This is a genomic window from Taklimakanibacter deserti (assembly GCA_003574785.1).
The window spans coordinates 1-55,228 of record QORU01000002.1; the positions used below are offsets into that span (position 1 = coordinate 1).

A 55,228-nucleotide genomic window follows, 5' to 3' on the forward strand; every position below is an offset into this window, starting at 1 on the left:
CTGACGGGCACGTTGTCGGGCAACGATGTCGATGGCGACACGCTGAGCTATGGCATCCAGGGTGTCACTCCGGTCGGGACCACGGCGACCCAGGTGGGCGACTATGGCACGCTGACGGTGGACACGGTCACCGGCGCCTATGCCTACACCAAGAATGCGGCGGCGATCGAGGCGCTCGATGCCGGCGACACCGATAGCGATGTGTTCACGGTGACGGTGAGCGACGGCGATGGCGCTCTCATCACCCAGACCTACACGGTCAATGTGTCGGGTGCCGACGATGCGCCGACGCTGGCGGCGGTGACCTCGGGCTCGGTGACGGAAGTCGCTCAGTCTTCGGCGACGACGGATGCGGGTCTGACGGGCACGTTGTCGGGCAACGATGTCGATGGCGACACGCTGAGCTATGGCATCCAGGGTGTCACTCCGGTCGGGACCACGGCGACCCAGGTCGGCGACTATGGCACGCTGACGGTGGACACGGTCACCGGCGCCTATGCCTACACCAAGAATGCGGCGGCGATCGAGGCGCTCGATGCCGGCGACACCGATAGCGATGTGTTCACGGTGACGGTGAGCGACGGCGATGGCGCTCTCGTCACCCAGACCTATACGGTCAATGTGTCGGGTGCCGACGACGCGCCGACGCTGGCGGCGGTGACCTCGGGCTCGGTGACGGAAGTCGCTCAGTCTGCGGCGACGACGGATGCGGGTCTGACGGGCACGTTGTCGGGCAACGATGTCGATGGCGACACGCTGAGCTACGGCATCCAGGGTGTCGTCCCGGTCGGGACCACGGCGACCCAGGTGGGCGACTATGGCACGCTGACGGTGGACACGGTCACCGGCGCCTATGCCTACACCAAGAATGCGGCGGCGATCGAAGCGCTCGATGCCGGCGACACCGACAGCGACGTGTTCACGGTGACGGTGAGCGACGGCGATGGCGCTCTCGTCACCCAGACCTACACGGTCAATGTGTCGGGTGCCGACGATGCGCCGACGCTGGCGGCGGTGACCTCGGGCTCGGTGACGGAAGTCGCTCAGTCTTCGGCGACGACGGATGCGGGTCTGACGGGCACGTTGTCGGGCAACGATGTCGATGGCGACACGCTGAGCTATGGCATCCAGGGTGTCACTCCGGTCGGGACCACGGCGACCCAGGTCGGCGACTATGGCACGCTGACGGTGGACACGGTCACCGGCGCCTATGCCTACACCAAGAATGCCGCGGCGATCGAAGCGCTCGATGCCGGCGACACCGACAGCGATGTGTTCACGGTGACGGTGAGCGACGGCGACGGCGCTCTCGTCACCCAGACCTATACGGTCAATGTATCGGGTGCCAATGATGCCCCCATCATCGGCAATTTGGGCCCAACTCCGGTAGAGAGCACTGAAGGCGTAGCCGGGATAATCGATTCGGACATCACCATCTCCGACGCGGAGCTCGATGCAGCCGACAACTATGACGGATCGACGCTGACCGTGGAGCGGACCAGCGGCGGCGACAATGCCGAGGACGCGTTCAGCTTCGGCGCCAGTGCCATCTTCACCGCCAACGTCCTAACCGCCAACACCGGGGAGCTGCGCGACAACTCCTGGAACCTCATCGGAACATATTCGACGGCCGGCAACAGCCTGGTCATCACCTTCACCGCCCTGGCAACAGCGGCGCTCGTCAACGACGTCGCCCAGCACATCGCCTATGCCAATACCAGCGACACGCCGCCCGCTTCCATCGTGCTCGGCTACACGTTCAGCGATGGGGAACTGTCGGATACCGAAAGCATCACGGTCGACATTGCGGCGGTGAATGACGGCCCGTTCGCGACACCCGACAAAGTCATCACCAATATCGTCCCGGGCAATCTCGTCGTCATTCCCGAGCAAGCCCTGCTCGCCAATGACATCGACCCCGATGGCGGCGGCATTCTCGACGTCAATGCTGCCGGCGGAGCTAGTGGCGGCACAGTCGTGCATGGCCCGGGAAGTGGTCCGACGGGAATAGTCGAGGTCACCGACAGCGTCCCGTCCGGCACGGTCTTCGTCTACAACGCCACGGATGGCAGCGCGGTGGGCGAATTCGGAATCGTCACTGTCTCGTTCGACCTGGATGGCGCGCTCGAAGGAACCGCCGACGGCGATATCCTGATCGGGGCCAATGGCGGCACGATGCTGATCGGCCATGGCGGCGACGACCAGCTGGTCGGCGGCACAGGCGTGGACATCTACGTATGGTCCGCCAATGACGGCTATGACACGATCCTGCCCAACGGCACTGCCGCCAACGAAGATATCATCAAGATCAGAGGCAGTTTCTACGACTACAATTGGGACGTCAGCGGAAACGACCTGATCATCGGCGGCGTGGATGAGAGCTACGAATTGACCGGCGGCCTGGTGATCAAGGATTTCCTCGTGCCGGGCAACGACAGCATCGCTTATCTGACGGCCGACCTCGGAGAGAACAACGCGCTCTACAGCCCCGTCGGGAACGCCCGCATCTATCTGAGCGCGGTCACCGGCACTGACCAGGGCATTTATTTCGAGTCGATCGTCGGAACCCATGGCGGTGATACGATGACGGGTGGCGGCGGCGCGATCGATTTCCTCAGCGGTCTCGGCGGCAACGACACGATGAGCGTCGAATCGGGCACGCGTGGCTTCTTCCGCGGTGGTGACGGTGACGACGAGATGACCGGTGCCGACCAGGATGATCAGTTCATCGGCGGCGACGGCGCCGACACGATTCTTGGGAACGGCGGAGACGATGAGGTCCGCTATGACCGGCGCGCCGGCAGCACGGAGCCGATGCCGGCGCAGGGCGTCGTCGTCAACCTGGCCACAGGCACGGCCACCGACAATTGGGGAAACACGGACGTTTTTCTCGACGCCATCGAGAATGTGCGCGGCTCCGACTATGCCGACAGCATCACCGGCAACGGTATAGGCAACCGCATCGAAGGCCTGGATGGAAATGACACGCTGACCGGCCGTGGCGGTGCAGACATCTATGTATGGTCGGTCGGTGACGGTTATGACGAAATCCTGGCCAACGGCGGCTCTGCGAATGAGGACATCATCCGCCTCAATGGCAGTATCTATGATCTCAATTGGGAACGGGCCGGCAACGACCTGATCGTCGGCGCCGTGGCGGACGAGACCGGCGACTGGAACGATGTCGGCGGCAATCTGCGGGTCAAGAACTTCACGGCCCCCGGCGGCGATACGATTGCTTATCTGACGGCTCATCTCGGGCCGGACAACAATGAGTTCTATAGCCCCGGCAATGGCGACAACGATGCGCGTCTCTACCTGAACGCAGGGAACGGCACCAACCAGGGAAGCTACGCCGAGCTGATCGTCGGAACCTCCGCCGGAGAGACGATGACCGGCGGCGGGGGCGCGGTCGACTTTTTCCTGGGTGCCGGCGGCGACGATACAATGAGCGTCTCCACCGGAACGCAGGGGCGCTTTGCCGGCGGCGATGGCAACGACACCATGACCGGCGCCGACCAGGACGATACGTTCCGCGGCGGCGCCGGCGACGACACGATCACGGGCAACGGTGGAGACGACGAGGTCCGGTATGACGGGCGCGGCGACAGCTCGGGGCCGATGCCCGAGCAAGGGGTCACCGTCAATGTCGGCGCTTCTATCAGCTTGAGTACCGGCCCCTCGGTCGCCGGCAACCAAGCCATCGACAATTGGGGAGACACGGATGCCTTTCTCGATGCCATAGAGAATGTGCGCGGCTCCGGCTATGCCGATCTCATCGTCGGCAACGATGCCGGCAATCGTATCGAGGGCCGCGGAGGCGATGACACGCTGGTCGGCCGCGCGGGAGCCGACGTCTATGTCTGGTCGGTTGGTGACGGTTATGACGAGGTCCTAGCGGATGAGGGTGGCGCAGATGAGGACATCATCCAGATCAACGGCGCGTTCTATGACCTGAATTGGGAAGTCGATCCGGATCATCCGAATGACCTGCTCGTCGGCGCTGCGGCGGACGACAATCCGGAGTGGTCCGAAGTTGGCGGCAATCTGCGCATCAAGGATTTCTTCGTACCGGGCAATGATACCATTGCCTATATGACGGGAGATCTCGGCCCGGGCGCCAACGAATTTTATAGCCCCGGCAACGGCGACAATGACGCGCGGATCTATCTGAGCGCGGTGCATGGCAATGATCAGGGCGACTATTTCGAGGCCATCGTCGGAACCTCGATCGGCGAGACTATGACCGGCGGCGGCGGCGCCATCGACCATTTGTCCGGCGGCGGCGGTGACGACATCATGAGCGTCGATGCCAATACCTTCGGGATCTTCCGCGGCGGCGACGGCGAAGACGAAATGACCGGCGGCGACATGGAAGACAACTTTGTCGGCGGCGCCGGCGACGACACCATAACGGGCGGCGTCGGCGTTGACGAAGTCCGATATGACCGGCCAGGCGGCAGCGACCCCGAGGATATGACCCAGGGAGTCGTCGTCAATCTCGGTAGCACCATCACCGTGGAGATCGACGACGTTCCGACCCTGTTCGAAGGATTTACCGCTCACGACAATTGGGGAGACCAGGATTCGCTTTCCGACATCGAAAATGTACGTGGATCGGCCTTGGCCGATGATCTCGTGGGCAGCGATCATGGCAACCAGATCGAGGGCATGGCCGGCGACGACGTGCTTGTCGGTCGCGAAGGCGGCGATACCTATGTCTGGTCGCTGGGCGACGGCTATGACACGATCCTGGCTGATGACGGCGCCGCGAATGAAGACGTCATTCGGCTCAATGGCAACTTCTACGATTTCAATTGGGAAGGAGATCCGGAAAACCCGAATGACCTGCTCATTGGCGGCGCCGCGAATGACGAATACGACTGGAACGATGTCGGCGGCAATCTGCGGATCAAGGATTTCTTCACGACGGGCGACACGATCGCCTATATCGAGGGCGATTTCGGACCGAACAACCGCTACTACAACCCCGACGGCAGCGAAGGTCCAACCCAGATATGGCTGAACCTCAAGGTGGGCACCGATCAGGGCAACCACAGCGAATTGATCCTCGGCACGTTCGACAACGACATCATGGAGGGCAATGGCGGCGCCTTCGACATTATGCATGGCGACGACGGAGATGACACAATGACCGTCTCCGCCGGCACGCGCGCCCATATGCGCGGCGGCAACGGCAACGACACCATGACGGGCAATGATCAGGATGATGCGTTGCGCGGCTCGGCCGGTGACGACGCTCTCGATGGAGGCGACGGCATCGACTGGGCACAGTATGACCGGCGCAGCGGTAGTGCCGCCTTCACGCACGGCGCCTTCGTCAATCTGTCGATCGCCGCCGCCATGATGGATTTCAACGGTCAAGATGACGTCGTGGTCGCCGGCAATAGCGCCAGGGACAATTGGGACGATACCGATTCACTTCACAACATCGAGAACGTGCAGGGCTCCGCTTTTGCCGACATCATGATCGGCAGCGATGTGGATAATGAGTTTCTCGGCGGTGCCGGCAATGACAAGCTCTATGGCGAAGGCGGCGAAAACGATATCCTCCAAGGCTATGCCGGCGACGACCTTGTCGATGGCGGCAGCGGCGCGGCAGACGCCACCGACTATTATGAGGACCCCAACGGCGTGACGGTCAACCTCGCCACTGGCATCGCCAAGGACGGCTATGGCGGCACCGACACGCTGATGGCGATCGAACATATCTATGCGTCCTTCTACGATGACCTGCTGACCGGCAACGATCAGGACAATTGGATCGAGGCGCGCGACGGCGACGACATCGTCTTCGGCGGAGCCGGCAATGACACATTGATCGGCGGCTGGGGCGATGACGATCTCTATGGTGGAGACGACGACGACCTCATCGAGGGCTTTGAAGGCTACGATCTTGTCGACGGCGGCGCCGGGAGTGACACGGCTTCTTATTACAACGATCCGTCGGGCGTCACTGTCGATCTCGTCGCCGGTACGGCAACCGATGGCTACGGCACTACCGATACGCTGGTGAGCATCGAGCACATCTCCGGCTCTCTCCATGATGACACTCTCATCGGCAATGGCGCCGAGAACACCATCTGGGGCGATGATGGCGACGACACGATCGAGGGCGGCGCCGGCGACGACCTCCTGGACGGCGCCAATGGGCTCAAGGATACGGTCTCTTATTTCAACGATCCCGCGCTTGCAGGCGTGACGGTCGATCTCGCTGCGAACACGGCGACCGACGGCTACGGCGATACCGATACACTGTACAATATCGAGAGTGTCATCGGCTCGACCGGCAACGATTCCCTTACCGGCGATGCGGCCGACAATTTCTTCGAGGGTGGCGCGGGTAACGATGTCATTTTTGGTGGCGACGGCATTGACACGGTGAGCTATGCCAACGCTTTATCTGGGGTGCACATCAATCAGAATACCGGGGACGGAGACGACGGCTATGGCACTTACGACCTGGTCGGTGGGGATATCGAGAACATAATCGGCTCGAGCCACAACGATACGCTATTTGGGCTCATCAATTTGGCGAACGTCATCGAGGGCGGCGGCGGCAACGACTACATCAACGGCGATGAGTTCGACAACGGGCCGGACGACATGGTCTCCTATGTCAATGCCCCCAGAGGCGTGATCGTCAATCTGGCTACCGGCGTCGCCGAGGACGACGGCTATGGCACGCCCGGCGACGTTATTTACACCGACACGCTCGTAAACATCGAGGGAATACTCGGTTCTGTAAATGACGATGAGTTGACCGGCACCGGCGCCGGAAACAGGATCGAGGCCCGAGGCGGCAATGACACGATCTTCATGCCTGACGTGAATGGTGCCTATATCGATGGCGGCCTCGGCCAGGACATTCTGGCGCTCAACGGCGCCAATGCCACTATCGAAGGGACAGCCTTCGATTTTGATGTCTTCGGGATCGAAACCATTGACCTGACCGGCACCGGCGACAATTTCCTGATTCTATCCGGCGAGAATGTTGCCGATATCAGCGACGAGTCGAACACCGCTTTCAACTCCGATCATGAGGACAATCTGGTCGTCGAAGGTGATAGCGGCGATGAGTTGACATTGGTTGGCGACTGGACGCTGGTCGGTGAAGACGTGGCGCTCGACGATACCGGCAGTCCGGGAAACTACGATGTCTGGAACTACAGCGAGGCGGGCGTCACTGCGAACCTCGCGGTCGATCACGATGTGGCGGTGAGCTTCCCGGTCTAGCAGGCTCACCCAGCAAATAGGTCGTCGAAGCCTCAGCAGAGCCGGGATCGACCAGATAGGGATTGCGGCAGTTCAAGATCGCCACGTCATAGATCTCGTCGATGTCATTCAGCTGCAGGCTGTGGAGCACCGCGCCCTTTTTCAGATCGAAGAGCAGGACGGCGCAGACGGGCTCGAGATTGCGCTCCTGGAGCAGCGCGTTCAGCGCCCTGCCCCCGACATTGGCGAGCCCCCGCGGCTTCGACATGCCCATGCAGGCGATATCCTTGTGAAAGGCAAGGCCCCGCAGATAGCCCGGGCAGCGCATCACTTCCACATGGCGCGCACCGTCGACATAGCCGAAGGCGCCGATGCTCGACTGATGCAGCCACAGCCGGCCGGCGTGAAAGCGCGGTGAATGCGGCTGCGAGAGGCCGGTCATCACCGGCTGCCTCGACGCCACATCGATAAGGGCCCCGCCCGCCGGGTCTTTCCGCCAGGCGCCGGGCTCGCCGCTTCTCGCCAAGACGGTCACACACTGCGCCGCACCCTCCCTGAGCGCCAATCCGTTCAGGTGGCAGGCATCGCCCGGCGCCCGGTCGCGGATGAATTCCGGATACCACACCGGCAGGAGGCTCGAATTCATCGTGGTCGTGGCGAGACAGTTGAACATCGCGGCGGCGAATATCGGCTGCTGCCGCGGCCCGATGGCGAGGTCATGCGTGTTCGCAAAGCCGGTCACATAGGAGACTTGCGGCACCAGATAGACATCATGGGGCCGTTCGGCCTTCGCATCCTGTTTCATCAGGGCAAAGCGCCAGATGCGATTGAGGGTCGCCACCCAGAGACCGTTCCCGTCGCGCGCCAAGCCCATGGAGCGATCGAAGCGGATGAACTTGGCGGCGAGCTTGCCCGGCGCGCCGGCGCCGATCGCGATCAACTGGCCCGACTGGTACGCGCTGATGACGAGGCTCACGCCTTCAGCCCAGAGCCAGTCGGCAAAGCCGGGTGAGACGCGGACCGATAGTTGCGCAGAAGCTTTGGAGTCCAAGGTCGCGACCCGCTGTGACCACTCGACACTACGTCATATCACAAATACACTCTACGTAATTTTAGGCCCTCGGATTGGGGTGCATGGTCATCGGGCGGCGTTTCACGATTCCCAGAGCGGCATTGGGGCGGGTGGCGGCGCTTGCCTTGATGGCAGGCTTCCTCTTCTTGCGCATCTGGGATCCCGTCCCGCTCGAAAACTTCCGGCTGCGGACCTTCGACTTCTATCAGATGATTGCGCCGCGCACAGTGACAACACGGCCAGTCGTCATCGTCGATATCGACGAAGCGAGCCTCAAGAAATTAGGACAGTGGCCGTGGGCCAGAACCCGCCTGGCCGAGCTGCTGCTGCAACTGCAGCGCAGCGGAGCGGTTGCCGTCGGCATGGACGTGATCTTCTCGGAGCCCGACCGGCTGTCACCTGGCGCGATCGCCGATGCCGTCCTGGAGATCGACGAGGAGACTCGCGACCGGCTGCGCAGCCTGCCGAGCAATGACGAGGTCCTCGCCCGCAGCTTCGGTTATCTGCGGACGGTCCTGGCGCAATCAGGACAGAACGACCCCACGATCATTCCTGTCGACGATATCGCCCCGGCCATCGCCATAGCCGGACCGGACCCCGGCCGCTATCTGGTGAACTTCCCGGGATTGCTGGCAAATATCCCCGTGCTCGAGAAAGCCGCCGCCGGGCGCGGGCTTTTCAGCCTCAGGCCCGATCAGGACGGGATTGTGCGCCAGGTTCCTGTCATCATGGTCGCGGCGGACAAGATCCGGCTTTCCCTCACGCTTGAACTGCTGCGGGTGGCGACCGGCTCGAGCACTCTTCTCATCCGAGCCGGCGATGGCGGCATGCGCAGCTTCGTCGTCGGCGGCGTCGAGGTGCCGACCGACGGCAATGGCCGGCTCTGGCTGCATTTCAGCCCGCACGACCCGGCCAGGTTCGTTTCCGCCGCAGATGTGATCGAGGGCAAGATCGGCGACGGCCAATTGGTCGGCAAGCTCGCTTTGATCGGCACCTCTGCAATAGGCCTTCTCGACAACAAAACGACGCCGCTCGACCCGGCCATGCCCGGCGTCGAAGTGCACGCCCAGCTCCTCGAGAACATCCTGACCGGAGCCCAGTTGAAGCGGCCCTCCTACATGGTCGGCGCCGAGGTCGTCTTGGCGCTCGGCATCGCCATCCTGATCATCGTCCTGGTGCCCTGGCTCGGCGCCCGCTCGGTGCTGATCATCGGTTTCCTGATCGCCGTCACCCTCTCGCTGGGCTCGTTCTATTTCTTCCGCAGCCGAGGCGTGCTTCTCGATGTGGTCTATCCGCTCATCTCGAGCTTCGGCGTATTCTGGACGCTGGTGTTCGTGAACTATTTCAACGAGCAGGCGCAACGGCGCCAGATCCGCAGCGCCTTTGCACAGTATCTCTCGCCGGCGCTGGTCGAGCGGCTGGCGCAGCATCCCGAGCAGCTGCAGCTCGGCGGCGAGACCAAGGAGCTCACCATCCTGTTCAGCGACATCAGGAACTTCACCAGCATCGCTGAAAGCTACAAGACTAATCCGCAAGGCCTGACACAGCTGGTGAACCGGTTGCTGACCCCCTTGTCCAATATCGTCGTCGAGAACGGCGGCACGATCGACAAATACATGGGCGACAACGTCATGGCCTTCTGGAATGCCCCCTTGGACGATGCCGCACACGCCCAGAATGCCTGCCGCGCCGCCTGCAGCATGCTCGCGGCCGTCACCAGATTGAACAACGAGCTTCGCGACGCCGCCGTCAAGGACGGAAGCCCGGTCATGCCGATTGCCGTCGGCATCGGCATCAACACCGGAGAATGCGTCGTCGGGAACATGGGATCGGACATCCGATTCGACTACACCGTGTTGGGCGACAGCGTGAACCTCGCTTCGCGGCTCGAGGGCCAGACCAAGGCCTATGGCGCTCCCATCATCATCGGTGAACGCACCAATCTGCTGGTGGAAGAGCGGTTCTACACCGTGCCCATCGACATTGTGCGCGTGAAGGGCAAGGCGATGCCGGAACGGATCTATGCCCTGCTCGCACCGATCGGCGACGGTTTTCAGGATGACGGCCTGAAAACCCGCCTGGAGGAGCTTTTGAATGCCTATCGGAACAAGGAATGGAGCGCTGTCAGCCGGCTCCTGAAACAGTCCAAGGCCGGACTTGCAAAGTTCGGCCTATCCGGTATCGAAGCGCTCTATGCACGGCGCGTGCGCCATTTCCGGCGCTCGCCGCCGCCGCAAAACTGGGATGGCGTCTCCGATGCGGCATCGAAATAAGTGGACGGCTGCGAACGGACATCAGAGTCCGCCCAGCTCTTCATATTCCTTGCTGACCTTGTCGCCCTTCTTGATCGATCTCATTTCGTCGTAATAGCCGTTCCTATCATCCGGCTTCGTTTCATCGTAATGAACGCTCCACAGTGTGATGGTCTTCGTGCCGACATGCCACCATTTCCAGCAGTCGGTATAGATCTTCGGGTCGCCCTTGGCACTGTTCTTCATGCAGGCTTCATTATCGGTGACCGACCATTCGCCGGCATAGGTCACGCGTTTCGTGCCTTTTCCGAATACGCCCTTGACCCTCTTCTCCGGCGAAAAATAGGCCTTCGAACCGTCCCAAACCGCCGAATTGCCGCTATAGATCGCGATCACTTCCTCTGCCGTCATCGGCTTGGCGTTCTTAGGTAGTTTCTTCGCTTCGGCGGCTTGCGGCAATGCGACAAGTATCGCCAGTGGCATGACAGGCATCAAAGACCACACCCACTTCATCTTCGCCTCCCTTCCTTTCGCCAAACTCGGTTCAGGATAGAGGGGAATATGACCTAAGATCAATTCCGGCTGCCGATCAGGCTGTGACGCAGAGCGAGCCACAGTCCCGGCCCGTGGACGGCGGCGAACAGCAAACCGGCAACGAAGGTGAAGTGATCGATGAAGAAGCCGAACTCGGCCTGGTTTCCCGTCCAATGCGAGGGACCATGGAAGGCAAAGGCGAGGAACAGGACGTAAGCTGCCGCCAGCAACGACGCTTCCGTGAAAAAGGCTCCAGTCAGGAAGCAGATGACGAGCGCAATCTCGAAGATGGCAGCGAGCCATGCCAAAAGCAGGGACAAGGGAAAGCCGGCGGACGCGATATAGGCCGCGGTGCCGTTGATATCGAGGAATTTGAAAACCGCCGCCATGAGGAAGACAGCCGCAAAAATCAGCCGGCCGATCAGAAGCGCAACGGACTGCCAGGAAGGTGATCCCGTTTCTGTCGTCATTGTTCCTCTCCTAACTTAAGGTCAAGAGCACACCCCCCAAATGGGGGATGCCGGCTTTTGCCGTTTCTTCTATCGCCATCTCGTGGTCGACAGGAGCCGCGCGCCCGAATCGGGCCTCGGCGGCATTGCCCACGTGCCGACTATTCCCACGGGTACGGCATTGTGCGCAACTGCCCACCGAAGGAGGAAACTCTTTCGGTGGGCGGCCCCTCGCCGGCCCGTGAATATCATGCGAGATCCAGGAGAAGACCGCAGTGGTCAGAGACTTCGGGCTCCTTGACGACGGCGAACCGGCGCGCCTCGACCTCGGGGCTAACCAGCATGTAGTCAGCGAAACGGTCGGCCTTTCGATAGTAGGATGTCCGCGTATCGCGATACCCGTTTGCGGTGACGAGATCGGTCAATCCAATCTCGACGAGCGATCGCAGCGTCGCGCTCGTCGGGAGCACGTTGAAGTCGCCGCAAAGCACCAGTCCTTCGCCCTTTCGCCTGATCCGGCCGATCAAATTCAGCAGCGCGTTCGCCTGGACCAGTCGATGTGGCGTGTCTTCCTTGCCGGTGAGTTCCCGCAGACCGTGCATGTGCATGACCGTGATGGCGCATGACCTTTCATAATCGAAGAGGCGCAGGCCATGGGCGTTCCTTGAACGTGGATGCTCGCCCCAGCCGGTAGCGGAGAAATCGCCATGGACGAAGTCCTGGATCTGGCCGATCACCGGATAAGCGCGCCGCACGAAAGTAGCCAAGCCCCATTCCGAGGCAACCTGATGGTCGCCGTCCCAAAGCTCTCCCCGCGCCGCCGGGCAGAAAAAGGCTTGATGCGTCGCGAGCGCTTGACTGACATCGCGGAACAGATTGGCTCGCTGCGGCAATTCCATGCCGTGGTCACGATAGACGAGCGACTCCGATAAGGCGGTTGGCGTATGCGTCACTTCCTGCAGGCACAGGACATCCGGATCGGTCTCTGCAAGATAGGCGATCAATCGATCCCAAAGCCTGCCGCCCCAAGCATTCAGCGACAATATGCGCATTTTTCGTTTCTCCGGCGACAATCATGTAACTTTTCAGCAACAGCCGTCATTGAACTTTCTCACCTGAGCCGCAGTTGATTGACGTTGCGAAAGCGGCGCGCGATGACGTGATAACTCGCGTTTTGGGGGAATCGAATGATCGAGAGAATACTTTTCGGCAGTGCTGCCATTTTTCTTCTGGGCGCTCAAGCGCAGGCGGCGGATGTCGTCGAACCTGCGGCCTATGACTGGACCGGACCCTATATCGGCATTCAAGGCGGTTATGCATGGGGCGAGAACGATTTTTAGCGCCGGTACTCCAGGGGGAGGCAGCCCCACGCTCGCGGCGGACGCGCCGGTCCTCGGTGGAGAAGACGGATCCTTCGATCTCGAGGATTTTGTCGGGGGAGCGCATGCGGGCCGGAATTGGTGGATAGCCTGGTCGTGGGCCTCGAGGGCGACATTGAATATGCCGACCTGGATGGCGATACCGATATTGTTGATGATGGCGGAGGTGTAGTCGGCCGGCACAAGGCGGAGGTCGACTGGCTCGGATCGCTTCGATTGCGTGCCGGCTATGCGTCCAACCACGCCCTCTTCTACGCTACCGGCGGCCTTGCGGCGGGCGGCGCCAAGCTCATAGCCGACGATGCGGCCGGATCCGAGCTCGTCGATGAGAAGCTCACGAAATGAGGCTGGACGCCGGGCGGCGGTTTTGAATATGCCTTCAGCGACGAGCTCAGTGCGCGCGTCGGCGGCGATTTGCTGTCGGCTTCATCGGCTCTCTTGACCCGCTGCCCTGTTGGGCGGAACCTGGGTCCACAAACTGGGAGGGCCTCCCATGACGTCGAGTTTCAACGTCCATAAAGCCTCCGGCTATGAGCAGTTGATGGGCCGCTGGAGCCGCAAGCTTGCTCCCCCGTTCATCGCCTTCGCCGGAGTGAAGGCCGGTGAGCGCATTCTCGATGTGGGCTGCGGAACAGGCAGCCTCACCTTTGCGCTTCCCGAAGCGGCGAATATCTCGGAAGTGGCGGCCATCGACTATTCACCGGTCTTCGTCGAGGAGGCCCAGAGGCGGAATAAAGATCCGCGGATCAGCATCCGGCAGGCGGATGCCTGCGCGCTCCCCTTTCCGGATAGCCGCTTCGACCGGGCCCTGTCGCTCCTGGTGCTGCATTTCGTTCCCGAGACGTCGAAGGCGGTTGCCGAAATGCGCCGGGTCGTCCGCTCGGGCGGCGGCGTCGCCGCGGCAGTATGGGATCATCTCGGCGGGATGCCGGCGATGCGCATGGTCCTCGACACCATGGCGCCGCTCGATGAAGCTGCCGCTCAGTTGCGCAGCCATTACTGCTTTCAGCCGATGATGCGGCCCGGCGAGATGCGCCAGACCTTCATCGCGCAGGGGCTTCGCGATGTCGAGGAGACGTCGATGCTCATCCGCATGGATTATGCATCGTTTGACGATTTCTGGGCGCCTATTGCCGCGGGCGAAGGACCGCTCGGCAAATATGTGGCGGGACTGGACAAAGCGCGCCGCGCCAAGGCGGATGAAGCGGTCATGTCAGCCTACGAGGCCGGCCAGCCGGATGGCCCACGTTCCTTTGTGGCCGTCGCTTGGGCCTGTCGCGGCGCCGTACCGTGAGACGTTGCCTGCATGGTGCCGGTTCATTTTGGAACCGGGCGTAGTCATGCCGGCAAGATTAAATTTTATCCGTATGGCCAGAATCACATTGCATATTTCCCTTGGGTCATAATAAGGGAGGATGTCGGCATTAGGGGCGCCTCCCTGCTGTCCAGCGCCGGCGCACTTCAATTTGCCAATGGAGATAGTTATGAGACTAAAACATCTCGCATGCCTTTTAGTGATTAGCTGTTTCGCAAGCCTGGGCAGCCAGCAAGTGGTTGCCCAGAGCAACGAAGCGCCAGGTCAGTCGAACAAGACGATTGGTCAGCCGTCAAATGCTTCGCCCACCCCCACTCTCGTGGTCGTGAATGCCGCCGGCGCCAAGCTCGACGGAACGAAGCTCACTCTTACCGGCGTTCAAAAGAGCTCGATCATCTTTGCCGACAGGCCGACGCGAGCGGCGGGCCATATCCTGACCTCTGAATTCGTCAAGTCATGGGGTGAAGGCAATGACAGCTTCGCCAAGGATCCGCCCAACGCGACGGTATCGGTCCTCGGCAGCAGCCTGGACAAGAGCAAAGACGCGGTTGTCGAGCTGACCTCAGCGAAGCTCGATGGCGACAATCTGGTCTTCGACGTCAAAGTCCTCGAAGGCGATCTTGCAGGAGCGAGCGGCCCTGCGTCGTTGTTCATCGACCACTGGGGATACCATTGGTATCACCACGGCGGATTCTATGCCGGCATGGCCGTTGGCGCTGCGGCGGCATCAGCCTATCCGTATTATCCGCCTCCTTATTATCCGCCCTACTATCGTCACTGCGGGTATTATCCTTATCCGCCCTGCTACTGAAGCGCTCGCGCCGGCATCGAAGGATCTCGTGTCACCATCCGGGTGACACGAGATCGGACTTGCGAAATGATCCGGTGAACCGCAGGCCCTTTATCTAGTGACGGCGATCGAAGCGTGATGACGGCGGCCACTTCTTCGGCAATCCCGCCGCGGAGCGTCTTGTCCTTAGACCGGCCCATTGCACGTCTGGCTTCACAAATTGCGGAGCTTCCAAGTGCTGGAGGCAAGCCGTTGCTATCTTGCGCCCGGGGTTTGCCAGGAAGTCGGCAACAACTTCCGAGCCGCAGGGATCGGAATCTATGACGTCATGCCCAACCCCGCGAAAGACGACAACCTGACTCGATGGCAGAGTCTTTGCCGCTCGGTAGGCCCAGTCGCTTGGCGTCGCCGCATCGTACTCTCCAGACAGCAGCAGCGCTGGAATTCGGCTTTGCTGCCGTTGCCGTTTGGACCTTGCCAATGCTTCCGGCAGCCAAAGCGGACAAATCCAGGAATAATCCACGCTTTCAGACCAACGGGTCCAGTATTCGGCTCGCTTGCCCGACAATCTGGACGGTGCAGACTCGGAGCACGTTACCGAAAAGTCCATTCCCTCAAAGATGCCCGTTTGATCGCCCTCATCGTCAAAGATCAACCGGGCAAGTGGACCGTAGTCGTGCTTGTAGATGCTTTGTATCAGAGGCGGCAGCATCTCGATGTCGTTTCGGTCGTAAAAAGAATCGAACAGTATGTCGAGAAAGTCGACCCCGGACACATAGCGGTAGCGCTCAGGCGCGTTCGCCTCGGGCGAGCTGCGCAAAAGGATTGGCTGTCGGTCCAATTGCCGGACGATTGTTTCCACCGCCTTTCCAAGATCGCGCATACAGTGCCGATTCAGCCGGCAGTCACGATCGAGAAGCTTCAGCGACCGGGCCAGGTTCGGACCGTCTTCCTTAAGATAATTGATGTCCGGTGGAAGCACCGAATCCAGGATAGCGGCCGAGATTCCTTCCGGGTGCTTGGCCATCACCTCCAGTGCCACCTTGGTTCCGTACGACGTGCCATACAGCACCCAGCGTCCTATGCCGAGCTCCTTGCGCAGGTCGTCGATGTCCGCGGCGCTTTCAGAGGTGCTGTACGCAGAAAGGTCGATGCCTCTTGAGGTCAACGCGCTCCGGCAGGCGAGAACCTTGTCTTTTCGGACTTTGTCCAAGCGCGTGGCATCCGCATCCACGCTCGGCAAGATGCGCTTCCAATCATCGGTCTTGAAAAATCCGGAGCAGTCGAGTGCCGGCTTCGACATGCCGACGCCGCGCTGGTCGACGACAACGACTCTGCGCCCGATCATCCATGTTTGCTGACTGATGAACTGCCACCATCCGTCTATATCCTCGCGTGTGCTGATGCTCGCTGATTGGCCCGGACCGCCGCTCAGGAACACAACCGGTTCATAGCGTTCCCGATCCGGCTGAAAGACAACGGTGGCAAGGGCAATCTCGGCGCCTGAGCCCTTCCCGCGGTTTTCGGGCACATGGAGCGAACCACATGTCATTTCCCGATCCCGCGGGATATCGAACCAGCACTTCGTTTTTCGGAAATCCGCCGCCGCAATGTTCGCGGAGTATCCACAGAAAACCAGAAACGCCACGCCGGCCATTATCGTCAAAAGTCCGTACCGGCGATCGAATGCGAACCGGCAACGGAAGAGTCCTGTCATCATGACTGCAACCCCCAACTACAGGCGCATCTACGCGCGAACCAGGCTGCTCGAACTTCCCACCCGGCAAATATTATAGCACCAAAGCAGTCAATGACGTCAGGTCAGATTCAGTTGCCTCTAAATTGACGCTAGGTTAAAATTGTGGCTAGCTGGTTTTGGCGCGCCAAAAACCCGATCCCCAAGGTCGAAAAGGCGCCCATGAGAGCCCCGGGACCAGTGTTCCGGGGCTTTCGTTTCTTTCGGGACCGTGGTGAGACCGGCCGCCTAGGTCGATGCCGGCGGCAACCAGGCATGCGGTGTCGGATTTGGCGGTTCGGGACTTGGCAGTGGATCGTGTGGAGGTGCCGGCCGTGGCAATGGACCAGGCGGTGTCGGCCCCGGTGGCGCAGGGGTATCTGGTTCGGGAGTGGGAACGGTAGCCATGTTCTCAAGCACGGCCACGCAAGGGCGTGGCCCGTTCCGGCCTTAAGTCGAGCAGCGCCTTTTCGCTCCCATCCATCGCAAACGGCACGGAATTGTGCATGTGGCTAATGCGCCACTGGCCGCCCTCGCGCCGGAAACAGGCCGTCGCACGAAACCAAAGATCCGTTTCCTGGCCATCTTTCTTGGTTCCGGTCATGTGCTGCAGCCCGTGGCGTAGGCTACGTCGCCACCAACGGCGATCTTGAGGTCGAGCGAATCGGAGTTGATCGGCCCTTTCCATGTCTGGAACCATTCATCCAACAGCGCCGGATTGTGGGTAGCGTCCGGTCCCTGCTCCAGCGGCGGAGCGAGGTCGAATGTAACCGCGTCCTCGGCCAGCAGAGCTATAGCGCCTGCTGCATCCCTGTCATGGAGGGCGCCCGTGAATTTGCCCAACAGAGAACGGATTTGGCTTTCGTCATTGGCCATCACCGAGAACTCCAATATCCAGAATTGAGGCGATCCAGCCGAAGGCAGGGTTTCGGTGGGTAGTTGAAATTTCAACGTGAGTGACGCGTTCGAGTTCCCCTCGCCCCCTTGCCGAGCGATCCGCGAAGATAGTTTCTGCAACCAAAAAGGCCCAACCAGCGTTTGGGATCACTTACTCATGAGGTTCTGGTGAAAAGGCTCCTCGGCGCCCTTCTCGTGCTTGCCGTTATCCGCATTGCCACCGGAGGTGCGTTGTTCCTCTTCTCTCGCGAACAGGCGACAGTTCCGATTGAACAAGGCTATGGGCCCGATCCCATCCTGCCGGAACCCAATCCGACTCTGATCCCGACAGTCAATATTGCTACAGCTGCTCAGTGGCCTGAGGGGAGCATGCCGATCGCCGCTTCAGGCTTTGCCGTCAATGAGTTCGCCGGCGGGCTCGATCATCCGCGCTGGCTGCATGTGCTGCCCAATGGCGACGTCCTGGTCGCGGAAAGCGATGCCCCTCCCAAGCCCGATCAAGGCTTCAGCCTTCGGGGCTGGGTCATGGACCTGTTCGAGCGCCAAGCCGGAGCAAAAGTCCCCAGCGCCAATAGAATATCGCCATTGCGTGACCAGGACGGCGATGGCGTTGCCGAAATAACGCAACCGTTCCTCACCGGACTCAATTCGCCCTTCGGCATGACACTGCTCGACGGCAAGCTTTATGTTGCGAATGCCGATGCCATCGTCGCCTTTCCCTACCAAGAGGGTGCGACGGAGATAACCGCGGCGGCGGAAAAAATCGTCGATCTCCCCGCCGGACGCAATCATCACTGGACCAAGGATGTCATCGCCAGCCGTGACGGCGCCAAGCTTTATGCGACCGTCGGCTCCAATTCAAATGTCGGCGAGAACGGAATGGATGAGGAAGTCAATCGCGCCGCCGTGCACGAGATCGATCTGGCGACCCGCCAAATGCGTCTCTTCGCCTCGGGCCTGCGCAATCCCAACGGCCTTTCCTGGAATCCCGTAACCGGCGAACTCTGGGTCGTCGTCAATGAGCGTGATGAGCTCGGCAGCGACCTCGTTCCCGACTATATGACCTCGGTGCGAGACGGAGGTTTCTATGGCTGGCCCTATAGCTATTTCGGTCAGCATGTCGATGAGCGCGTCGAGCCCCAGAAGCCCGAACTGGTCGCCAAAGCCATCAAGCCTGACTACGCCCTTGGGCCGCACACCGCCTCGCTTGGTCTCGCATTCAACCAAGGCGATCTGTTTGGGGCTGCCTTCAAGAATGGCGCCTTTGTCGGCCAGCACGGATCCTGGAACCGCAAGCCGCGCAGCGGCTACAAGGTGATTTTCCTTCCGTTCACAGCAGGCAAGCCTTCCGGACCACCGCAGGATGTCCTGGCGGGATTTCTCAGTCCCGATGACAAGGCCTATGGCAGGCCGGTCGGGGTGGTCGTCGACCGCAAGGGTGCCCTCCTCGTCGCCGACGATGTCGGCAACAAAATCTGGCGCGTGGTGCCAGCCAGATAGAAGCGCAACGGCACTTTTTTCACGCTGATTTATTCGATGCTGAACCCCGGCATCATGGTTTCCGGAGTGAACGCTTGGCGTGCGAAGTGATTCGGCGGTAGCGTCCTGTGCAGATCAAGTTGACGGTTTGGGCCGTCATAAAGTGGATAGACAATGGACGATCAAATTTCGCCTGACCCGATTCTTGAAGTTCTCGTCGGCGTCCTGATCCTGATCATCATTATTTTCGTGCACGGGATAGGCATGCGGCTGGTCAATCGCCGCTTCAGCGCGGCTTGGGCTCAAGTGACTCCCACGACGCCACATTGGCGCACTGACTCGCTACTTGCCATCGCGATCGGTTCGCTGGCGGTTGTTCATTTGATCGAGACGTTTCTGTGGGCAGTGCCGCTCAATCTGATGGACATCATACCCAGCATTCGCAACTGCTATTACTATGTCCTTGAAAGCTATACGACCCTTGGAGAGGGCAATGTCGTTTTGCCGGACCGCTGGCGGCTGATCGGTCCGATCATCGCTATGTCGGGGCTTTTCACCTTTGGCTGGACCGCCAGCGTGCTGGTGAACATTATGACGGAGTTCGGAAGGCTCGACCGCGCCCGGGCGAGGAAAAGCACTGAATAACCCTGATCGCGACTGCAATCTCGATCGACCGAGCGAGGTTCATTTATCAGACCCTGCTTTACGTTTGCGCTTCGACACCGAGGGCGCCGGCGCTTCCGGCTGGCTCTCTTCCTTGATGAGCGGCAGGAGTTTCAGCGTCAAGAACGTGACGACGGCAATGGTGGTTGCCACTTCATAGGCGCCAAGCCCGACGGCGGTGCCGATGGCCCCCGTGGCCCACAGGCTCGCCGCCGTCGCAGTGCCATAGACCGAGGCGCCATGCTTCAGGATCGCGCCGCCGCCAATGAAGCCCATGCCGGTGATCAGGCCTTCGACGACATAGGCGACGGCCTGCGGCGATTGCTGGAGATGGGCTTCCGCGGCTTGGATGAATCCGCAGCTTGCCAGGGCGACGAGCGGAAAAGTCCGCAAACCCGCGCTCCGCGCCTCGCGCTCACGGTCCCAACCAATGGGAAACGCCAAGGCATAGGCCGCCGACAGGGCGACGACATGCTGGCCGATCTGAGTGAAGTCCATGCGGCGTCAGCTCGCGACAAACCAGACGATGGGCCCAGGGATGACGCCGGCGAAGGCGCGAAGAAACCGCTACGGGCGGTCCCAGTAATAGGGAGCGCTCCAATAATCGTGAAGCTCACGCTCGCGGGCCCGATCCGTCCAATCGTACTCTCTGTCACGATAGAAGGTTGGCGCGCCTTTCAGCTGCTCCTCTGTGATGTCCGTTCTATAGCCGCCAAGCGATGTGTCGTATTCGAGCTTGTTCCAAGGAATCGTGTGCTCCTGTTCGCCTATCCCTAAGAAGCCACCGAAAGACATTACCGCATATGAGACGCGGCCACTGATCTTGTCGATCATCAGCCGCTTGATATCGCCTATGTTGTTTCCGGCTGGATCATAGACATCGGTGCCTTCAACCCGATCGCTTTCAATCAAGGGTTTTCCAGTCATCTCTCCAGCCACGCTTGCCTGTACCACAGTATCCTCCTGACATCATCGAATTGTAGCGGGAGAACTCGTGACGGGTTTCGTTGTTCCTTTTTGATTATTGTCGAAAGCTATGCTGATCCCAAATTCCGTATACTGACGGTGACAGTGGTTTTGGGATCCTTCTCGCTCAAGCGTCCGTACAAAGAAAAACCCGCCCTAGGTGATAAGCATCACGGGCGGGTCAGATGGGTGACGCCCTGCCGAGGGGCTTTGGGAAGGGGCGGCAAGGCGACAGCTATCAACGCGCTGCCTGCCCAAAGGTTCCGGCCTGACGCGCGCCTTGCGACCGCTATCGGCCTAGCCGGCGCGATACATCTTGGCCAGCTCTTCCATCTGAAGAGCCAAGCCCTCATAAGTCTCCGCCATGAAGGCCAGGCTTACGACCGAGGACGCGAACGCGTTCTTGGCCTGCCGGCGACAGTCGTCCGCCTGCTCTCGATATTGCTTGGCGCGACGCTCATATTCACTGGATTTTACAGTTGCCATTGCGCCTACAATAAAAAGTTTGCGACCGCTTCGGACCTAAACCCACTGTCGGAAACCGTACACAGAGCGAAAGACCAATCGCCTCGCATATCGGAGCCAACAGCTTCTTCCTAAAGAAAAGGAGGCTCGAAAGCCCCCATCCCCAGTTTCCCCATATTTTTTCGAGGAGGATCGGAAGTAACTTGCGATGAATGTGTAAGGAGTCGGCTCACAATTCCAGCTCAATCTCAGATGTCGGCGGAGATTTTGGGGAACTGTGACGATCGCGCCACACCAGAAGGAACCAAGGCCGTCGCGCAGAATTGTCGCCCTGCCAGCACAGGGTAAGAACATGCTGAATAAATTCGCCTTGGTACCTGCCGGCCTGATCAAGCCCGATATGGAGATCATCACCGCCGACGGAAAGCGCGCGGGCTATGTGGCCGACGTGGCATCGGGCGAAATCATTTCGCACACGCCCACTCGGCGGATTCCCCTGAGCTGGATCAGACGCATCGAAGACGACGTCTACATTTCCCGCCGTCTTCACCAACTCGATTGAAGCATTCGGGGATTCGCTGATGAACAGATCGGCCAAGCCCCTGAGACGTGAAATTCTCCTGGCGGGCCTGGCCCTCGTCACGTTCCTGCTGGCCTGGCTCGAGCTGACACCCTATCCCTTCGCAAGCTTGTTCGGCCTTGGCATGGGACTTCTGATCGGCGCCGTCGTCTCCTATACGATGAGGATGAGCCGGAGATGAAATGGCCGATCTGTCGGAATTGTCTGATCCGGTCGACGTAACTCAGAGAGGCTCGTCGATCGAACTAGGACTCAGACCAGGACGACGACCGGACTAAAATCGAAAAACCTAGCAACACCAATCCGATAACTTCAATTTATGGCGGAGACGGAGGGATTCGAACCCTCGATACGCCTTTAAGGGCGTATAACGGTTTAGCAAACCGCCGCCTTCAGCCTCTCGGCCACGTCTCCGGCGCGGGTCACCTCATGCCCGGATTTGCTCCGGCTGTGAAGGAAAATCTTGTAAGGAATGGAATCACATTTAGCGCATGGCACCTCAGGCCAATTGCCTCGCCGCGGGAACCGTGCGACAGTCGCCGGCGTTGAGTGAATCTTGGCGGGCCTACCTCATCGTCGGCCCCGCGAAACAAGTCCGCAGGAGAGTAAAATGCGCCGGATCATCTTGAGTGTCGCCTTCCTCGGTGCGCTGGCCTTCCCTGCTCTCGCAGCCGAGAATTTCATCCCCGGCGGCCACACCTATTCGCCCGACAACGATCCCCTGCCCGAGCTCAATAGCGAGCAGGACAACATCAATCTCAACGCCGATCTCATCCAGTCCGAGATCAACCGGCAGCAGCGCGAGCGCAAGCTGCTCGACAGCCAGTTCCAGCGCTTCATCAGCGAGCAGGAACTGAAGGGCGGCGACTATTCGCCCGAATATTGAGACCGATCGATAATCAGTGGATGCTGATCCAGGCGCGTGCCTGGCGTTGTGCTTCGGCAATCTGGTTCGCCGTCATCTCGCGCGAGATCTCGCAACGATAGTGCCGCGCCTCGGCGCTGCCCCGCAAGGCCGCGATGTTGAACCATTTATGCGCCGCAACGTAATCCTGCTCGACCTCGTGGCCGAGGCAATACATCATGCCGAGATGGAAAAGCATCTCCGCCGACGTGCCCTCAGGCCGCGACGGCATCTCAGAGCGAGCCATGCTCCTGTCCTTCTCTGTTCGACTTCCCGCCGGTCTTTTCTGTGTGACCGTGCGGAGATGAGAATGACTCGCCAACCGCCAAGGCCGGGTTAACCGAGAGGCTTAACGGCGGCTGAAGGGCTGCCGCTCGATTTTCGGAAATATCGAGTCATTCCAGGCGATTAGACGCGAGGGCCAAGGGCCCGCATTTACAGCGCGCTAACCAGGAGATCAGCGCGCGACCGGAACGGCGATGCGGACGACGAGCGGGAAATGATCCGAGCCGGCATTGCCGCCAATGCGCACCTTCTCCACGCTCTTCACTTCCTCGCTGGCGAAGATGTGATCGATGGCGAGCTGCGGCAGCTGCAAGCGGGCGGGCCATGTCGGCAGGAAGCCGTCCAGCCGGCGCAACAGCGAACGCTGCTCGAAGACACTCAGCATGCGCGATGTCGGCGTGGCGTTGAAATCGCCCGCCACGATGCGCGGGCCCGACAGCTTGCGCACCAGGTCGCCGAGCTCGCCCAATTGCGTCAGCTGCGCCCTGAGATAGGGAAAGCGGATGGTGTGGGTGCCGATGACGGTGAGATCGCCCAATTCCTTGCCGAAAGTGACGCGGATCATCGGCGGCCCCACCCAGCTGGCATGGCTCTCCGAATCGGCGATCGGATATTTGGAGAACACCGCCATATAGCAGTGCTCGAGGTGGACGCAGTCCTCCTGATAGCCGTAGCGGCCGCGCAGGCGGTCCTTCAGGGCGCGCTTCTCCGGCCCGAATTCGAACATCAGCAGGATATCGGGATCGCTGCGCTCGATCTCCTCCGCCAGGGCGTCGACATTGCCGTTCCCCATCCAGCTGTTGAACGACATGAGGCGGATGAGGCGGTGCCCGGCCGGCGCCTGAATCTGGGCTTCGGGTGAAGCAGCCTCCAGATGCGGCAGGCTGCCGATGACCAGGACGCCAATGATAAGGACGATGATGGCGGTGAGCACGCGGGCGAAGGGCATGATGAAGCCCAGGCCGAAGGCTGCGGCGATCAGCCAGAAATGCAGGGAGAACTGCGCGAAGACATCGAAGGCGATCCACAGATTGCCGAGCCAGCCGGCGAGCGCGCCCGCAAGGCCGAAGACAAGTCCGAGGAAACAGGCGAAACGTCCGGCACGGCGCGGCTTCTTCTGCGAGACAGAGTCATCCGTCTCCAATTCCGGCCCGGTCGGGCCGGTTTCAGTCTCGACTGTCAAATCTGGCCTCGGAATCCCTAGAGCAGCCTGCTTTCGAGCGGCAGGAGCTGCTCGGGTGTAGCAAAACCCGGCAGTGCTTCAAAGCGCTTCTTCCATTCGGCGATCCTCGGATAGGCCGAGAGATCGAGCCCGGCCTCGGCGGCGAAGCGGATGACGCCATAAGTGTCGATATCGGCAATCGTGGGCCTCCGGCCGGTGAGCCACTCCGACTTGCCGAGCTCGTGGTCGAGCACGGCGAGCGCGGCGCGGGCCTCGCTGTCATACATGACCTTCACCTCATCGCCGAACTGGCGAAGTCCCCGGGCACGCTGGCGCAGCCTGAAGACCTGGGTGGCAAGCTTGTCCCACAGCCAGAACATCCATTCGCGCACGCGCTGCTGCTCGAACTCCGTCTTGCCGTCGAACCTGCCGAGCTTGCCGGCGAGATATTCGAGGATCGCCGCCGACTGGCTGAGGAAAATCTGGCCGTCGCGCAGGCAGGGCACCTGGCCGTAGCGGTTCTTCACCAAATAGTCCGGCTGCTTCTGGGCGCCCTCGCGCAAATTGACGTGGATGTAGGAGAAAGGATGGCGGCACAGAGAGAGCATCAGCGCCACGGTGTAAGTAGGCCCTGACAGCGCAAAGCCATGGAGCGTGAACCGCTCCTTGTTGCCCGAGACCGACGCGGCCGGCTTCATACGATGCGACGCCTTCACCGGCCGGCGCGCCGACGGCTTGGATACAGGCTTCCTTATGGCCGTTTTCTTAACGACCTTCTTCGCTGCCTTGGCCATGCATAAACCTCCGATGGCGCGGCCTCCCGAAAGGCGCGCGCCCCCCATCATCATTCCGGGTACGGAGTATAGCGCCAATCCATCAGAATCGAAACTGCGGCGTAAGTTGTTGGTAAATCTAAGAAAATTCTTAACGGTTAGGCTAAATGCCGAGTTTTTGGCGCAGAATTTCGTTAACGGACTGGGGATTCGCCTTGCCGCCCGTGGTTTTCATGACCTGGCCGACGAACCAGCCGAGCATGGTGGGCTTGGCCTTGACCTGGGTCACCTTGTCGGGATTGGCGGCGATGATCTCGTCCACCGCCTTCTCGATGGCACCCGTGTCGGTGACCTGCTTCAGGCCGCGCTTCTCGACGATCTCGGCCGGATCGCCGCCCTCCGTCCAGACGATCTCGAAGATGTCCTTGGCGATCTTGCCGGAGATCGTGCGGCTTCCGATGAGGTCGATGATGGCGCCAAGCTGACCGGCCGAAACCGGTGTCTCGTCAATGGCTTTGCCTTCCTTGTTCAACCGGCCGAAGAGCTCGTTGATGACCCAGTTCGCCGCCGCCTTGCCGTCGCGTCCCTTGGCCACCGTCTCGAAATAGTCGGCGGAGGCGCGCTCGGCGATGAGCACGTCGGCGTCATAGGCCGAAAGCCCGAAATCCTTGATGAAGCGGGCGCGCTTCTCGTCCGGGAGCTCCGGCAGGGCCTTCTCGATGCGGCCGATCCAGTCCGCCTCGAGCTCGAGCGGCAGCAGATCGGGGTCGGGGAAATAGCGATAGTCATGCGCCTCTTCCTTCGAGCGCATCGAGCGGGTCTCGCCCTTCCTGGCATCGAAGAGGCGCGTCTCCTGCTCGATCTTGCCGCCGTCCTCCAGGATGCCGATCTGGCGACGGGCCTCATAGACGATGGCCTGGCCCATGAAGCGGATGGAATTGACGTTCTTGATCTCGCAGCGCGTGCCGAAGGCTTCGCCCGGGCGGCGCACCGAGACATTGATGTCGGCGCGCAGGCTCCCTTCCTCCATATTGCCGTCGCAGGTGCCGAGATAGCGCATAATCTGCCGGAGCTTCGTGACATAGGCCTTGGCCTCGTCGGCCGAGCGCATGTCGGGCTTGGAGACGATTTCCATCAGCGCCACGCCCGAGCGGTTGAGGTCGACGAAGCTCATATTTGGATGCTGGTCATGCAGGCTCTTGCCGGCATCCTGCTCGAGATGGAGGCGCTCGATGCCGACGTCGATGGCGCGGCCGTCCTCGACATCGATCCTGACGACGCCCTCACCCACCACCGGCTGCTTGTACTGCGAGATCTGATAACCCTGCGGCAGGTCGGGATAGAAGTAGTTCTTGCGGTCGAAGACCGAGCGGTGATTGATCTTCGCTTTAAGGCCGAGGCCCGTCTTCACCGCCTGCTCGACGCAGAATTCATTGATCACCGGCAGCATGCCGGGCATCGCCGCATCGACGAGCGAGACATGGTCGTTGGGCTCGCCGCCATATTCGGCCGAAGCGCCGGAAAACAGCTTGGATTTGGAGGTGACCTGGGCGTGCACCTCCATGCCGATGATGATCTCCCAGTCGCCCGTGGCGCCCTTGAGCCAGTCCTTCTTCTCGGCCACCCGCAATTCTGAATTCATCGGCATATTTCTCCATTCCGGGGTGCTAGGTACTGGGTTAACGGGCCTAATTCAAGGGAGGCCTGCCGGAAGGGCAAAGGTGCGACAGCCCTCCTTCGCTAAAGCTTCGGAGGGCCATCCTGCTTCGCGTAGGAAAATCTGCAGTCCTGCGAAGCGCCGTTGGGCGCGAAGCAGGATGGGTCCTCAGCCGCGACGCCAATCTCCCGACTGAGAAGAACTGACTAGGCCGCAGACCTCAGATTGATCCGGCTTTCGGCGAGATTGGTCAGCACCTGGTCGGTCGCCCTTTCCTCGGCCAGCGTCTCCTCGAGGATCTCGGCGCAGTCGTTGCGGCCGAGCTCGCGCGCCCAGGCGATCAGCGTGCCATAGCGGGTCATCTCATAATGCTCGACGGCCTGGGCGGCGGCGATGAGGGCCGCATCCATCACCTTGTCGTCGTCGATGTCGCCCGAAACCTCGTCCGCCTCCTCGATGATGCCCTCGATGGCCGGGCAACCGATGGTCTTGGCTTCGGCGCCATACATTTCGAAGACCTTCTCCAGCCGCTCGATATGAAGGCCGGTCTGGTCGCGATGGCGATCGAAACTGTCCTTGAGGCTCACATCGCTGGCCCGGTCCGCCATGTTCGGCAGCACCTTCTCGATCTTCTTCTCGGCGTAATAGATGTCGCGCAGGGTGTGGACGAAAAGGTCGTCCAATGTCTTGATATCCTTCGAAAAGAAACCCATGGGGGAACTCCGTTGCTGGCAATCGGGATCGACTCCCTTGCCTTCCCATCCAGTCAATGATCGGCCCTGGGCGCGGTTCCCGGCGATCTGTTCTCCATTGAGCTGAATCCGGTTATGCCTTGGAGATGACGTCACGTATCATCATCCTCAATGGTGTCGGCAGCGCCGGCAAGAGCACGATCGCGCACGCTTTGCAGGACGTGACGGCCGAGCCCTATCTCCATGTCGCCATGGATGCCTTCCTCGACATGCTGCCTTCGTCCTATGAGAACCATCCCGACGGCTTCACTTTCGAAACCATTGCCCAGAACGGCGAGCCCATGGTTGCCATCAAGTCGGGCAAGGTCGTGCAGCGCGCGCTCCGCGGCATGCGGCGGGCCATTGCCGCCCTCGCGGCCGAAGGCAACAACCTCATCGTCGATGACGTCATGCTCGGCGCCGAGATGGAGGAGTACAAGTCTCTGCTCGCCGGCTTCCATGTCTCTTTTGTCGGTGTCTTCGCGCCCCTCGCTATCCTCGAAGAACGGGAACGTCAGCGCCAAGACCGCCTGATCGGGCTCGCCCGCTGGCAATATGACCGCGTCCATGCGGGTAAGACCTATGATCTCGAAATCGACACCAGCACTGCCACGCCCGAGGCCTGCGCGCTGCGGATCAAGGAGGCCTTTGGACTTTAGGCCCGCAAAAAATCCGCCACAAAGGCCGGGAATATACCTCGCACCCTCTCTTTCGAGATTCCCTTGCGCCCTACCCTTCTTCGCTGGCTGGTTCGTTCGCTTCTCGCGCTTGGCGTGCTCGTCCTCGGCGCCGTGCTCTACGCGCCTTACCTCCCGGCCCTTCTGGCGGAAGGCTTTCCGCGGCCGGAATGGCCGGCGAGAGGCTTCTTCGCCACGATACCGGGCGCCTCCGGCGACAGTCTCGGCGAGACCCTCCAGACCACGCTCAATCCCCCTCTGGCGAAGCTCTTCTCGGAAAGCGGCGGCAAGGCGCTCCTCGTCTATCAGGGCGGCCGGCTCAAGCTCGAATATTATGCGCCCGGTTTCTCGCGCGACACGCGGTTCAACTCCTATTCGCTGGTCAAGAGCCTGGTCGGCCTGATGGCGCTCAGGGCCATCGCGCAAGGCGAGATGCCGGGCCTCGATGCGCCCATCAATGGGCTGGGCGTGACGCCGCGCGAGCTTCTCGACATGAAAAGCGGCATCGTCTTCGAGACGGACGAAATGAAGACGGCCTCGGGCGTGCCCGAGAAGGATCTCGAAGGCACCATATCCAACCCCTTCGGCCCGATGGCGCGGCTTCATATGCGGGGCCTTGCCGGGCTCGCGCCGAAGCTCGTCAGCGACCCCGGCAAGCGTGGCATCTTCAGCTATCAGAACGTCAACACCGCTTTGCTCGGTTCCCTGCTCGGCGCTCTCGACAAGCGCCTCTCGGCGGATATCTGGCTGCCGGCCGGGGCGCAGGGTGCCGAATGGCGCCGCTATGGCGCAGACCTCGACATATCGGCCTATTGCTGCCTCTATGCGCGGGCCCGCGATTGGGTCCTCGCCGCGCGCTATATCATGGGCAACGGCGCCTTGGGCCATGAATTGCTGCCCGACGCCTTCCGCCAGGCCTTCATCGGGCAGGACCTGAGCGATGACGAGGTGCGCCAGGGGCTCTATCGCCTGCATGCCTGGCACGACATCCTCGACCGCGCCGGCGAGCCGCTCAACGGCCGCTTCACCTATTTCATGGGCAATGGCGGGCAAGCGGTTTATCTCATGCCGGAAAAGGACCTCATCGTGGTCCGCTTCGGCGAGAGGCCGCAATTGCTGCATTCGACGCTCTATGAGGCATGGAAGCAGATCAAGGGGATTTGATCTCGCGCGCCAGCGTGCGGGCAAACCAGAGAGCGGCGATGACGAGCGTGGCGAGCACGGCAAGGAGGGCATAGTCCTGTTGGGTGAATCCGGCCGCGGCGGCCGATAACCCCTTCTGCCAGACCACCAGGGCGAAGATCGCCGCCAGCGCGCCCGCAGCGAAGCGCACGCCCCACAGCATGGCGATGAGAATGAACCTCCCCAATGGCGACATGTCACCCATGTCTTTTCCCTCAAGCGCAAGCCGTGCTAACCCCAGGCATCATAGCTTGAGACATCACAAGAACCATGGCGAAATCCAAGACCGATCCCAAGACCCTCAAACCCGCGACCCGCCTCATCGCCACCGGCCGCGACTATTCCGAGCACGGCATCGTGTCGCCGGCCGTCTATCACGCCTCGACCATCCTCTATCCGACCTACCAGGCGCTGAAAGAGCGCAAGCAGACCTATCAATATGGGCGGCGCGGCACGCCGACATCGCGGGCGGTCGAAACGGCGATCGCGACGCTGGAGAACGGCTTCGCCAGCAAGGTGGCGCCCTCCGGGCTTGCCGCCGTCACCACCACCCTCCTCGCCTTCCTCAAGCCCGGCGATCATCTCCTGATGGTGGACAGCGTCTATGCGCCGGTGCGCACCTTCTGCGACACGCTGCTCAAGAACTGGGGCGTCGTCACCGAATATTACGACCCGCTGCTCGCCGGCGCCGTCTCGGCCTTCATCCGCCCGTCGACGCGCATCGTCTATTGCGAGAGCCCGGGCTCGCAGACGATGGAAGTGCAGGACGTGCCGGCGATCGCCGAGGCCGCGCATAAAGCGGGGGCGCTCGTCGTCGTCGACAACACTTGGTCGGGCGGGCGCTATTTCAACGTCTTCGCCCATGGCGGCGATATCTCGGTGCATGCGGCGACCAAATACATCGTCGGCCATTCGGATGCGATGATGGGCGCCGTCACCTGCAACGAGGCGACCTGGCCGCGCTTCAAGGAAGGCTATGAGACGATGGGCCAGTTCGCCGGGCCCGACGACATGTATCTGACGCTCCGGGGCCTGCGCACCATCGATGTCAGGCTCGAGCGCCACATGAAGAGCGCGGTTCGGATCGCCGAATGGCTGAAGACCCGTTCGGAAGTCGATGAGGTGCTCTATCCCGCCCTTCCCGGCACGCGCGGCCATGAGCTGTGGAAGCGCGACTTCACCGGTGCGAGCGGGCTCTTCTCGGTGGTGCTCAAGCCGCAGAGCGAGACCGCTATCGGCCAGTTCCTCGACGGGCTCGAGCTTTTCAGCATGGGCTATTCCTGGGGCGGCTTCGAGAGCCTGTGCGTGCCTTTTAAGCCATACCGCACCGCCAAGCCCTGGGCGCGCGAGGGCACGTGCTTGCGCTTCCATATCGGGCTCGAGGACCCTGACGACCTCATCGCCGACATTAAGGCGGGTTTCGAACGTCTCAAGGCAACGTCTTGAAATCGCGGCGGTCGGGCCCATCTTTGCCAGGACCGAAAGGAAGGACCGTCATGCGTAAATGCGCTGCCTATCTGGCCTTGGCCGTTGCCGGGTTCGCGCTCGCCGCTGCGCCCATTGCCGCCCAGGAGGCCGACGATCCCGAGCTCATTTTCAAGAAGACGACGGTGTGGCGCATGCTCTCGCCCGATGCGAAGCTTGCGACCTACGCGCTCGACGATCCGCTGATCGACGGTATTGCCTGCCACTTCACGGTGCCCGAGATCGGCGGCTGGAGCGGCTGGGCGGGCTTTGCCGAGGAGCGCTCGGAAACCTCGCTCTCCTGCCGCCAGACCGGGCCCGTCACCTTCAAGGGGAAATTCGTCCAGGGCGATGACGTCTATCGGATGCGCCGCTCGCTGTTCTTCAAGAAATTCCACATCTCGCGCGGCTGCGACGCCAAGCGCAACACGCTCGTCTATCTGAGCTATACCGACAAGCTCATCGAAGGCAGCCCGCAGAATTCGACGTCGACCGTGCCGATCATGCCGTGGGGCGCGCTGCTGCCGCCCAAATGCGGAGACTTCCTGGAGAAGTAGATCGTCAGTGAACGGCGACCAGTTCGACGTCGCCGATGCCGACAGCGACATTGAGCCCGACCTCGCCTGAGACGCTCAGAGGCTGAAGCGCGACCGATTTGTCAAAACCGCCGACCAGCACATTGGCGCCGAGGCCGACGCCGATGGCGGCATCCGCGGTCGCCCCGACATAGCTGCCGGCGAGAGCGCCATGATTGAGCTTGCCGGGCGCGAACACCACCCAGGTGATGTAGCTCTTCTCGGTCACGCCGATGTCGAGGCCGATCTTGTTGACCTTGCCCTTGTACAACTCCGCAGGGCCTCCCCCCGATGGGGCGAAGCTGCATTTCATGTCCTTGCTCGATCCCAGGATCAGCCCGATCCCGCCATCGACGGTGCATTTCAATACGCCGACATTGACCCCGCTCTTTGCGAAGGCCGAACCCGCTGTCGCACAAGCGATACCGGCGAAAACTATTGCCGCAAGCCGTCCGTATCTCATGAGCCTGACCCCTGTCCCTGTTGTTGCACTTTCGTGCGTCCGGGCGAATTTAAGCAGTCCTATTGAATTTGTCGCGGTGAATCTTGCGGATTGTTAATGATCGGGTAAAGCTTCGCCGGGCCGTTACAAATCCGGGCGACGCTCGGAAAGCGCCTGCCATAGTCGGGGACAACAATGACCAAGCTCATCGCCTGCCTGGTTCTCCTGCTGAACTGTGTCGCCATGCTTGCGCCGGCAGCGGCCAAGCCGGTTTCTGAGAAGGATCGTTTTTACACCATACGCCCCCAGGACCTCGCCGGGGCGCCTGGCACGCTCATCCGCGCCCAGCCGATCGATATCCCCTTCGTCTATCGTGCCAAGGCCTATCGCATCCTCTATGTCACGCGAAATCACCGAGGCCAGAAGGTCGGCGCCTCCGGCATGGCGGTGGTGTCCACATTCCCCCGGGGTGCCGCGCGGCCGGTCGTCGCCTGGGCGCATCCGACGACCGGTGTGGTGCGCAAATGCGCGCCGTCGCTCCGCTCCGACCCGCTCGCCATCCCGGGCGTCAAGGACATGATCGTCCAGGGCTATACTGTGGTCGCCACCGACTATCCGGGCCTCGGTACGACCGGCAAGATACCTTTTCTGATCGGGGTCGGCGAAGCCCAGTCGGTGCTCGACTCGGTCAGGGCGATCCGTCACCTGCCCGAGGCCCAGGCCGGAAGCCGTTTCGTCCTCTGGGGACATTCGCAAGGCGGTCACGCCGCCCTTTTCGCGGCGAGCCTCGCCAGGTCCTATGCCTCAGAACTGACACTGCTGGGTGTCGCCGCGGCGGCGCCGGCGACCAATCTCGGCGTCCTTCTCGATGACGACATCAATACCGTACCGGGACGGATCCTGGCGGCCATGACGCTCCTCGCATGGTCGCGCAATTACGGCATCGCCCTCGACGGGCTCGTCAATGAGACCACGCTCAAGATCGTCCGGCATATCGACAAGAACTGCATCGGCAGTATCGGCGGCGACCTTGGCGCGCTTTCGGCCGAGCAGGATCTGGGCAAGCATTTCCTCAATTACGACCCTGACAGCCGGCAGCCCTGGCGCGGCCTCATGGCCTCCAACAACCCGGCCGCCCTGCCCATCCGTGTGCCGGTGCTGATCGCCCAAGGTGCCGCCGACACGCTCGTCATCCCCAAGGTGACGACCGACTATGTGCGGGGCTTGTGCCGAACCAACAAGGCCGTTTCCTATCTGAGACTACCAGGGGTCGACCACGGCCTGATCGCCGTGAAGAGCGTCCCTCAGGTGATGAGCTGGATCGAAAACCGCTTCAAAGGCGCCCAAGCGGGCGGCACATGCGGCAGATAGTGAGTGCAAGGCAGTCAGTTCAGGAAGCTGTCCGGCAGATGGCTTGCGGGCAGACGGCTCCGGGGCAGTTGATCTGACGGCAGAGCGCTGTCCGGCAGACGGCTTTTCGCCGACCGCCGGGGCTCGGCCTCGCAGATGATGATGCTGCGGCAGCGCTCCATGCAGCCGGTCTCCGTTTCGTCTTGAAGATCGGGACAGGTGCTTTCGCAGGTCACGATCTCCTGACGGCATTCGGCTTGCGCCGCCGTCGTCGTGACGATCCACATGAAGGCCGCAGCGAAGGCGGGGAGCCGGTACATCCAGAACTCCTGCACTGACTAACCGGATCATTTCCCGACCCTCCTTCGCTAAAGCTTCGGAGGGCAGGAATTAACTATACGGCGATATGGAAGTTCCGCGCAATCGCCTACGCCACCCGAAGCCCCCGGAGGGCGTAGGGTGGTTACGCGAGATACTTTTCGAGGCGGTCAGCCAGTTCCTGTGGCCGGCTTAGCGCAACGCAATGCCCGGCATCGATCTCGTCGGGCGTAATCCCAAGCCGGTCCCTGACGACACGGCGCAGGAACGCTTCAGGCAGCAGCCGGTCGTCGCGGCAAAGGATGAAGCGCGTCGGCACGTCGGGCCAGGCGGCGAGCGGCCAGGGATCGCGCATCGGCGTTTCGGACTGATGCCGCCCGCGGTGTAGCGCCTCGGCGGCGAGATCCGCCGGCACGTCGTGGTAGAAGAGCTCGATGTCGTTGGTATAGCGCCCGTGCACCTCTTCCCCATAGCCGGTGTTGGTCCACCAGTCCGCCGCGGCTTCTCCGGGAGCCGGAACCAGACCGGCGACGAGCACGAGGAGATCGGCCTTCTTCCTGGCGCATATGAGCGGCGCCGTGTACGCACCAAGCGACTGGCCCACCACGACGAGTCCGCTGCGTTCGCCAATGGCCTCGATGACAGTGTCGGCATAGTCGGAGAACCCGGCCGCATCATCCGTACAGGGAAGGTCTGGCGCCACCACGTCATGGCCGTTACGCCGCAAGTTGGCCTCCACCAGATGCCAATACCAGCCCACATCTCGGGCGCCATGGATGAGAACGAAGGTGCGCATGGTTTTCTCCTCGATCCAGCTCAATGCGTCGTAGGTGGCCTGCCACCCGAAGCCCCAAAGCGGGCGTAGGGTGGCTAGTTCCTCCTGATCAGACGTTTGAGAGCAACGGCCTTTCCCGAAGCGGATTTGAAATAAATCTCAAGCTCTCGCGCGTGTTCTTCCGTTTCAACGGCGACATGGGATCTCAGCACAACAGGCAGATATGCCCTTGTCGAATGGACATATCCTGCCCGATGGGACGAAAAACGTCGTTTTAAATTGTTGGTTGAACCGACGTAGATATCCCCATTGCTCAGCTGAAGGAAATAAACGTACCACACGGTGGCGCCCCGAAGCCCGTGTAGGTAAGGCAAATCACAGCAGCAAATAACGTCACTAGTCTCCCTGCGCTGCTTCGCAGCTTCGGGAGATCACCCTTCGCCCCTCAAGAGGGCGTGGCTTGCCACCCGAAGCCCGTCAGGGCGAAGGGTGGCGACCCCGGAGAGATTCGAACTCCCGACCCACAGCTTAGAAGGCTGTTGCTCTATCCAACTGAGCTACGGGGCCAGCCGGTCAATGGGTCCAAAGCTCGTTGCGGCCCCATCGGAAATTGTCGGCATAGGATTTGCGCTGCGTTCTGGCCGGCGCCTCGGGCTCCACCCAGTAGGCGATGCCATTGCGCTCGGCATAAGCGATCGCCTGCTCCTTCGATTCGAAGGTCAGGCGCAGCTGCTGCTTCATGTCGGCGGACGAGGTCCAGCCCATGAGCGGATCGGCCGTCAGCCTGAGCTCCGGCTCATATTCGAGCAGCCATAGATCGACCTTGCCTTTGCCGGACTGCATGGCATTGCGGGCGGGCCTGTAGATCTTCGCGGTCATGCCGTCACCTTTATCCTATCACACCTATGAGCTGAGGCGGCCCTCTTTCGCTAAAGCTTCGGAGGGCATCCTGCTCCGCGCACGAAATCCACTAATCCTGCGAAGCGCCGCTGGGCGCGAAGCAGGATGGCGGTGGTCGGGGTGGCCAGATTCGAACTGACGACCCCCTGCGCCCAAGGCAGGTGCGCTACCAGACTGCGCTACACCCCGTTTTCCACCTGTATTCCAAGGCGCTTCCTTATCGCCAAGGCTTGCCCCGGACTTGATCCGGGGTCGAGCAATCCCGGATCAAGTCCGGGACGGGCTTTGGCGGGAAGCGCCCTGCTCCCGCAGGGGATAGCGAAATCGCACCTCTCGGGCAAGAGATCAGCCGCCGGTGCCGAAAATGGGGTTCAGCAGGCGGTCCCCGGGCCGGATATTGAGCCGGTAGGCGGTCCCCGCCTTAACCTCGAACACGGCATAGACCGGCATGCCCGGGGTGATGATGTCCTCCGAATAGGGAACCGTGTTGCGGGCGACATAGAGAACCACCCCCTTGTCGTCCGAGAAGATCATGTCGAGCGATACCGGTGTGTTCTTCATCCACATGGAGACGCTGCGGGTCTGCTTGAAGTCGAACAGCATGCCGCGATCCTCGGCGAGCTCGGTGCGGAACATCAGCCCCTTGGCGCGGTGCTCGGGCGTCGCCGCAAGCTCGGCGGTGAAGCCCGTCCGCATCTTGCCGCCATTGCTCTCGACGGTGAGGGGAACGGTCGGCAACTCGGACGTCTCCGCCCGGCCTATGGAGACCGCCGCAAGGACAAACAGGAAAGCCAGGGTGATGGCGCGCATCGTTCGAGTATGCCGCGCCCGTACCGATTACGCTAGTTGGTGTGACGCGGCCCGCTGTCGAGCGTGAGCCGGACCTCGGCCGCCATCTGGCCCTTGGGCCCTGAGCCGAAGCGCACATAAATCCACTGGTCGGGATGAAGCTCGGCAATGGCGGTTTTCCGCAGCGTCTCCATATGGATGAAGATGTCGGGAGACCCCTCCCCTTCGCTCACGAAGCCGAAGCCCCGCGCCCGGTTGAACCATTTGACGCGCGCCCTGACCCAGCCGCTCGACGGCGATACGTTCACATGGGTGCGGCTCGGCCTTTCGACCGGATGGATCGCGGTCGAGGTGTCGACATTGAGGACACGCAACGCCTGGTAGCCCTTCTGGCGCTCCACCGCCTCGCAGAAGACACGCGTCCCTTCGAGCGGCGCCTCGAAGCCATCGCGTTTGAGGCAGCTCAAATGAAGGAGCACGTCCGGCATGCCGTTATCGGGGATGATGAAGCCATATCCCCTGCCGACATCGAACCACTTAACGAATCCGCTGATCTGGAAGATTTTGACATTCACATCGGGAGCTTGATGCTCATGCTCCCTGTCTGCCTCGAAGGGCCCGCTAACCGCCATGACCGCATACCCGAACTAGTGGCAGCCCTCTGCCGTAACCCCTTGCTGCCGTGGGTTAGATTGATCGACTCTTTTGCAATTGTACAGAGCGGGTACCTGCAAGAGATGTGGAAAACATGCGATAGACATTGAATTCGTCGGCGAAGCACGCCTCGATCGCAGCGTCCGCGATGCGAAAAAGCCCTGAAAACAAAAGCCGATTCGCTTCAAGCCAGATGCAACACATCAACGCTGCCGAAACATGCGGCATGCAGAGACAGCCACGAGGAAATTTCGGCCGGGTCCATGTCTTTCCGCCGCAAACAGCGGAGTTTTGCGCAGATTCCCCTCAACTGATTCGTTTTCAGCGCGTGAAGCGATCGTGATCTCAAGGCCATAAACGCTCGGCGGTCGCGGCGAGAACATCGCCGAGCTCACCCTGAACCACGAGATCGGCGAGCGCATCGAGGCCGGTCGGCTCGCGGTTGATGATGACCAGCCTGGCGCGATTGCTCTTGGCCATGACGGGAAAATTCGCCGCCGGGAAAACCTGCAGCGACGAGCCGAGAGCGAGAAAGAGATCGGCGTTGAAGGTAGCGGCGCGGGCATCGGCCATCTCCTGGTCCGGCATGGCCTGCCCGAAGGATATGGTCGCCGTCTTGACGATGCCGGCGCAGGACACGCAATAAGGTGGCCGCTTTTCGCTTTCGATCGTGGCGCGCGCCCAGGCGAGCTCATAGCGCTCGCCGCAACTCAGGCACTTGGCATAGGAGCCATTGCCATGCAGCTCGATGATCGCCTCCTCCGGCACGCCCGAGACGCGGTGCAGATCGTCGATATTCTGCGTGATGACATGGCTGACCTTGCCCTCATGATAAAGCTTCGCGATCACCTTGTGGCCGCGTCCGGGCACGGCATGCGAGACCGTGTCATAGATCATGAAATAGCGGCGCCAGGCCTCGAGCCGCGTTTCCTCAGAGGCAAGATAGGCGCTGAACTCGATCGGCTTGTACCGGGTCCAGAACCCGCCCGGCGAGCGGAAATCGGGAATGCCGCACTCGGTCGAGATGCCCGCACCCGTGAAGACGACCGCGCGTTTGGCGGACTGGATCATTCGGGCAAGCTCGTCTATGTCATCATCCATCGTCAGTCCGCCCCATCAGCAAAGGAGAAGGCCTTGGTCAAATATCTCCACACCATGATCCGCGTATCCAATCTGGACCAATCGCTCGATTTCTTCATCAACAAACTCGGCTTCGTCGAGCAGCGCCGCTATAAGAACGAGAAAGGCCGCTTCACCCTGGTTTTCGTGGCGGCACCCGAAAGTCCCGATGCGCCGGTCGAGCTCACCTACAACTGGGATCCCGAGGCCTATACCGGCGGACGGAATTTCGGCCATCTCGCCATCGAGGTCGACGACGTCTATGGCTATTGCGAGAAGCTGCAGAAGAACGGCATCACCATCAACCGCCCGCCGCGCGACGGCCGCATGGCCTTCATCAAGACGCCGGACGGCATCTCGATCGAGATCCTGAACAAGGATGGCGCGCAGCCCGTCAAGGAGCCCTGGGCGTCGATGCCGAACACCGGCACCTGGTAGCGCGGGGAAAGGCAGTTGGACTTCACTGGACTCTCCAACGTTCCCCTTCTCCCGCGCGGCACGCGTGGGAGAAGGTGGCCGAAGGCCGGATGAGGGCTCTTTCGTGAAGCAAGCGCGAACTTCAAAAGCAATACGCTTTGCAGGCGAAGAGCCCTCACCCGCCCTTCGGGCACCCTCTCCCATTGCTTCGCAACGGGAGAGGGGAAGCTGGCGATAGTTCGTTCAATCCCGCATTCAGCCCATAAACAAGCCGCCATTCACCTCGATGACCTGGCCGGTGACGTAGCCCGAGGCCTCATCGCTCGCGAGATAGACGAAGGTGCCGGCGCAATCCTCGGCCGTTCCGAGGCGGCCCAAAGGGATTTGCAGGCGGGTCGCCTCGAGCTTGTCCGGCGTCGAATGCCGGTCATGGAAAGCGGTGTGGATGGTGCCCGGCGACACGGCGTTGACGCGGATGTTGCTCGGCGCCAACTCCTTCGCCATCGACTTGGTCACCGCCGAGACGAAGCCCTTGCTGCCGGCATAGATGCCCGATCCCGCCGAGCCGCCCGAGCGCGCCGCGATCGAGGAAACATTGATGATGTTGCCCGAACGCTGCTTCTGGAAGATAGGGATGACGGCGCGGCAGCAATCGACGAGCTGGCGGACATTGAGGTCGAGCACGCGCTCATAGAGCGCATCGTCGAGTTCGGCGATCTGGCGGCGCTCGACCATGCCGCCGGCATTGTTGATGAGGACGTCGATGCCGCCGAGGCGCTTCTCGGCCTCGGCGATGAGCGTCCATGGCGCCTTGCGCTCGAGGAGGTCGAGCTTGAGGGTGGCGATGCCTTGGCGCTCGAACGCCGCCGCTTCGTTCCCGCCGCCCAGATATTGCGCGAAGACCTTCGCGCCCGCTTTCGCCAGCGCGTGGCTCGCCGCTCCACCGATGCCGGTCACGCCGCCGGTGACGACGATGCGCTTGTGTACGAGATCGCCAAACAAATGAAATTCCTCTTGGAACTCACATCATCCAGACATGCAGGATCATGCCGCAGGACACGCCGATGATGGCGCCGATGAAGATGCCTATGGGCGGGGTGAGTATGAAACTGCTGAGTAGACCGCCAAAAGCCGCTCCGAGCGTCAAGCCCAGAACAAAACGATTATACACCAAGCCCTCCCGGACGGGCGCGCCTCACCACGCCGCATGATCCTAATCGTTGATCCGACTTCAGATGAATTTTGTGTCGTTTTTGGTGTTATTGGCGCGCCCTACGGGAATCGAACCCGTCTTTGCAACGTGAAAGGCTGCCGTCCTAACCGATAGACGAAGGGCGCGCGGGATGCGGCTCTATAAGGGGCTTCGCCCGGGAGCGCAAGGCGGGAAATCACCGCCTCGTTACATTTTCGGACTACCTTTCGCCGCCTGCCGTAACACCTCTTCCGCCCATTGATTCAAGCTCTTACCCGCAAGTTGCGCGGCGAGGACGGCGTCGGCATGAACCTGCGGCGCTATGCGAAACATGACCTTGCCCGAAAAGGGTTTCTCAGGCGGCTTTCCCACCTTCTTGCAGGTCTCGATATAGTCATCCACGGCGTCGCGAAAGGCGCTCTTCAGAGCCCTCACCGATGTCGCGTGAAAGCCCACGACTTCCTTGATTCCGGCCAGGTGGCCAATGAAGCACTCATCCTCGCCATCGTATGCGACGCGGGCCTGATAGCGCTTATAGGTCATCAGATTGGTCATAGATGCAGCCTATCCCCTATCCTACCCGTGCGACATCTTCGACATGGAGCGAGGGCACGCGTTCGCGACCCCAATCGTCGACCACCAGCCTGCCGGCAATGTGCAAGGGATGCTGGCGCTCGGTCAGCAGCAATTCGCCGAGATCGGTGCCGAGCGCCCGGAACGCCACCGCCTTGATGCGCGTCCCGTCGGCCGCGGCCAGAGTGAGGCGGACATGATCGCTGCCGGCACTGTCGGCATAGACGACGCGATGCGCAGGCAGCACGAAGACGGGCGCCGGATTGCCCATGCCATAGGGCCCTGCCTGCTCGACGAGCTCGATCAGGTCGAGTGTCGCGCCCGACGCGGTCAGCGCGCCATCGACATCGAGATAGCGCTCGCCGGTGAGCTTCAGCGCATAGGCCAGATGCGTCTCGAGGAAGCTTCGGAAGTCGCCGAGGCGCGCCCGCTCGATGGTGAGGCCCGCCGCCATGGCATGGCCGCCGCCCTTGATGAGGATGCCGGCATCAAGCGCCGCGCGCACCGCGTGGCCGAGATCGACACCGGCAATCGAGCGGCCGGAGCCTGAGGCCTGGCTCCCGTCCTTCTCGAAGCCCAGGACGATGCTCGGCAGGTTGAAGCGCTCCTTGAGGCGCGCCGCGGCAAGGCCCAGCACGCCCGGATGCCAGCCCTCGCCCGCGACCACGATCGCCGGACTGGACCTTGCCGTCCCCAAGGCGGCATCGGCTTCGCGCAGCGCCTGGTCGAGCACGCTCAATTCGATCGCCTGGCGCTCGCGATTGAGCCGCTCGAGCTCGGCCGCGATGATCGAGCAGCGTCCCCTCTCCTGGCTCACCAGCAATTCGAAAGCGAGATTGGCATGGCCGATGCGGCCTGCCGCATTGAGGCGCGGCCCCAGGAGGAAAGCCAGCGCATAGGCATCGGGCCTTCGTTTGAGCCGCGCCACATCGGCAAGGGCGGCGAGCCCCGGATTCTCCCGGCGCGCCATGATCTTGAGGCCTTGCGTCACATAAGCGCGGTTGAGACCGGTCAGGGGCACGACATCGCACACCGTCGCCAGCGCCACGAGCTCGAGCCACTGCAGCATATTGGGCTCCGGCCGATCGGGCCCGTACCAGCCGCGCTGCCGCAGGATGCGATTGACGACGCTCACCAGGATCATGGCGACGCCGCAGGCGCACAGATAGCCGAAGCCCGATATGTCGTCCTGGCGGTTGGGATTGATGACCGCGGTCGCATCGGGCAGCGTCAAGCCGGCCTGATGATGATCGACGATGACCACATCCATGCCGAGTGCCCGCGCTTCCGCGAGGGGATCATGCGCCAATACGCCGCAATCGAGGGTGAGCAGAAGCTCGGTGCCGCGCTCCTTCAGTGACTGGACGGCGGCCCGGCTCGGTCCATAGCCCTCGGTCAACCGATCCGGAATGTGAACCGTGTTGCTGGCGCCGACGCTGGTGAGGAAGCGGGTGACGAGTGCCGCAGACGACACGCCGTCGACATCATAGTCGCTGATCGTGCCGATGCGCTCGCCCGCCATGATCGCCTGCGCCAGGCGGTCGGCCCCCTTCTCCATATCCAGCAGCGCCGAGGGCTGCGGCATGAGCCGGCGCAAAGTGGGATTGAGATAGGTCTCGACATCGTCGAGCGCCACGGAGCGCGCCGCCAGGACACGGCCCAGCAATTCGGGAAGATCGTTCTTCTCCGCGATCGCCTGGGCATCGCGGCTCAAGAAGGATCGGGCACGCCAGGACCGTCCGGTGACGGACCGGCTGACGCCCAGGAAAGGCGATGATGTAACGGGCGCTGCCCTTCTATCCAGCAAGAGCGACATGATCCTTCATTGGACGCCGATTCGGCCGCGAATTTGAGCGGTAAGAAGCGCCGTCAAAAAAGTTTTGCGCTTCCTTACGGCATGGCGCTTCGCGGTCGCAAGCGTCGGGAACAATTGCCGCCGATACCCATTGAAAATCAAGGAGAAAGGAGCGCGTTTCCCGGCGAAGCGGATGCGCTTCGCCGATAAGGAACCGCGCCAAATCGATCTGGAGCAAATCCTTGTCGCCAAAGTCTTCAACTTTGCCGGGGTTTGCCCTGAAGGAGCACGATCATGGCAGTAGCGAAACGCAAGGCGACGCCTAAACGGGCAAAACCCCGCGCGCGCGGCGGTGGCCAGTTCTTCCATATCGAGGTCAGACCCAGGCGTGCGTTCAAGAGCTTCCGCACCCAGGATGTCGGCCGCAAGGGCGGCATCGAGCGCGTCGCCGGCCGGCGCGGCAGGGGCTCTTGGGACACGCAGAAATGGCTCATCGGCAAGGAGCACGCGACAGCCTAGAATTTTGACGCGCCCGCTAACTAAGTTCCCTCAAAATCAAATTGATATGTGAAACACGTGAGAACCGCCGAAAAGCGGCAATTGCGTTTTGGGCACGCTTTTGGGCACAGGTCGAACGCATGAATCACGGCCGCCGAATTTAACGCCGTCTCGCCCTGTCACATGGATGAAAGCCTACCAACTTGGCCGCCCTGCTCCGCTATGCCAGATTGTGGGTCTATGGCGACGACAGGCAAGAAAGACGGCGGCCGCGAAGCCGAGCTAGAGGCGGCTATTGAGGCAGTCCGCGTCGAGACTTGGAAGACGGGGCAAACGCTTCCAAAGCTACGTCATGCGATTGCGCTCATCCTGCAAGAATTGAAACGCGAATGAAGAAGGATGCCGAAATGTGGAAACGCCGCCTCTTGGCCTTGATGGTTCTAGTATGCGGTGCGGCTGGTGCTGACGCTGCCAAGAAGACGGAGAACCCTACCCAACCCTCAGAAACGTGGTGCTCAGACGGTTTCGACAAGCCAACCGAGCTCCTTATAACCGCCGGTCCAAACTTTGTTTTGAAAACTGACGGCAGCGCGGACGAAACCTTGGATATAGAAAAGGATACAATTTACCCCGCCACCTTACGCAACCTTTCCAAGAAAAAAGGTTCGCCACCGAAAGAATACCAAGTTTGGATCGTTCGCGATCGCCTGTTCTGGCCATGCGACGGCTGACGGGCAATGCCAATTTTCAAAGACACAATCATGATAAAGGACCGTCCGCATGATCGCGCCGTCGAAGTCACCGTGATTATCCGGAGGGTATGAGCGTTTTGAACGTGCAGGAATTGGCGGAAAAGGCTTGGCGTTCGGTGAATAAGGAAATCACTATCGGCAAAGTGACGGTGAAGGTACGGGCGTTCAGGCGCTAGAGCGAGGCACTATATGGAATGGAACCGCCCGATTCACGAGAAGCGACTCCCCAAGAACGGGCGTTTACCGACGCTGCCACGTCACGTCTTTCCAAATACCTTGTGGGATTTCTCAAGCTTGGAATCCAAAATGGGATAGAACATGTTTTGCCAGCGGGATCGGGGACGCTAGTAAAGTTTCGCAAGCACCATGGAATATTGACTGCGGCGCATGTCCTGTCGGCACTACCAAAGCATGGCGACGTTGGAATCGTTCGATTTTTTTCTCGCGGGTTGGAACGAACGAAACTCCGGATGGAAGATACTTATACCAAGTCGGCCGGCGGCCAAGACGGAGTGGACGGTCCGGATTTGGGCTTCCTTGGTCTATCCCCTGACGTAGTCGGTTCGTTGAAAGCGGCCAGCGACTTTTTTGACTTTGACAAATATTCTGACCAAATACTTAGTCATCAGGGTCCGAAGCCGGGCTTTGACGCGGTGCTTGGCATGATTGCCGAAAAATCAAGAGTAGAATTCTCCGGCATGACCGCTAAATCCTTTTTTTCGGGCGAGCATTGAAGTTGGAACGCCTACGCCCGCCGAAACGAGAGAAGGTTATGACTACGTGACTATGCGCCCGTATATGAAGTTTCGTTCCGAACCCCAGCCAAACTCCTATCAGGGCACTAGTGGTGGCGGTTGGTGGAAAGTGTTTTCAAAGACTGACGAAAACGGAGACATGTCGGTAGAGCGAATGATGCTCTTTGGCGTTGCGTTCTACGAGCATGACCATGACGGATACCTGACGTTGAAATGTCATGGACCGAAAGGACTCATCCGTCAATTTTTGCCGACGATTGATGTTTGACGGCTTGCTGCCAAGCGCGAACGACGCGACGAAATAAGCACAAGCCTGACGCCGGTTCGTCCGCCGTTGCAAAAATCAAGCAAACGCCTTGATTGCCCACAATTGAGCCGTGATGGGCATTCCCGCCCGCCCCATTTGGGGGATCTCCAAGGGCAAAACGCCCCATTGCGCAATTGCGCGAAGCCTAGCGGCATTTACACAATAGAAAGAAATAGAAGCGCATCCTTCGGGATCATTAGGACGGCACCAAAACTTGAGGGATGCCGTCGCCTGGGGACCGCTGCCAGTGCGATGCGCGGAAGGTCGGGGATATTCGGGATTCCCCGGCCTTTCGTTTCATGTGGCGGCTAGGGCTTCAAATCGCGACTTCGGCGCGCACGCGATAATCACGAAAAAAATTGTTCGCCTTGAACGGGAAAAATCAAGCGTACCATCCTGTTTCATCAACGCAACATTTATTAACCTAGACCGGCCAGCATTGGGCCGTGGCAGCCGTTTGGCCTGCCCCTTACTTTGGCACCTTCCAGAGGCAAAACGCCACGAGCGGTCGATTGTGGTAACCCAAGGGCAATTTACAAAATGGAAAGAAATAGGGGCGCAACCTTCAAACCATCGCCTCTTTCCACTTCCAGGCGATACGCGGAAGGCCGAAGGAAGCCGAACCCTTCGGCCTTCCGACCCATCTGACGGGCGACCGCTTCAAGGCCAAGGACCGCCCCAACGTGCCCGAGCGCCGCAAGCCGACGCAGGCGATGCGCCGGGCGCGAACCCGCAACATCCGCAGGGCGCAGACCGCAAGACGGAAGAGCAGCAGCCGATGATCCGCAAGCTCAAGTCAGGCCAGTATCGCCTCTATTCGCGCAAGAAGGACCCGAAGACCGGCCGGCGGCGCAATCTCGGCACGTTCAAGAGCCGGGCCGCGGCCGAGAAACACGAGCGCGCGGTGCAATATTTCAAGCATCACTAGGTAAAGCCATCGCGCCTTGGCGAGTCTTTACGGCCCGTGCCTTTCTGCGCTTCAATGCAATCCTGACGGATGGCGCCAATCACGGGGGCATAGATGCGCAGAGATCATGGGGTGCCGCGCGGCACGGTTCACCGGCTGACGATCGACAGCCAGGTCCTCAAAGGCAACCTGCTCGGCGATCCGACGGAACGGGTGATCGATGTCTATGTGCCGGCCGGCGCGAGCGGCGGCGGACTGCCGCTCCTGGTCGATCTCGTCGGCTTCACCGCCGGCGGTCCGGCGCACAGCAACTGGAAGAATTTCGGTGAGAATGTGCCGGAGCGTCTCGACCGCCTGATCGGAAGCGGCGCCATGCCGCCCGTGGTCGTCGCGCTGCCGGATTGCTTCACGAAGCTCGGCGGCAATCAATATATCAACTCCGCCGGGATGGGCCGGTGGGACGATTTCCTGCTTCAGGAAGCCGTGCCGTTCGTCGAAGCGAAGTTCGGTTGCGGCGGCACGGGACGGCGCGCCTGCTTCGGCAAGAGCTCGGGTGGCTATGGCGCGATGGTCCACGCGATGCTGCATCCTGATTTCTGGGCGGCGGCCGCCTCGCATTCGGGCGACGTCGGCTTCGAGCTCCTGTTCTTCCCGGATTTTCCCAAGGTCCTGCGCGAGTTGGCGACGACGGGCAACTCCGTCCGGGCCTGGCTCGAAAAGTTCTTCGCCGCACCCAAGGTGAAGGATCCCGATGTCCACATCCTGATGTTCCTGGCGATGGCTGCGACCTATGATCCTGACCCTTCCGCCTATATGGGCGTGCGCCTTCCCATGACGATCGACACTTGCGAGACCATCCCGGAGCGCTGGGCGAATTTCATGAAATGGGACCCGCTCACTCTCGTCGAGAAGCATGGTCTGGGATTGAAGAAGCTCAAGGCGCTCTATATCGACTGCGGCGACATCGATCAGTACAACCTCGTCTATGGCTCGCGGCGAATGCACAAGCGGCTGACCGAGATGCAGGTGCCGCATGTGTATGAGGAGTTTGCCGACGATCACACGGCGGTCGACTACCGGATGGATATAAGCCTGCCCATCCTCGCCAAGGCGCTTGCGGCGCCCGCTGTCTCCTAATGCGGCCCTTCATGGTGACTTTCTCTTGACTTCGTGGGCCAAAGCGAGGGATTGGGAAATGCCAGGATCGGAGCATCTGCACGCGACCGTACAACTCATCAGCAGACGGACGGATTCCCACCCGCAATTCCCTGATATGGAGATCGCACGGGCACGAATTCCCTGCTCTTTTTTCCTATTCCGAAGCTAACCTATTGATATGGCTCGATCAGCCTCCCGGATTCTTCAAAATTCCCTGATAATCCCTGATATTCCCTGATACCGGTTCGCGGCGCGCAGCTCCGGCGCGGCCTTTCACCGGTGAAAATTCGACCGAAAACCTGTTCTGTCAGAGCCCTGGGTCAGGGGAACAGCGCCACCTGCTCCAACCCTTGCGCCTCCGGCAGGCCGAACATCAGATTGAAGTTCTGGATGGCCTGTCCCGCCGAGCCTTTCACCAGGTTGTCGAGCGTCGAGATCAGGATGACGCGGCCCGGAACACGGTCGGCATAGACGCCGAGCATCACATTGTTGGAGCCGCGCACATATTGCGTCGAGGGCATGACGCCCTTGGGCGCCATGAACACAAAGGGCTCGTCCTTGTAATGCGTCTCGAGTGCCGTGACACAATCGGCGGCCGTGGCCTTGCCCTGGAGCCTCGCATAGGTCGTGCACAACTCGCCGCGGCTCATCGGGATGAGATGCGGGGTGAAGTTGACCAGCACCGATTGTCCCGCGGCGCGGCTCACTTCCTGCTCGATCTCGGGCGCATGGCGATGGCTCGCGACGCCATAGGGCGAGAGCCCCTCGCCCGCTTCGCAAAACAGCACATTCTGCTTGAGCGAGCGGCCGGCGCCCGAGACGCCGGACTTCGCGTCGATGATGAGGTCCGCCGCATCGATGAGCCCCGCCTTGACCAGGGGCAGGACCATCAGGAGCGCGGCCGTCGGGTAGCAGCCCGGACAGGCGACGAGGCGTGCCTTCTTGATGTCCTCGCGAAAATGCTCGGTCAAGCCGTAGACGGCGTCCTTCTGCAGGTCGAGCGCCTGATGCGGGCCGCCATACCATTTCTCATAGACGGCGGCATCGCGCAGGCGGAAATCGGCCGACATGTCGATGACCTTGAGATGTTTCGGCAGCTCGCGGATGACGGCCTGGCTCGTCGCATGCGGCAGGCCGCAGAACACCGCCTCCACCTTGGACCAGTCGGCCTCCTCGTTCTTGATGAGGGTCGGGAGCTTCAGATGGGCGAGATGCGGGAATACTTCCGCCATGGCCTTGCCGGCATGCGAATTGGCGGTGAGCACGGCGATCTCGACACCCGGGTGACAGGCGGCCAATCGGACCAGATCGGAGCCGGTATAGCCCGAGGCACCGATGACGCCGATCTTGATCTTGGCCATGACTTTTGTCTCCTTCGAACAGGGGCGCTGATTTAAGCAACGCGTACAGTTTGTAAAGACCAATGGCGCGGAAGCTTCATCGGATTATGACGATCTTCGATTAACTCTTTGAAACAGCGCCGATTTTCGAAAACCACTCATTTCACACCATCCGTCTTCATCGGCATGGGTTGGAACATAAGAGTGCCGATGCCGGTTTCGTTCACAAGCGAGGAGCCCATGCTCGATCTCGATCATGCACGCCGGCATATGGTCGATTCCCAGATCGCCCGGCGGGGCGTGCGCGACTCCCGCGTGCTCGACGCGATGCGGACTGTGCCGCGCGAGATTTTTGTCGACGTGGGCTTCGAGGAATTCGCCTACGAGGATGCGCCTCTCCCCATCGCCCAAGGACAGACCATCTCCCAGCCTTACATCGTCGCGCGGATGACCGAGGCGGCGGAAATCGATGCTTCCGACCGGGTGCTCGAGGTCGGCACGGGCTCGGGCTATGCGGCCGCGGTGCTCAGCCTCCTCGCCAAGGAGGTGTACAGCATCGAACGCCACGCCCGGCTTGCCGAAATGGCGGGACGGCGATTGGCGGCAGGCGGCTACCGCAATGTCGAGATCAGTGTCGGCGATGGCACGAAAGGCTGGCCGGAAGCCGCCCCTTTCGACGCCATCCTGGTGACGGCCGGAGGCCCCGCCATTCCCGCAGCGCTGAAGCAGCAGCTCGCCATGGGCGGGCGGCTGATCATCCCGGTCGGCACGGAACTGGCGTCTCAGCGCCTCATACGGCTCACGCGTGTGGGTGAAGCGGAATTCGAGCAGGAAGACCTCGGCGGCGTCATGTTCGTTCCCCTGATCGGCGAACATGGTTGGCAGCTGGAGAGCCGGGAAACGGAGATTGCCGCTGGCAACCGATCCCTGCCCCGTATGATCACCGCCGCCGCCATCCCGCTTCCCGATTTCGACGAGCCCCGCTTCGCTGAGATCTTCGAGCGCTTCGGCGATCATCGCGTGGTGCTTCTCGGCGAAGCGAGCCACGGGACCTCGGAATTCTATCAAGCTAGGGCGGCGATCTCGCGCCGGCTGATCGAGAAACATGGCTTCACGATCGTGGCCGTGGAAGCGGATTGGCCGGATGCCGCGACGATCGATCGGCATGTCAGGCTGAGGCCTGCGGCCGGCGAGGAAAAGACGCCATTTCAGCGCTTTCCCACCTGGATGTGGCGCAACACCGACATGCAGGCATTCTTCCGCTGGCTGGGCAGTCGAAACGAGAAGATCGCCCGTCTGGATGACCGCGCAGGGTTCTATGGGCTGGATCTCTATAATATGAGCGGCTCGATCGGCGCGGTGCTGCGCTATCTCGACGAGACCGATCCAGCGGCGGCCGCGGTGGCGCGCGAGCGCTATGGCTGCCTGACGCCTTGGCAGAGCGAGCCCTCAACCTATGGCCGCGCCGTGCTCACCGAGCAATACCGCAAGTGCGAGGAGGCCGTCGTCGCACAATGCCGCGACCTGCTCACGCGGCAGCTTGATTACGCCGCCCAGGACCCAGACAGCTTTCTCGACGCGGCCCAGAATGCGCGCCTCATCGCGGCCGCCGAGAGGTACTACCGCGTCATGTATTACGGTGGAGCCGAGAGTTGGAATCTGCGCGACCGCCACATGTTCGAGACGCTGGCGAATATCCTCGAGGCGAAGGGCCCCGATGCCAAGGCGATCGTCTGGGCGCACAACTCGCATATCGGGGATGCGCGCTGGACCGAAATGGGTGAAGTGCGCGACGAGATCAATATAGGCCAGCTGTGTCGCGAACGCTTTGGCCAAGACGCTGCTCTCATCGGCTTCGGTACACATTCGGGAACCGTGGCCTGCGCCAGCCACTGGGATGGGCCCATGGAAGTGAAGCGCGTGCAGCCGTCACAGCCGGGCAGCTATGAGAATCTTTGCCATGAAGCTGAGCCGCGGCGCTTCTTTCTCGCCTTGGATCAGGATGGCGAACTCCAGCGGAGCCTGGCGGAGCCGCGCTTCGAGCGCTTCATCGGCGTGATCTACCGGCCGGAAACCGAATTTTCCAGCCACTATGCCGAGGCGTCGCTGTCGCGACAGTTCGATGCCTATGTCTGGTTCGACGAAACACATGCCGTCACACCCGTGCCGACAGCTAAGGAAACGGCACGCGTGCCCGACACCTATCCCTTTGGACTTTAGCCCGTTTTGCGTGTGCGCTCATCTATGCGAGCATCCTTAGACTAATTTCCTATGCGCTCCAGGCCAGTTTCGATTGCAATCTGCGAGCATGGCTCTTTAATAGGAATGTGGTGTCGATACAGAACAGTCGGAACACGTAAAAAGGGAGGACTCCATGAAAAAGCTTCTTGCCGCGCTTGCGGCCACGACCCTATTTCTCTTCGCCGGCCATGCCGGCGCGCAAAACTACCCCGAACGCACGATCACCATGGTGGTTCCGTTCGCGGCCGGCGGGCCGACCGACACGGTGACCCGCCTTGTCGCCGATGTCATGTCGAAGGACCTCGGCCAGCAGATCATCGTCGAGAATGTCGGCGGCGCCGGTGGCACGCTCGGCGCCGGCCGCGTCGCCAAGGCCGATCCCGACGGCTATACGCTCCTCCTCCACCATATCGGCATGGCGACGAGCGCCACGCTCTATCGCAAGCTCGCTTATGACACTCTCAACGGCTTCGAATATGTCGGCCTCGTGACCGAGGTGCCGATGACTATCGTGGCGCGCAAGGATTTCGAGCCGACCGATCTCAAGAGCCTCATCGACTATGTCAAGGCCAACAAGGACAAGGTGACCTATGCGAATGCCGGCATCGGTGCCGCCTCGCATCTCTGCGGCATGATGTTCATGAGCGCCATCCAGACACCGCTTGTGACCGTGCCTTACAAGGGCACGGGACCGGCCATGACCGACCTCCTCGGCGGCCAAGTCGATTTCATGTGCGACCAGACCACCAACACCACCAAGCAGATCAAGGGCGGCACCATCAAGGGCTATGCCGTCACCACGGCGAAACGCCTCGACGCGCTGCCTGATCTGCCGACCGCCGAGGAGGCAGGCCTGCCCGGCTTCCAGGTCGGCGTGTGGCATGGCATCTATGCGCCCAAGGGCACGCCGCCCGAGATCATCGAGCGCCTGTCGAAGTCGCTGCAGGTGGCGCTCAAGGATCCCAACGTGGTCGCCCGCTTCGCCGAGCTTGGCACGGTGCCCTCGCCCGAGGCAGACGCCACGCCGGCCGCCCTCAAGGCCAAGCTCGAAGGCGAGATCGCGCGCTGGAAGCCGGTGATCGACGCCGCCGGCCAATACGCGGACTGACAGCTCTTGATTGCAGAGACCGCTCCGTTCGGATCCATCTTGATCCGGGCGGGGCGGAACCTCGTCAGTGCGGTGGATAGATTCGCTTCGCCAGCTCGAAGGAACATGCAGGATGAAATCGCTCACCATCGACACCGTCAACGGCCTGTGCGGTCTTCTCTTCATCGCCCTTGGCCTGCTCTTCGCCTATGAATCCTGGGTGCTCGACATGGGCACCGCGCTGCGCATGGGCCCCGGCTACTTTCCCTTTTTCCTGGCGCTCCTGCTCCTCGTGCTGGGGATAGTCATCCTCATCCAGGCAACACGCGTCAAAGGCGAGCCTGTTGGCCCCATTGCCTGGCGCGGCATGCTGCTGATCCTGCCGGCTCCCGTGCTCTTCGGGTTGACGGTGCGCGGCCTCGGCTTCATTCCGGCGGTCTTCCTCACCGCTCTCTTCGCCTCCTTCGCCAGCTTGCGCATGAAGCCGCTCATGGCGCTCGTCCTCGCGGCCGCGGTGACGGCCTTCTCCTATGTGGTGTTCAGCCTGGGCCTGGGCCTGCCGTTCAGAAGCTTCGGCCCCTGGCTTTCCTTCTGAGGAGGACCCCATGGAACTCTTCGACAATCTCGTCCTCGGCTTCGCCACCGCATCGACGCTGTGGAACCTTCTTTTCTGCCTGATCGGCGTTCTGCTCGGCACGCTGATCGGCGTCCTTCCCGGCATCGGCGCCACCGCGACCATCGCCATGCTGCTGCCGATCACCTTCCAGATCGGCGATCCCGTCTCCTCGCTCATCATGCTCGCCGGCATCTATTACGGCGCGCAATATGGCGGCTCGACCACCGCCATCCTGATCAACATGCCGGGCGAGTCCTCTTCCGCCGTGACGGCCATCGACGGCTACCAGATGGCGCGCAACGGGCGTGCCGGATCGGCGCTCGCCACAGCCGCCATCGGATCCTTTTTTGCCGGAACCGTCTCGACGGTGCTCATCGCGCTCTTCGCGCCGCCCTTGACCGCGGCCGCGCTCAAATTCGGATCGGCCGAATATTTCTCCCTGATGGTCGTCGGCCTCGTGTCATCCGTGGCCCTGGCCCACGGCTCCGTCGTCAAGGCGCTCGCCATGGTGGTGCTCGGCCTCCTGCTCGGCCTCGTCGGCACCGACGTGATATCCGGTTCGCCGCGTTTCAACTTCGGCATCAGTGAATATGCCGACGGACTGAACTTCGTGGCCGTCGCCGTCGCCGTGTTCGGCATCTCCGAGATCCTGCGCAATCTCGAGAACGAGCATGAGCGTTCCGTGCTGATCAGGAATGTCAGCGGACTCCTGCCGACGCGCGAGGATTTCCGCCGCATGGCGGCGCCGATCCTCAGGGGCACGGCCCTGGGTTCGGCGCTCGGCATCCTGCCGGGCAACGGCGCGGTTCTCGCCTCCTTCGCCTCCTATACGATCGAAAAGCGGGCTTCGAAGAACCCCCAGGAGTTCGGCAAGGGCGCCATCGAAGGTGTCGCCGGGCCTGAATCCGCCAACAATGCCGGCGCCCAGACCTCCTTCATCCCGATGCTGACGCTTGGCATCCCCGCCAATCCGGTGATGGCCTTGATGATCGGCGCCATGATCATCCAGGGCATCGTGCCCGGTCCCAATGTCGCGACCGAGAAGCCGGACCTCTTCTGGGGCATCATCGCCTCCATGTGGATCGGCAACCTCATGCTGATCATCCTCAACTTGCCGCTCATCGGCCTGTGGGTGAAGCTACTGACGGTGCCTTACTATGTGCTTTTCCCGATCATCATGGCCTTCTGCTCGATTGGCGTTTACAGCGTGAACTCTAACGCCTTCGACCTCTATTCCGTCGCCTTCTTCGGGCTTCTGGGCTATGCGCTGGTGAAATTGCGTTGCGAGCCCGCGCCCCTGCTTCTCGGCTTTGTGCTGGGCCCGCCTCTGGAGGAGAACTTGCGGCGCGCCATGATCTTCTCGCGTGGCGATCCCACGACCTTCGTCACCCGGCCGATCAGCGCCTTCCTGCTCCTGATCGCGCTCGCGGTGCTGATCATCGTGTTCCTGCCCTCGGTGAAGAAGAAGCGCGAAGAGGTGTTCGCCGAGGAGAACACGTAACTACGATTTAAGGGCTTCGCGCTGCTTCAGCGCTTCGGTGAGCGCGTCGCGGAACAGCGCGATCGGCCGGGCCAGGCGGCCCGCCGGTGGGCGATGGACCAGCCAGGACTGGACCTCGGGGGTGAAGCCCTTGGACTCGATGACCATCACTTTCTTGCGCCAGCGCCCGCCCGAGAGTGCCGCTTCCGTTATCAAACCGATGCCATGGCCGCGCGCGATCAGCGACATGCGCAGATCGGCGCTAAGCGCTTCGACGCCCACCATGAAAGGAAGGCCCGCCGCCTCGAACCGGTTGCGCATGTAGTTACGGAAGCCGCAGCCGCTCTCATTCATGACCCATGGATATCGGCTGAGATCCTCGAGGCTGGCACGTTTGGGCACGCCGAGAGAGGATGCTGCGACGAGCAGCACCGAGTGCTTGACCAGACGCTCGCCCACGAGATCCTCGGACGGCGTTGTGCCCTCGGCGAGGCAAAGGGCGGCGGCATCGACCTCGCTCTTCGCCACCTGCTCCATGAGCCTGGGCGACCAGCCGGCCGTGATGCGGAGCGCGAGTTTCGGGAATTCGCGACGCAGCCGGTCGAGCGGCAGAGCGAGCGCCGCATCCGAGAGATAGGGCATGATGCCCAGCCGGAATTCACCCTTGACCTCGCCATCGGGCGCGACGCCGGCCTTCAGGTCATCGAAGGAGCGCAACAGGCGCCGGCCATAGTCATAGGCTTCGCGCCCCGAAGCCGTCGGCTTGAACGGCTTCGATTGCCGGTCGAGCAGCGGCGTGCCGAGCCGCTCCTCGAGATTCTGGATGCGGCGCGTGACGCCGGGCTGGGTGAGATTGAGACGGGCCGAGGCGCCGACGACGGAGCCGGTCTCGACGACGGCGATGAAGGCTTCGAGATCGTGGATATTCATGAGTGATCCGCATAATCATTATCAGTTCATTTCATTTGTAGCATATTCCGCTTCTCGAATAAAGTTAGGCATGAATATGCACAATCATTAGGTTGAAATCCATGCCGCTCGACAGCCAGGCCTGCGTCCTGCCGCAAGACCAGTCCGACCGGATCACCCTTTCGCTGATCCTCCTCTTCGCCTTCGCCACCGGCGTCATCGTCACCAACCTGTTCGCGCCGCAGACGCTGATCGGTCTCATCGGCCCATCGCTCGGACTCTCGGAAAGCGGCGCCGGGCTCACCGTCATGGCCCCGCTCATCGGTTACTCGGCGGGCCTGTTCTTCGTGGTGCCGCTGGCCGATCTCGTGGAAAACCGCAGGCTCGTGCTCCTCATGCTGGGTGCCGCCGTGCTCGCGGCAGCGGCCAGCGCGCTGGCACCCGGCATCCTGACCTTGCTGGCGGCATTCTTCGTGCTCGGCATGGCCTCGTCCGTCATCCAGGTCCTCGTGCCCATAGCGGCATCGCTTGCAGCACCCGACCGTCGCGGCGCCGTGATCGGCGATGTCATGAGCGGACTGATGATCGGCATCCTGCTGTCGCGGCCGCTGGCGAGCCTGCTTGCGGCGCAATGGGGCTGGCGCGCCTTCTATGGATCAAGCGCCGTCGCGATGATGGCGCTCGGCATCGTCCTCGCTTTTCGCCTCCCGCCGCGCGCTCCCCGATCCGCCACGCCCTATCCGGCGCTCATTGCCTCGCTTTGGACGCTGTTTCGCGGCGAAAGGGCGCTGCGCCAGCGCTCATTGACGGCGGGCCTGGTCATGGCCGCCTTCAGCCTGTTCTGGTCGGCCGTGGCGCTCGAACTGTCGCGACCGCCCTTCAGTCTCGGGCAATATGGCATCGCCGTTTTTGCGCTCCTCGGCGCCGGCGGGGCCTGCGCCACCTCCTTGTTCGGACGGCTGGGCGATCGCGGCTGGACGCGGCCCGCGACCATGGCCTCCCATGGCCTCCTCATCGTCGCCATGAGCCTCGCGGCCTGGGCCGGATGGGCGGGAAACGGTGCCATTCTCGTCCCTCTCGCGGCCCTGGCTACCAGCGCCTTCCTGCTCGACTTCGCCGTCACCGGCGACCAGACGCTCGGCCGTCGGGCCGTCAACCTGCTCAATCCCGAATCCCGCGGCCGCCTCAACGGCATTTTCGTCGGCCTCTTCTTCGTCGGCGGAGCCATCGGGTCCGCGATCTCGGGACTGCTCTTCGCGGAGGGCGGCTGGCCGGCCATATGTTTTGCCGCCGCTCTCTTCGGTTTGGTGGCGCTCATCGCGCAGGCTCTCGCACGGCAATGAGTTGCCTGCCGCCGGTTCTTGCGTCATGATCGCCGGCTTTCGAGGAACGGCACATCATGAGCGCCATCGTATCGATGTTCGACCAGATCCTGGTCAGAGTGAACTGCAAAGTCTGCGGGCCGACCGAGCTCAAGGTCGGGCAGCTGATCGGCAAGAGCGCTTTTGCCTGCGGCAGTTGCGGGGAGGACATTCGGCTCGACCAAGAGCCGCTGAAGTCGCATCTCGCGATGCTGGTCGACAACGCCGGCCGCATCGATGCCAAGCGCAAGCGCAGCGGCTATGTCGTCAA

Annotated in this window: 59 protein-coding genes and 4 tRNA genes (1 of these 63 cut by a window edge); 29 read left to right on the forward strand and 34 right to left on the reverse strand. The window is 61.5% G+C overall.

All coding sequences use genetic code 11. The annotated features are described in order from the left end of the window. Window positions 1-12: 12 nt before the first annotated feature. Window positions 13-7,257 (forward strand): beta strand repeat-containing protein, encoded by a 7,245-nt coding sequence (locus tag DS839_RS03170; RefSeq protein WP_368911109.1) that lies wholly within the window; start codon window positions 13-15, stop codon window positions 7,255-7,257. Here DS839_RS03170 and DS839_RS03175 read toward each other — a convergent pair. Then, on the reverse strand, window positions 7,205-8,287 hold the full coding sequence (locus DS839_RS03175; RefSeq protein ID WP_119268849.1) for a TIGR03032 family protein: 1,083 nt from the start codon (window positions 8,285-8,287) through the stop codon (window positions 7,205-7,207). The genes DS839_RS03170 and DS839_RS03175 overlap by 53 nt on opposite strands. Before the next feature lie 83 nt (window positions 8,288-8,370). On the opposite strand from DS839_RS03175, the gene DS839_RS03180 reads away from it, so the two are divergent. Further along, window positions 8,371-10,581, forward strand: a complete 2,211-nt coding sequence (locus tag DS839_RS03180) for a CHASE2 domain-containing protein (protein ID WP_119268850.1) — start codon at window positions 8,371-8,373, stop codon at window positions 10,579-10,581. Window positions 10,582-10,602: 21 nt separating this feature from the next. Here the strand turns inward: DS839_RS03180 and DS839_RS03185 are convergent, their stop codons facing one another. From DS839_RS03185 to DS839_RS03195, 3 genes are all read right to left on the reverse strand, one after another. Next, on the reverse strand, window positions 10,603-11,043 hold the full coding sequence (locus DS839_RS03185) for a DUF995 domain-containing protein (protein ID WP_162918264.1): 441 nt from the start codon (window positions 11,041-11,043) through the stop codon (window positions 10,603-10,605). A gap of 89 nt (window positions 11,044-11,132) precedes the next feature. Next, window positions 11,133-11,564 (reverse strand): DoxX family protein, encoded by a 432-nt coding sequence (locus DS839_RS03190; protein ID WP_119268852.1) that lies wholly within the window; start codon window positions 11,562-11,564, stop codon window positions 11,133-11,135. A 227-nt stretch (window positions 11,565-11,791) separates the two neighbouring features. Beyond that, window positions 11,792-12,595, reverse strand: a complete 804-nt coding sequence (locus tag DS839_RS03195) for an endonuclease/exonuclease/phosphatase family protein (protein WP_119268853.1) — start codon at window positions 12,593-12,595, stop codon at window positions 11,792-11,794. Between the two features lie 135 nt (window positions 12,596-12,730). Here DS839_RS03195 and DS839_RS36265 point away from each other — a divergent pair, with 135 nt between their 5' ends. From DS839_RS36265 to DS839_RS03210, 4 genes are all read left to right on the forward strand, one after another. Continuing rightward, on the forward strand, window positions 12,731-12,883 hold the full coding sequence (locus tag DS839_RS36265; RefSeq protein WP_162918265.1) for a hypothetical protein: 153 nt from the start codon (window positions 12,731-12,733) through the stop codon (window positions 12,881-12,883). A gap of 120 nt (window positions 12,884-13,003) precedes the next feature. Next, entirely contained in the window at window positions 13,004-13,267 is a 264-nt protein-coding gene (locus tag DS839_RS03200) for an outer membrane protein (RefSeq protein ID WP_162918266.1), read from the forward strand. A gap of 148 nt (window positions 13,268-13,415) precedes the next feature. Further along, window positions 13,416-14,216 (forward strand): class I SAM-dependent methyltransferase, encoded by an 801-nt coding sequence (locus DS839_RS03205; protein WP_119268855.1) that lies wholly within the window; start codon window positions 13,416-13,418, stop codon window positions 14,214-14,216. 190 nt (window positions 14,217-14,406) lie between these two features. Beyond that, complete coding sequence (locus tag DS839_RS03210) at window positions 14,407-15,048, forward strand: hypothetical protein (RefSeq protein WP_368911110.1); 642 nt, start codon at window positions 14,407-14,409, stop codon at window positions 15,046-15,048. A 94-nt stretch (window positions 15,049-15,142) separates the two neighbouring features. Here DS839_RS03210 and DS839_RS03215 read toward each other — a convergent pair whose 3' ends face one another. The 3 genes from DS839_RS03215 to DS839_RS36275 form a co-directional block, all read right to left on the reverse strand. Continuing rightward, window positions 15,143-16,747: an alpha/beta hydrolase gene (locus DS839_RS03215; protein WP_119268857.1), complete on the reverse strand. Its 1,605-nt coding sequence runs from the start codon at window positions 16,745-16,747 to the stop codon at window positions 15,143-15,145. 427 nt (window positions 16,748-17,174) lie between these two features. After that, window positions 17,175-17,366, reverse strand: coding sequence for a nuclear transport factor 2 family protein (locus DS839_RS36270; protein WP_162918267.1), 192 nt, complete (start codon window positions 17,364-17,366; stop codon window positions 17,175-17,177). Beyond that, window positions 17,363-17,638, reverse strand: coding sequence for a YybH family protein (locus DS839_RS36275; protein WP_162918268.1), 276 nt, complete (start codon window positions 17,636-17,638; stop codon window positions 17,363-17,365). Before DS839_RS36275 ends, DS839_RS36270 begins: the two co-directional genes overlap by 4 nt. Window positions 17,639-17,872: 234 nt before the next feature. On the opposite strand from DS839_RS36275, the gene DS839_RS03225 reads away from it, so the two are divergent. Both DS839_RS03225 and DS839_RS03230 read left to right on the forward strand, forming a co-directional pair. Beyond that, window positions 17,873-19,159, forward strand: coding sequence for a PQQ-dependent sugar dehydrogenase (locus DS839_RS03225; RefSeq protein ID WP_438816494.1), 1,287 nt, complete (start codon window positions 17,873-17,875; stop codon window positions 19,157-19,159). A gap of 153 nt (window positions 19,160-19,312) precedes the next feature. Next, entirely contained in the window at window positions 19,313-19,783 is a 471-nt protein-coding gene (locus DS839_RS03230) for an ion channel (RefSeq protein WP_119268859.1), read from the forward strand. Between the two features lie 39 nt (window positions 19,784-19,822). Here the strand turns inward: DS839_RS03230 and DS839_RS03235 are convergent, their stop codons facing one another. The 3 genes from DS839_RS03235 to DS839_RS03245 all read right to left on the reverse strand — a co-directional run bounded on the left by DS839_RS03235 (window position 19,823) and on the right by DS839_RS03245 (window position 21,253). After that, window positions 19,823-20,299: an MgtC/SapB family protein gene (locus DS839_RS03235; RefSeq protein ID WP_119268860.1), complete on the reverse strand. Its 477-nt coding sequence runs from the start codon at window positions 20,297-20,299 to the stop codon at window positions 19,823-19,825. A 69-nt stretch (window positions 20,300-20,368) separates the two neighbouring features. Beyond that, window positions 20,369-20,755 (reverse strand): PRC-barrel domain-containing protein, encoded by a 387-nt coding sequence (locus DS839_RS03240; RefSeq protein WP_368911112.1) that lies wholly within the window; start codon window positions 20,753-20,755, stop codon window positions 20,369-20,371. Window positions 20,756-21,064: 309 nt separating this feature from the next. Next, complete coding sequence (locus DS839_RS03245) at window positions 21,065-21,253, reverse strand: hypothetical protein (protein WP_119268862.1); 189 nt, start codon at window positions 21,251-21,253, stop codon at window positions 21,065-21,067. Window positions 21,254-21,584: 331 nt separating this feature from the next. On the opposite strand from DS839_RS03245, the gene DS839_RS03250 reads away from it, so the two are divergent. Both DS839_RS03250 and DS839_RS03255 read left to right on the forward strand, forming a co-directional pair. Next, complete coding sequence (locus DS839_RS03250) at window positions 21,585-21,794, forward strand: DUF2171 domain-containing protein (RefSeq protein ID WP_119268863.1); 210 nt, start codon at window positions 21,585-21,587, stop codon at window positions 21,792-21,794. A gap of 19 nt (window positions 21,795-21,813) precedes the next feature. Next, complete coding sequence (locus tag DS839_RS03255; protein ID WP_119268864.1) at window positions 21,814-21,993, forward strand: hypothetical protein; 180 nt, start codon at window positions 21,814-21,816, stop codon at window positions 21,991-21,993. Window positions 21,994-22,132: 139 nt separating this feature from the next. On the opposite strand, the gene DS839_RS03260 is transcribed toward DS839_RS03255, so the two are convergent. Beyond that, window positions 22,133-22,226, reverse strand: a tRNA-Ser gene (locus DS839_RS03260). Window positions 22,227-22,422: 196 nt separating this feature from the next. On the opposite strand from DS839_RS03260, the gene DS839_RS03265 reads away from it, so the two are divergent. Beyond that, on the forward strand, window positions 22,423-22,698 hold the full coding sequence (locus tag DS839_RS03265; protein WP_119268865.1) for a hypothetical protein: 276 nt from the start codon (window positions 22,423-22,425) through the stop codon (window positions 22,696-22,698). Window positions 22,699-22,711: 13 nt separating this feature from the next. Here the strand turns inward: DS839_RS03265 and DS839_RS03270 are convergent, their stop codons facing one another. From DS839_RS03270 to DS839_RS03290, 5 genes are all read right to left on the reverse strand, one after another. Then, window positions 22,712-22,963: an SEL1-like repeat protein gene (locus DS839_RS03270; protein ID WP_368911114.1), complete on the reverse strand. Its 252-nt coding sequence runs from the start codon at window positions 22,961-22,963 to the stop codon at window positions 22,712-22,714. A gap of 210 nt (window positions 22,964-23,173) precedes the next feature. After that, window positions 23,174-24,184: an endonuclease/exonuclease/phosphatase family protein gene (locus DS839_RS03275; protein ID WP_162918269.1), complete on the reverse strand. Its 1,011-nt coding sequence runs from the start codon at window positions 24,182-24,184 to the stop codon at window positions 23,174-23,176. 17 nt (window positions 24,185-24,201) lie between these two features. Then, window positions 24,202-24,957: a glutathione S-transferase family protein gene (locus tag DS839_RS03280; protein ID WP_162918270.1), complete on the reverse strand. Its 756-nt coding sequence runs from the start codon at window positions 24,955-24,957 to the stop codon at window positions 24,202-24,204. Window positions 24,958-25,099: 142 nt separating this feature from the next. Beyond that, on the reverse strand, window positions 25,100-26,578 hold the full coding sequence (gene gatB, locus DS839_RS03285) for an Asp-tRNA(Asn)/Glu-tRNA(Gln) amidotransferase subunit GatB (RefSeq protein ID WP_119269362.1): 1,479 nt from the start codon (window positions 26,576-26,578) through the stop codon (window positions 25,100-25,102). Between the two features lie 221 nt (window positions 26,579-26,799). Next, a complete protein-coding gene (locus DS839_RS03290; RefSeq protein ID WP_119268869.1) occupies window positions 26,800-27,306 on the reverse strand; it encodes a YciE/YciF ferroxidase family protein in 507 nt (168 codons plus the stop codon). A gap of 125 nt (window positions 27,307-27,431) precedes the next feature. Here DS839_RS03290 and DS839_RS03295 point away from each other — a divergent pair, with 125 nt between their 5' ends. Both DS839_RS03295 and DS839_RS03300 read left to right on the forward strand, forming a co-directional pair. Then, entirely contained in the window at window positions 27,432-27,983 is a 552-nt protein-coding gene (locus tag DS839_RS03295) for a chloramphenicol phosphotransferase CPT family protein (RefSeq protein WP_119269363.1), read from the forward strand. 63 nt (window positions 27,984-28,046) lie between these two features. Continuing rightward, complete coding sequence (locus DS839_RS03300) at window positions 28,047-29,165, forward strand: serine hydrolase (protein WP_162918271.1); 1,119 nt, start codon at window positions 28,047-28,049, stop codon at window positions 29,163-29,165. Here the strand turns inward: DS839_RS03300 and DS839_RS03305 are convergent. Beyond that, window positions 29,152-29,388 carry a hypothetical protein gene (locus DS839_RS03305; RefSeq protein ID WP_119268871.1) on the reverse strand — a complete coding sequence of 79 codons (237 nt, stop codon included), beginning with the start codon at window positions 29,386-29,388 and terminating at the stop codon, window positions 29,152-29,154. The two genes, DS839_RS03300 and DS839_RS03305, sit on opposite strands and share 14 nt — an antisense overlap. 65 nt (window positions 29,389-29,453) lie before the next feature. On the opposite strand from DS839_RS03305, the gene metC reads away from it, so the two are divergent. Continuing rightward, window positions 29,454-30,629 carry a cystathionine beta-lyase gene (metC, locus tag DS839_RS03310; protein ID WP_119268872.1) on the forward strand — a complete coding sequence of 392 codons (1,176 nt, stop codon included), beginning with the start codon at window positions 29,454-29,456 and terminating at the stop codon, window positions 30,627-30,629. 50 nt (window positions 30,630-30,679) lie between these two features. Further along, window positions 30,680-31,204, forward strand: coding sequence for a CreA family protein (locus DS839_RS03315; RefSeq protein WP_119268873.1), 525 nt, complete (start codon window positions 30,680-30,682; stop codon window positions 31,202-31,204). Between the two features lie 4 nt (window positions 31,205-31,208). Here DS839_RS03315 and DS839_RS03320 read toward each other — a convergent pair whose 3' ends face one another. After that, entirely contained in the window at window positions 31,209-31,685 is a 477-nt protein-coding gene (locus DS839_RS03320; protein ID WP_119268874.1) for a DUF992 domain-containing protein, read from the reverse strand. Between the two features lie 174 nt (window positions 31,686-31,859). Here DS839_RS03320 and DS839_RS03325 point away from each other — a divergent pair, with 174 nt between their 5' ends. Continuing rightward, window positions 31,860-33,035: an alpha/beta fold hydrolase gene (locus DS839_RS03325; RefSeq protein ID WP_119268875.1), complete on the forward strand. Its 1,176-nt coding sequence runs from the start codon at window positions 31,860-31,862 to the stop codon at window positions 33,033-33,035. A gap of 14 nt (window positions 33,036-33,049) precedes the next feature. Here the strand turns inward: DS839_RS03325 and DS839_RS03330 are convergent, their stop codons facing one another. The 9 genes from DS839_RS03330 to DS839_RS03370 all read right to left on the reverse strand — a co-directional run bounded on the left by DS839_RS03330 (window position 33,050) and on the right by DS839_RS03370 (window position 37,551). Beyond that, window positions 33,050-33,334, reverse strand: a complete 285-nt coding sequence (locus DS839_RS03330) for a hypothetical protein (RefSeq protein WP_119268876.1) — start codon at window positions 33,332-33,334, stop codon at window positions 33,050-33,052. Between the two features lie 143 nt (window positions 33,335-33,477). Further along, window positions 33,478-34,128 (reverse strand): alpha/beta hydrolase, encoded by a 651-nt coding sequence (locus DS839_RS03335; protein ID WP_119268877.1) that lies wholly within the window; start codon window positions 34,126-34,128, stop codon window positions 33,478-33,480. Between the two features lie 74 nt (window positions 34,129-34,202). Further along, window positions 34,203-34,448: a GIY-YIG nuclease family protein gene (locus DS839_RS03340; RefSeq protein WP_119269364.1), complete on the reverse strand. Its 246-nt coding sequence runs from the start codon at window positions 34,446-34,448 to the stop codon at window positions 34,203-34,205. A 149-nt stretch (window positions 34,449-34,597) separates the two neighbouring features. Beyond that, window positions 34,598-34,674: transfer RNA gene (locus DS839_RS03345), tRNA-Arg, on the reverse strand. 6 nt (window positions 34,675-34,680) lie between these two features. Next, window positions 34,681-34,986, reverse strand: coding sequence for an ETC complex I subunit (locus DS839_RS03350; protein WP_119268878.1), 306 nt, complete (start codon window positions 34,984-34,986; stop codon window positions 34,681-34,683). Between the two features lie 133 nt (window positions 34,987-35,119). Next, window positions 35,120-35,196: transfer RNA gene (locus tag DS839_RS03355), tRNA-Pro, on the reverse strand. Between the two features lie 156 nt (window positions 35,197-35,352). Further along, the gene (locus tag DS839_RS03360) at window positions 35,353-35,817 is read right to left on the reverse strand and encodes a DUF192 domain-containing protein (protein ID WP_119268879.1); all 465 of its coding nucleotides are present in this window, start codon (window positions 35,815-35,817) and stop codon (window positions 35,353-35,355) included. 32 nt (window positions 35,818-35,849) lie between these two features. Further along, window positions 35,850-36,428 carry a cold-shock protein gene (locus DS839_RS03365; protein ID WP_119268880.1) on the reverse strand — a complete coding sequence of 193 codons (579 nt, stop codon included), beginning with the start codon at window positions 36,426-36,428 and terminating at the stop codon, window positions 35,850-35,852. 367 nt (window positions 36,429-36,795) lie between these two features. Continuing rightward, the gene (locus DS839_RS03370) at window positions 36,796-37,551 is read right to left on the reverse strand and encodes an SIR2 family NAD-dependent protein deacylase (protein ID WP_368911116.1); all 756 of its coding nucleotides are present in this window, start codon (window positions 37,549-37,551) and stop codon (window positions 36,796-36,798) included. Between the two features lie 54 nt (window positions 37,552-37,605). Here DS839_RS03370 and DS839_RS03375 point away from each other — a divergent pair, with 54 nt between their 5' ends. Beyond that, window positions 37,606-38,007, forward strand: coding sequence for a VOC family protein (locus DS839_RS03375; protein WP_119269366.1), 402 nt, complete (start codon window positions 37,606-37,608; stop codon window positions 38,005-38,007). A gap of 234 nt (window positions 38,008-38,241) precedes the next feature. Here the strand turns inward: DS839_RS03375 and DS839_RS03380 are convergent, their stop codons facing one another. The 5 genes from DS839_RS03380 to recJ form a co-directional block, all read right to left on the reverse strand. Beyond that, window positions 38,242-38,988, reverse strand: coding sequence for an SDR family NAD(P)-dependent oxidoreductase (locus tag DS839_RS03380; RefSeq protein WP_368911117.1), 747 nt, complete (start codon window positions 38,986-38,988; stop codon window positions 38,242-38,244). A 19-nt stretch (window positions 38,989-39,007) separates the two neighbouring features. After that, window positions 39,008-39,157 carry a hypothetical protein gene (locus DS839_RS36280; RefSeq protein WP_162918272.1) on the reverse strand — a complete coding sequence of 50 codons (150 nt, stop codon included), beginning with the start codon at window positions 39,155-39,157 and terminating at the stop codon, window positions 39,008-39,010. 92 nt (window positions 39,158-39,249) lie between these two features. After that, window positions 39,250-39,324: transfer RNA gene (locus tag DS839_RS03385), tRNA-Glu, on the reverse strand. A gap of 61 nt (window positions 39,325-39,385) precedes the next feature. Further along, a complete protein-coding gene (locus DS839_RS03390) occupies window positions 39,386-39,733 on the reverse strand; it encodes a type II toxin-antitoxin system HicB family antitoxin (protein WP_119268881.1) in 348 nt (115 codons plus the stop codon). Window positions 39,734-39,749: 16 nt separating this feature from the next. Next, entirely contained in the window at window positions 39,750-41,567 is a 1,818-nt protein-coding gene (gene recJ, locus DS839_RS03395) for a single-stranded-DNA-specific exonuclease RecJ (protein WP_119268882.1), read from the reverse strand. A 9-nt stretch (window positions 41,568-41,576) separates the two neighbouring features. Here recJ and DS839_RS36285 point away from each other — a divergent pair, with 9 nt between their 5' ends. The 6 genes from DS839_RS36285 (at window position 41,577) to DS839_RS03420 (ending at window position 45,902) form a co-directional block, all read left to right on the forward strand. Beyond that, on the forward strand, window positions 41,577-41,756 hold the full coding sequence (locus tag DS839_RS36285; protein WP_162918273.1) for a hypothetical protein: 180 nt from the start codon (window positions 41,577-41,579) through the stop codon (window positions 41,754-41,756). Window positions 41,757-41,840: 84 nt separating this feature from the next. Continuing rightward, a complete protein-coding gene (locus tag DS839_RS03400) occupies window positions 41,841-42,065 on the forward strand; it encodes a hypothetical protein (RefSeq protein ID WP_119268883.1) in 225 nt (74 codons plus the stop codon). A gap of 368 nt (window positions 42,066-42,433) precedes the next feature. Then, window positions 42,434-42,775, forward strand: a complete 342-nt coding sequence (locus DS839_RS03405; protein ID WP_119268884.1) for a hypothetical protein — start codon at window positions 42,434-42,436, stop codon at window positions 42,773-42,775. A 215-nt stretch (window positions 42,776-42,990) separates the two neighbouring features. Continuing rightward, entirely contained in the window at window positions 42,991-43,530 is a 540-nt protein-coding gene (locus DS839_RS36290; RefSeq protein ID WP_162918274.1) for a hypothetical protein, read from the forward strand. Between the two features lie 1,106 nt (window positions 43,531-44,636). Further along, complete coding sequence (locus DS839_RS03415) at window positions 44,637-44,786, forward strand: hypothetical protein (RefSeq protein ID WP_119268886.1); 150 nt, start codon at window positions 44,637-44,639, stop codon at window positions 44,784-44,786. Window positions 44,787-44,879: 93 nt separating this feature from the next. Continuing rightward, entirely contained in the window at window positions 44,880-45,902 is a 1,023-nt protein-coding gene (locus tag DS839_RS03420; protein ID WP_119268887.1) for an alpha/beta hydrolase, read from the forward strand. Between the two features lie 341 nt (window positions 45,903-46,243). Here DS839_RS03420 and argC read toward each other — a convergent pair whose 3' ends face one another. After that, window positions 46,244-47,284 (reverse strand): N-acetyl-gamma-glutamyl-phosphate reductase, encoded by a 1,041-nt coding sequence (gene argC, locus DS839_RS03430; protein WP_119268889.1) that lies wholly within the window; start codon window positions 47,282-47,284, stop codon window positions 46,244-46,246. A gap of 219 nt (window positions 47,285-47,503) precedes the next feature. Between argC and DS839_RS03435 the strand changes: the two genes are divergently transcribed. The 4 genes from DS839_RS03435 (at window position 47,504) to DS839_RS03450 (ending at window position 52,708) form a co-directional block, all read left to right on the forward strand. Then, window positions 47,504-49,483, forward strand: a complete 1,980-nt coding sequence (locus tag DS839_RS03435) for a protein-L-isoaspartate(D-aspartate) O-methyltransferase (protein WP_119269368.1) — start codon at window positions 47,504-47,506, stop codon at window positions 49,481-49,483. Between the two features lie 154 nt (window positions 49,484-49,637). Next, window positions 49,638-50,612 (forward strand): tripartite tricarboxylate transporter substrate binding protein BugD, encoded by a 975-nt coding sequence (locus tag DS839_RS03440; protein ID WP_119268890.1) that lies wholly within the window; start codon window positions 49,638-49,640, stop codon window positions 50,610-50,612. 112 nt (window positions 50,613-50,724) lie between these two features. Further along, window positions 50,725-51,186 carry a tripartite tricarboxylate transporter TctB family protein gene (locus DS839_RS03445; protein WP_119268891.1) on the forward strand — a complete coding sequence of 154 codons (462 nt, stop codon included), beginning with the start codon at window positions 50,725-50,727 and terminating at the stop codon, window positions 51,184-51,186. 10 nt (window positions 51,187-51,196) lie between these two features. Then, the gene (locus DS839_RS03450) at window positions 51,197-52,708 is read left to right on the forward strand and encodes a tripartite tricarboxylate transporter permease (protein ID WP_119268892.1); all 1,512 of its coding nucleotides are present in this window, start codon (window positions 51,197-51,199) and stop codon (window positions 52,706-52,708) included. Here the strand turns inward: DS839_RS03450 and DS839_RS03455 are convergent, their stop codons facing one another. Further along, complete coding sequence (locus tag DS839_RS03455) at window positions 52,709-53,617, reverse strand: LysR family transcriptional regulator (RefSeq protein WP_119268893.1); 909 nt, start codon at window positions 53,615-53,617, stop codon at window positions 52,709-52,711. Window positions 53,618-53,718: 101 nt separating this feature from the next. Between DS839_RS03455 and DS839_RS03460 the strand changes: the two genes are divergently transcribed. After that, entirely contained in the window at window positions 53,719-54,939 is a 1,221-nt protein-coding gene (locus tag DS839_RS03460) for an MFS transporter (RefSeq protein WP_119268894.1), read from the forward strand. 56 nt (window positions 54,940-54,995) lie between these two features. Continuing rightward, window positions 54,996-55,228, forward strand: the 5' portion of a protein-coding gene (locus DS839_RS03465) for a hypothetical protein (RefSeq protein ID WP_119268895.1). It continues 55 nt past the right edge of the window; 233 of the gene's 288 nt are visible here — the first part of the coding sequence; the start codon lies at window positions 54,996-54,998; its stop codon lies beyond the right edge, outside the window.

What these genes read in the sequence shown, in the direction of transcription:
- DS839_RS03180 (WP_119268850.1), top strand. Translation starts at nt 8,371, where the DNA reads ATGGTCATCGGGCGGCGTTTCACGATTCCCAGAGCGGCATTGGGGCGG.
- DS839_RS03185 (WP_162918264.1), bottom strand. Translation starts at nt 11,043, where the DNA reads ATGCCACTGGCGATACTTGTCGCATTGCCGCAAGCCGCCGAAGCGAAG.
- DS839_RS03190 (WP_119268852.1), bottom strand. Translation starts at nt 11,564, where the DNA reads ATGACGACAGAAACGGGATCACCTTCCTGGCAGTCCGTTGCGCTTCTG.
- DS839_RS03195 (WP_119268853.1), bottom strand. Translation starts at nt 12,595, where the DNA reads ATGCGCATATTGTCGCTGAATGCTTGGGGCGGCAGGCTTTGGGATCGA.
- DS839_RS36265 (WP_162918265.1), top strand. Translation starts at nt 12,731, where the DNA reads ATGATCGAGAGAATACTTTTCGGCAGTGCTGCCATTTTTCTTCTGGGC.
- DS839_RS03205 (WP_119268855.1), top strand. Translation starts at nt 13,416, where the DNA reads ATGACGTCGAGTTTCAACGTCCATAAAGCCTCCGGCTATGAGCAGTTG.
- DS839_RS03210 (WP_368911110.1), top strand. Translation starts at nt 14,407, where the DNA reads ATGAGACTAAAACATCTCGCATGCCTTTTAGTGATTAGCTGTTTCGCA.
- DS839_RS03215 (WP_119268857.1), bottom strand. Translation starts at nt 16,747, where the DNA reads ATGATGACAGGACTCTTCCGTTGCCGGTTCGCATTCGATCGCCGGTAC.
- DS839_RS36270 (WP_162918267.1), bottom strand. Translation starts at nt 17,366, where the DNA reads ATGACCGGAACCAAGAAAGATGGCCAGGAAACGGATCTTTGGTTTCGT.
- DS839_RS36275 (WP_162918268.1), bottom strand. Translation starts at nt 17,638, where the DNA reads ATGGCCAATGACGAAAGCCAAATCCGTTCTCTGTTGGGCAAATTCACG.
- DS839_RS03230 (WP_119268859.1), top strand. Translation starts at nt 19,313, where the DNA reads ATGGACGATCAAATTTCGCCTGACCCGATTCTTGAAGTTCTCGTCGGC.
- DS839_RS03235 (WP_119268860.1), bottom strand. Translation starts at nt 20,299, where the DNA reads ATGGACTTCACTCAGATCGGCCAGCATGTCGTCGCCCTGTCGGCGGCC.
- DS839_RS03245 (WP_119268862.1), bottom strand. Translation starts at nt 21,253, where the DNA reads ATGGCAACTGTAAAATCCAGTGAATATGAGCGTCGCGCCAAGCAATAT.
- DS839_RS03250 (WP_119268863.1), top strand. Translation starts at nt 21,585, where the DNA reads ATGCTGAATAAATTCGCCTTGGTACCTGCCGGCCTGATCAAGCCCGAT.
- DS839_RS03255 (WP_119268864.1), top strand. Translation starts at nt 21,814, where the DNA reads ATGAACAGATCGGCCAAGCCCCTGAGACGTGAAATTCTCCTGGCGGGC.
- DS839_RS03265 (WP_119268865.1), top strand. Translation starts at nt 22,423, where the DNA reads ATGCGCCGGATCATCTTGAGTGTCGCCTTCCTCGGTGCGCTGGCCTTC.
- DS839_RS03270 (WP_368911114.1), bottom strand. Translation starts at nt 22,963, where the DNA reads ATGGCTCGCTCTGAGATGCCGTCGCGGCCTGAGGGCACGTCGGCGGAG.
- DS839_RS03280 (WP_162918270.1), bottom strand. Translation starts at nt 24,957, where the DNA reads ATGGCCAAGGCAGCGAAGAAGGTCGTTAAGAAAACGGCCATAAGGAAG.
- gatB (WP_119269362.1), bottom strand. Translation starts at nt 26,578, where the DNA reads ATGAATTCAGAATTGCGGGTGGCCGAGAAGAAGGACTGGCTCAAGGGC.
- DS839_RS03290 (WP_119268869.1), bottom strand. Translation starts at nt 27,306, where the DNA reads ATGGGTTTCTTTTCGAAGGATATCAAGACATTGGACGACCTTTTCGTC.
- DS839_RS03295 (WP_119269363.1), top strand. Translation starts at nt 27,432, where the DNA reads ATGACGTCACGTATCATCATCCTCAATGGTGTCGGCAGCGCCGGCAAG.
- DS839_RS03305 (WP_119268871.1), bottom strand. Translation starts at nt 29,388, where the DNA reads ATGGGTGACATGTCGCCATTGGGGAGGTTCATTCTCATCGCCATGCTG.
- metC (WP_119268872.1), top strand. Translation starts at nt 29,454, where the DNA reads ATGGCGAAATCCAAGACCGATCCCAAGACCCTCAAACCCGCGACCCGC.
- DS839_RS03315 (WP_119268873.1), top strand. Translation starts at nt 30,680, where the DNA reads ATGCGTAAATGCGCTGCCTATCTGGCCTTGGCCGTTGCCGGGTTCGCG.
- DS839_RS03320 (WP_119268874.1), bottom strand. Translation starts at nt 31,685, where the DNA reads ATGAGATACGGACGGCTTGCGGCAATAGTTTTCGCCGGTATCGCTTGT.
- DS839_RS03325 (WP_119268875.1), top strand. Translation starts at nt 31,860, where the DNA reads ATGACCAAGCTCATCGCCTGCCTGGTTCTCCTGCTGAACTGTGTCGCC.
- DS839_RS03330 (WP_119268876.1), bottom strand. Translation starts at nt 33,334, where the DNA reads ATGTACCGGCTCCCCGCCTTCGCTGCGGCCTTCATGTGGATCGTCACG.
- DS839_RS03335 (WP_119268877.1), bottom strand. Translation starts at nt 34,128, where the DNA reads ATGCGCACCTTCGTTCTCATCCATGGCGCCCGAGATGTGGGCTGGTAT.
- DS839_RS03350 (WP_119268878.1), bottom strand. Translation starts at nt 34,986, where the DNA reads ATGACCGCGAAGATCTACAGGCCCGCCCGCAATGCCATGCAGTCCGGC.
- DS839_RS03360 (WP_119268879.1), bottom strand. Translation starts at nt 35,817, where the DNA reads ATGCGCGCCATCACCCTGGCTTTCCTGTTTGTCCTTGCGGCGGTCTCC.
- DS839_RS03365 (WP_119268880.1), bottom strand. Translation starts at nt 36,428, where the DNA reads ATGGCGGTTAGCGGGCCCTTCGAGGCAGACAGGGAGCATGAGCATCAA.
- DS839_RS03370 (WP_368911116.1), bottom strand. Translation starts at nt 37,551, where the DNA reads ATGGATGATGACATAGACGAGCTTGCCCGAATGATCCAGTCCGCCAAA.
- DS839_RS03375 (WP_119269366.1), top strand. Translation starts at nt 37,606, where the DNA reads ATGATCCGCGTATCCAATCTGGACCAATCGCTCGATTTCTTCATCAAC.
- DS839_RS03390 (WP_119268881.1), bottom strand. Translation starts at nt 39,733, where the DNA reads ATGACCAATCTGATGACCTATAAGCGCTATCAGGCCCGCGTCGCATAC.
- recJ (WP_119268882.1), bottom strand. Translation starts at nt 41,567, where the DNA reads ATGTCGCTCTTGCTGGATAGAAGGGCAGCGCCCGTTACATCATCGCCT.
- DS839_RS03400 (WP_119268883.1), top strand. Translation starts at nt 41,841, where the DNA reads ATGGCAGTAGCGAAACGCAAGGCGACGCCTAAACGGGCAAAACCCCGC.
- DS839_RS03405 (WP_119268884.1), top strand. Translation starts at nt 42,434, where the DNA reads ATGAAGAAGGATGCCGAAATGTGGAAACGCCGCCTCTTGGCCTTGATG.
- DS839_RS36290 (WP_162918274.1), top strand. Translation starts at nt 42,991, where the DNA reads ATGGAACCGCCCGATTCACGAGAAGCGACTCCCCAAGAACGGGCGTTT.
- DS839_RS03415 (WP_119268886.1), top strand. Translation starts at nt 44,637, where the DNA reads ATGATCCGCAAGCTCAAGTCAGGCCAGTATCGCCTCTATTCGCGCAAG.
- DS839_RS03420 (WP_119268887.1), top strand. Translation starts at nt 44,880, where the DNA reads ATGCGCAGAGATCATGGGGTGCCGCGCGGCACGGTTCACCGGCTGACG.
- argC (WP_119268889.1), bottom strand. Translation starts at nt 47,284, where the DNA reads ATGGCCAAGATCAAGATCGGCGTCATCGGTGCCTCGGGCTATACCGGC.
- DS839_RS03435 (WP_119269368.1), top strand. Translation starts at nt 47,504, where the DNA reads ATGCTCGATCTCGATCATGCACGCCGGCATATGGTCGATTCCCAGATC.
- DS839_RS03440 (WP_119268890.1), top strand. Translation starts at nt 49,638, where the DNA reads ATGAAAAAGCTTCTTGCCGCGCTTGCGGCCACGACCCTATTTCTCTTC.
- DS839_RS03445 (WP_119268891.1), top strand. Translation starts at nt 50,725, where the DNA reads ATGAAATCGCTCACCATCGACACCGTCAACGGCCTGTGCGGTCTTCTC.
- DS839_RS03450 (WP_119268892.1), top strand. Translation starts at nt 51,197, where the DNA reads ATGGAACTCTTCGACAATCTCGTCCTCGGCTTCGCCACCGCATCGACG.
- DS839_RS03455 (WP_119268893.1), bottom strand. Translation starts at nt 53,617, where the DNA reads ATGAATATCCACGATCTCGAAGCCTTCATCGCCGTCGTCGAGACCGGC.
- DS839_RS03460 (WP_119268894.1), top strand. Translation starts at nt 53,719, where the DNA reads ATGCCGCTCGACAGCCAGGCCTGCGTCCTGCCGCAAGACCAGTCCGAC.